Annotated in this window: 48 protein-coding genes, 2 pseudogenes and 1 riboswitch; of the genes and pseudogenes, 19 read left to right on the top strand and 31 right to left on the bottom strand. The window is 62.1% G+C overall.

Annotated elements, in window-relative coordinates; translation table 11 throughout:
- The 5 genes and pseudogenes from MRY75_RS04250 to MRY75_RS04230 all read left to right on the top strand — a co-directional run.
- Window positions 1–93: pseudogene (locus tag MRY75_RS04250) on the top strand (ETC complex I subunit); the annotation flags it as partial.
- A gap of 142 nt (window positions 94–235) precedes the next feature.
- Entirely contained in the window at window positions 236–1666 is a 1431-nt protein-coding gene (locus MRY75_RS04245; protein ID WP_292305906.1) for a DUF6880 family protein, read from the top strand.
- A gap of 180 nt (window positions 1667–1846) precedes the next feature.
- Window positions 1847–1963, top strand: a pseudogene (locus tag MRY75_RS04240) (IS481 family transposase); the annotation flags it as partial.
- A gap of 191 nt (window positions 1964–2154) precedes the next feature.
- Window positions 2155–2363, top strand: a riboswitch (cobalamin riboswitch).
- Between the two features lie 130 nt (window positions 2364–2493).
- Entirely contained in the window at window positions 2494–4326 is a 1833-nt protein-coding gene (locus MRY75_RS04235) for a TonB-dependent siderophore receptor (RefSeq protein ID WP_292305905.1), read from the top strand.
- A gap of 3 nt (window positions 4327–4329) precedes the next feature.
- Complete coding sequence (locus MRY75_RS04230; protein ID WP_292305904.1) at window positions 4330–5154, top strand: ABC transporter substrate-binding protein; 825 nt, start codon at window positions 4330–4332, stop codon at window positions 5152–5154.
- 58 nt (window positions 5155–5212) lie between these two features.
- Here the strand turns inward: MRY75_RS04230 and MRY75_RS04225 are convergent, their stop codons facing one another.
- Window positions 5213–6061, bottom strand: a complete 849-nt coding sequence (locus tag MRY75_RS04225) for a fumarylacetoacetate hydrolase family protein (RefSeq protein WP_292305903.1) — start codon at window positions 6059–6061, stop codon at window positions 5213–5215.
- Window positions 6062–6374: 313 nt separating this feature from the next.
- On the opposite strand from MRY75_RS04225, the gene ihfB reads away from it, so the two are divergent.
- The 3 genes from ihfB to MRY75_RS04210 are packed head-to-tail and all read left to right on the top strand — an operon-like array spanning window position 6375 to window position 7677.
- A complete protein-coding gene (gene ihfB, locus MRY75_RS04220) occupies window positions 6375–6662 on the top strand; it encodes an integration host factor subunit beta (protein ID WP_292305902.1) in 288 nt (95 codons plus the stop codon).
- Window positions 6662–7012, top strand: a complete 351-nt coding sequence (locus MRY75_RS04215; protein ID WP_292305901.1) for a LapA family protein — start codon at window positions 6662–6664, stop codon at window positions 7010–7012. Before ihfB ends, MRY75_RS04215 begins: the two co-directional genes overlap by 1 nt.
- An 8-nt stretch (window positions 7013–7020) precedes the next feature.
- On the top strand, window positions 7021–7677 hold the full coding sequence (locus MRY75_RS04210) for a phosphoribosylanthranilate isomerase (protein ID WP_292305900.1): 657 nt from the start codon (window positions 7021–7023) through the stop codon (window positions 7675–7677).
- 90 nt (window positions 7678–7767) lie between these two features.
- Here MRY75_RS04210 and MRY75_RS04205 read toward each other — a convergent pair whose 3' ends face one another.
- Both MRY75_RS04205 and MRY75_RS04200 read right to left on the bottom strand, forming a co-directional pair.
- Window positions 7768–8814, bottom strand: a complete 1047-nt coding sequence (locus MRY75_RS04205; protein WP_292305899.1) for a quinone-dependent dihydroorotate dehydrogenase — start codon at window positions 8812–8814, stop codon at window positions 7768–7770.
- On the bottom strand, window positions 8811–9146 hold the full coding sequence (locus MRY75_RS04200) for a DUF952 domain-containing protein (protein WP_292305898.1): 336 nt from the start codon (window positions 9144–9146) through the stop codon (window positions 8811–8813). The genes MRY75_RS04205 and MRY75_RS04200 overlap by 4 nt, the downstream gene beginning before the upstream one ends.
- Before the next feature lie 163 nt (window positions 9147–9309).
- Between MRY75_RS04200 and MRY75_RS04195 the strand changes: the two genes are divergently transcribed.
- The 3 genes from MRY75_RS04195 to MRY75_RS04185 are packed head-to-tail and all read left to right on the top strand — an operon-like array spanning window position 9310 to window position 13044.
- On the top strand, window positions 9310–10893 hold the full coding sequence (locus MRY75_RS04195; RefSeq protein ID WP_292305897.1) for a bifunctional metallophosphatase/5'-nucleotidase: 1584 nt from the start codon (window positions 9310–9312) through the stop codon (window positions 10891–10893).
- Window positions 10894–10935: 42 nt separating this feature from the next.
- Complete coding sequence (locus MRY75_RS04190) at window positions 10936–11601, top strand: SOS response-associated peptidase (RefSeq protein ID WP_292305896.1); 666 nt, start codon at window positions 10936–10938, stop codon at window positions 11599–11601.
- 57 nt (window positions 11602–11658) lie between these two features.
- Window positions 11659–13044 carry an FAD-linked oxidase C-terminal domain-containing protein gene (locus MRY75_RS04185; protein ID WP_292305895.1) on the top strand — a complete coding sequence of 462 codons (1386 nt, stop codon included), beginning with the start codon at window positions 11659–11661 and terminating at the stop codon, window positions 13042–13044.
- A 118-nt stretch (window positions 13045–13162) separates the two neighbouring features.
- Here MRY75_RS04185 and MRY75_RS04180 read toward each other — a convergent pair whose 3' ends face one another.
- From MRY75_RS04180 to ugpC, 4 genes are all read right to left on the bottom strand, one after another.
- On the bottom strand, window positions 13163–14044 hold the full coding sequence (locus MRY75_RS04180; RefSeq protein ID WP_292305894.1) for a carbohydrate ABC transporter permease: 882 nt from the start codon (window positions 14042–14044) through the stop codon (window positions 13163–13165).
- 13 nt (window positions 14045–14057) lie between these two features.
- Window positions 14058–15083 (bottom strand): carbohydrate ABC transporter permease, encoded by a 1026-nt coding sequence (locus MRY75_RS04175; protein ID WP_292305893.1) that lies wholly within the window; start codon window positions 15081–15083, stop codon window positions 14058–14060.
- Between the two features lie 76 nt (window positions 15084–15159).
- On the bottom strand, window positions 15160–16401 hold the full coding sequence (locus MRY75_RS04170) for an extracellular solute-binding protein (RefSeq protein ID WP_292305892.1): 1242 nt from the start codon (window positions 16399–16401) through the stop codon (window positions 15160–15162).
- Window positions 16402–16476: 75 nt separating this feature from the next.
- A complete protein-coding gene (ugpC, locus tag MRY75_RS04165) occupies window positions 16477–17529 on the bottom strand; it encodes a sn-glycerol-3-phosphate ABC transporter ATP-binding protein UgpC (protein ID WP_292305891.1) in 1053 nt (350 codons plus the stop codon).
- A gap of 298 nt (window positions 17530–17827) precedes the next feature.
- Here ugpC and MRY75_RS04160 point away from each other — a divergent pair, with 298 nt between their 5' ends.
- Window positions 17828–19708, top strand: coding sequence for an acyl-CoA synthetase (locus tag MRY75_RS04160; protein WP_292305890.1), 1881 nt, complete (start codon window positions 17828–17830; stop codon window positions 19706–19708).
- Between the two features lie 144 nt (window positions 19709–19852).
- Complete coding sequence (locus MRY75_RS04155) at window positions 19853–20251, top strand: DUF1801 domain-containing protein (protein ID WP_292305889.1); 399 nt, start codon at window positions 19853–19855, stop codon at window positions 20249–20251.
- Here the strand turns inward: MRY75_RS04155 and MRY75_RS04150 are convergent.
- The 10 genes from MRY75_RS04150 to rpsU all read right to left on the bottom strand — a co-directional run bounded on the left by MRY75_RS04150 (window position 20248) and on the right by rpsU (window position 29796).
- Entirely contained in the window at window positions 20248–21606 is a 1359-nt protein-coding gene (locus MRY75_RS04150; protein ID WP_292305888.1) for an amidase, read from the bottom strand. The genes MRY75_RS04155 and MRY75_RS04150 overlap by 4 nt on opposite strands.
- Before the next feature lie 56 nt (window positions 21607–21662).
- On the bottom strand, window positions 21663–21983 hold the full coding sequence (locus tag MRY75_RS04145; RefSeq protein WP_292305887.1) for a metalloregulator ArsR/SmtB family transcription factor: 321 nt from the start codon (window positions 21981–21983) through the stop codon (window positions 21663–21665).
- Window positions 21984–22045: 62 nt separating this feature from the next.
- Window positions 22046–23290, bottom strand: coding sequence for a mandelate racemase/muconate lactonizing enzyme family protein (locus tag MRY75_RS04140; RefSeq protein ID WP_292305886.1), 1245 nt, complete (start codon window positions 23288–23290; stop codon window positions 22046–22048).
- Window positions 23291–23375: 85 nt separating this feature from the next.
- Window positions 23376–24455, bottom strand: a complete 1080-nt coding sequence (locus MRY75_RS04135; protein ID WP_292305885.1) for an alcohol dehydrogenase catalytic domain-containing protein — start codon at window positions 24453–24455, stop codon at window positions 23376–23378.
- 73 nt (window positions 24456–24528) lie between these two features.
- Window positions 24529–25734 (bottom strand): TCR/Tet family MFS transporter, encoded by a 1206-nt coding sequence (locus MRY75_RS04130; protein ID WP_292305884.1) that lies wholly within the window; start codon window positions 25732–25734, stop codon window positions 24529–24531.
- A gap of 65 nt (window positions 25735–25799) precedes the next feature.
- Window positions 25800–26588, bottom strand: coding sequence for a 3-oxoadipate enol-lactonase (pcaD, locus tag MRY75_RS04125; RefSeq protein WP_292305883.1), 789 nt, complete (start codon window positions 26586–26588; stop codon window positions 25800–25802).
- A gap of 10 nt (window positions 26589–26598) precedes the next feature.
- Window positions 26599–27576 carry a threonine/serine dehydratase gene (locus tag MRY75_RS04120; protein ID WP_292305882.1) on the bottom strand — a complete coding sequence of 326 codons (978 nt, stop codon included), beginning with the start codon at window positions 27574–27576 and terminating at the stop codon, window positions 26599–26601.
- Between the two features lie 3 nt (window positions 27577–27579).
- The gene (locus tag MRY75_RS04115; RefSeq protein WP_292305881.1) at window positions 27580–28401 is read right to left on the bottom strand and encodes an alpha/beta hydrolase; all 822 of its coding nucleotides are present in this window, start codon (window positions 28399–28401) and stop codon (window positions 27580–27582) included.
- The gene (locus MRY75_RS04110; RefSeq protein ID WP_292305880.1) at window positions 28401–29078 is read right to left on the bottom strand and encodes a haloacid dehalogenase type II; all 678 of its coding nucleotides are present in this window, start codon (window positions 29076–29078) and stop codon (window positions 28401–28403) included. The genes MRY75_RS04115 and MRY75_RS04110 overlap by 1 nt, the downstream gene beginning before the upstream one ends.
- A gap of 511 nt (window positions 29079–29589) precedes the next feature.
- The gene (gene rpsU / locus MRY75_RS04105) at window positions 29590–29796 is read right to left on the bottom strand and encodes a 30S ribosomal protein S21 (protein WP_008207378.1); all 207 of its coding nucleotides are present in this window, start codon (window positions 29794–29796) and stop codon (window positions 29590–29592) included.
- 237 nt (window positions 29797–30033) lie between these two features.
- Here rpsU and MRY75_RS04100 point away from each other — a divergent pair, with 237 nt between their 5' ends.
- On the top strand, window positions 30034–30726 hold the full coding sequence (locus MRY75_RS04100; protein WP_292305879.1) for a COQ9 family protein: 693 nt from the start codon (window positions 30034–30036) through the stop codon (window positions 30724–30726).
- A gap of 1 nt (window position 30727) precedes the next feature.
- On the opposite strand, the gene MRY75_RS04095 is transcribed toward MRY75_RS04100, so the two are convergent.
- Window positions 30728–31366, bottom strand: a complete 639-nt coding sequence (locus MRY75_RS04095; protein ID WP_292305878.1) for a ribonuclease T2 — start codon at window positions 31364–31366, stop codon at window positions 30728–30730.
- Between the two features lie 134 nt (window positions 31367–31500).
- On the opposite strand from MRY75_RS04095, the gene MRY75_RS04090 reads away from it, so the two are divergent.
- Complete coding sequence (locus tag MRY75_RS04090; protein WP_292305877.1) at window positions 31501–32271, top strand: cell cycle transcriptional regulator TrcR; 771 nt, start codon at window positions 31501–31503, stop codon at window positions 32269–32271.
- A gap of 65 nt (window positions 32272–32336) precedes the next feature.
- Here MRY75_RS04090 and MRY75_RS04085 read toward each other — a convergent pair whose 3' ends face one another.
- The 7 genes from MRY75_RS04085 to MRY75_RS04055 all read right to left on the bottom strand — a co-directional run bounded on the left by MRY75_RS04085 (window position 32337) and on the right by MRY75_RS04055 (window position 37779).
- Window positions 32337–32720, bottom strand: coding sequence for a rhodanese-like domain-containing protein (locus MRY75_RS04085; RefSeq protein ID WP_292305876.1), 384 nt, complete (start codon window positions 32718–32720; stop codon window positions 32337–32339).
- 8 nt (window positions 32721–32728) lie between these two features.
- Window positions 32729–33628: an MBL fold metallo-hydrolase gene (locus MRY75_RS04080; protein ID WP_292305875.1), complete on the bottom strand. Its 900-nt coding sequence runs from the start codon at window positions 33626–33628 to the stop codon at window positions 32729–32731.
- A gap of 71 nt (window positions 33629–33699) precedes the next feature.
- Complete coding sequence (gene recR / locus MRY75_RS04075; RefSeq protein WP_292305874.1) at window positions 33700–34293, bottom strand: recombination mediator RecR; 594 nt, start codon at window positions 34291–34293, stop codon at window positions 33700–33702.
- 48 nt (window positions 34294–34341) lie between these two features.
- Window positions 34342–34686 carry a YbaB/EbfC family nucleoid-associated protein gene (locus MRY75_RS04070; protein WP_292305873.1) on the bottom strand — a complete coding sequence of 115 codons (345 nt, stop codon included), beginning with the start codon at window positions 34684–34686 and terminating at the stop codon, window positions 34342–34344.
- A 15-nt stretch (window positions 34687–34701) separates the two neighbouring features.
- A complete protein-coding gene (locus tag MRY75_RS04065; protein WP_292305872.1) occupies window positions 34702–35085 on the bottom strand; it encodes a hypothetical protein in 384 nt (127 codons plus the stop codon).
- Complete coding sequence (locus MRY75_RS04060; protein WP_292305871.1) at window positions 35061–36809, bottom strand: DNA polymerase III subunit gamma/tau; 1749 nt, start codon at window positions 36807–36809, stop codon at window positions 35061–35063. The genes MRY75_RS04065 and MRY75_RS04060 overlap by 25 nt, the downstream gene beginning before the upstream one ends.
- A 76-nt stretch (window positions 36810–36885) precedes the next feature.
- Window positions 36886–37779, bottom strand: coding sequence for a helix-turn-helix transcriptional regulator (locus MRY75_RS04055; RefSeq protein ID WP_292305870.1), 894 nt, complete (start codon window positions 37777–37779; stop codon window positions 36886–36888).
- Window positions 37780–37915: 136 nt separating this feature from the next.
- Here MRY75_RS04055 and MRY75_RS04050 point away from each other — a divergent pair, with 136 nt between their 5' ends.
- Both MRY75_RS04050 and MRY75_RS04045 read left to right on the top strand, forming a co-directional pair.
- Entirely contained in the window at window positions 37916–38212 is a 297-nt protein-coding gene (locus MRY75_RS04050; RefSeq protein ID WP_292305869.1) for a hypothetical protein, read from the top strand.
- Between the two features lie 102 nt (window positions 38213–38314).
- Complete coding sequence (locus MRY75_RS04045) at window positions 38315–39343, top strand: fatty acid desaturase (protein WP_292305868.1); 1029 nt, start codon at window positions 38315–38317, stop codon at window positions 39341–39343.
- 124 nt (window positions 39344–39467) lie between these two features.
- Here MRY75_RS04045 and dctP read toward each other — a convergent pair whose 3' ends face one another.
- From dctP to MRY75_RS04015, 6 genes are all read right to left on the bottom strand, one after another.
- Window positions 39468–40526: a TRAP transporter substrate-binding protein DctP gene (gene dctP, locus MRY75_RS04040; protein WP_292305867.1), complete on the bottom strand. Its 1059-nt coding sequence runs from the start codon at window positions 40524–40526 to the stop codon at window positions 39468–39470.
- A 58-nt stretch (window positions 40527–40584) separates the two neighbouring features.
- Window positions 40585–41874, bottom strand: a complete 1290-nt coding sequence (locus tag MRY75_RS04035; RefSeq protein WP_292305866.1) for a TRAP transporter large permease — start codon at window positions 41872–41874, stop codon at window positions 40585–40587.
- 4 nt (window positions 41875–41878) lie between these two features.
- Window positions 41879–42457, bottom strand: coding sequence for a TRAP transporter small permease subunit (locus MRY75_RS04030; protein ID WP_292305865.1), 579 nt, complete (start codon window positions 42455–42457; stop codon window positions 41879–41881).
- A gap of 69 nt (window positions 42458–42526) precedes the next feature.
- Window positions 42527–43033: a flavin reductase family protein gene (locus MRY75_RS04025; protein ID WP_292305864.1), complete on the bottom strand. Its 507-nt coding sequence runs from the start codon at window positions 43031–43033 to the stop codon at window positions 42527–42529.
- An 8-nt stretch (window positions 43034–43041) separates the two neighbouring features.
- Entirely contained in the window at window positions 43042–43929 is an 888-nt protein-coding gene (locus MRY75_RS04020) for an aldo/keto reductase (protein ID WP_292305863.1), read from the bottom strand.
- Window positions 43930–44095: 166 nt separating this feature from the next.
- The gene (locus MRY75_RS04015; RefSeq protein WP_292305862.1) at window positions 44096–45250 is read right to left on the bottom strand and encodes an LLM class flavin-dependent oxidoreductase; all 1155 of its coding nucleotides are present in this window, start codon (window positions 45248–45250) and stop codon (window positions 44096–44098) included.
- A gap of 85 nt (window positions 45251–45335) precedes the next feature.
- Between MRY75_RS04015 and MRY75_RS04010 the strand changes: the two genes are divergently transcribed.
- Window positions 45336–46037 carry a GntR family transcriptional regulator gene (locus MRY75_RS04010; protein WP_292305861.1) on the top strand — a complete coding sequence of 234 codons (702 nt, stop codon included), beginning with the start codon at window positions 45336–45338 and terminating at the stop codon, window positions 46035–46037.
- A gap of 9 nt (window positions 46038–46046) precedes the next feature.
- Complete coding sequence (locus tag MRY75_RS04005; protein WP_292305860.1) at window positions 46047–47138, top strand: Gfo/Idh/MocA family oxidoreductase; 1092 nt, start codon at window positions 46047–46049, stop codon at window positions 47136–47138.
- Window positions 47139–47240: the final 102 nt, after the last annotated feature.

The raw sequence follows: 47240 nt of genomic DNA, 5'->3' as shown, positions 1-47240 counted from the left end.
CAGCTCACCCCAAACAAGCGCAAACCCAATATCCGGCGACGCGGATATGCGGAAAACTTCGCAGTTGATCGCAAGGGCGCTTGGACGCACTGATTTTTGTAAATCGGGGCAAAGTTAGCACGGAATCGGGCAAAGATTTCGCGAAGACGACGGTTCGAGCTAGATATGGGGCGCCCAAGGGGCGCCTTTTCTATATTTAGATTCCGGTCTGGAGTTGCGGCACAGGAGGACGGCAATGGCGGGAAAAGCTCTGAACAAGGCGAACTTGCTGACCCTGGGCGCAGATGTTTTGGCCGACCTGCTCTTGGAAAGCGTCAAAGGCGACGCGGCCCGCCAGCGGCGCGTGCGCATGGCGCTTGCGGCGGAACAGGGCACCGAGACCATCGCCACCGATGTGCGCAAGCGGTTTGCGCAGGTTCGGCGGGGCCGCAGCTTCATCTCCCGCAAGGCGCAGAAGACGCTGGCCAAGGAACTGTCCGACCTCACGCAGCTGATCGAAACAGGCATCGCGCCTGACGCGCCGGACCTGGCGTTCGACTTGCTTTGGGCGCAGCTACATCTGGCGGCCGGTATTCATGAGCGCACGGACGACAGCTGGGGCACGATCGGCGACGTGATGCGCGACGCGATGGACGCGATCTCGCGTGTTGCGCCATCCCTGACCAAAGACCCCAAGGCTCTCGCGGAAGACGTTTTCGAGGCGGTTTCAGTCGATGGCTACGGCGCGTTCGATCATGCCGTCCATGCCTTGGCAGAGGCTTTGGGTGACACCGGTCTGGCGCATCTCAAGGTACTGTCAGAGGCTGCGCGATCTGCGCCGCTGACCGAGGCCGATCTGGTTCTCTACGAATTCATCACAGACCCCGCACAGCGCGAAGACCGCGCGCGTGTCGCCCGCGACCGGACTGTCGAGATGATCCTGCAGGATGTCGCCGATCTGCAAGGGGACGTCGACGCTTGGCTGGCCCGGTACACAGCCGAACAACTGACCTTCCACACCATCGCCCCCGAGGCCGCGACACGCCTGCTGGCCGCTGGCCGCGCCGAAGAGGCGCTGCAGCTTGTCGACCGTGCCCTGCCGACCGACCACTGGTTTGACACCGCCGACCTTGATGAGGCGCATTTCGCCTGCCTCGAGGCGCTGGGCCGTAAGGATGACCTCCGCAATGCCCTGTGGGCGCGGTTCGAAAAGCGCCTGTGTCCAGATGCGCTGCGCCGGCACCTCAAGCTCTTGCCGGATTTCGAGGACATCGAAGCCGAAGACGCCGCCCGCCAGCATGTGCTCGCCTTTCCGGTCATCGACGCGGCCTTGGCCTACTGCCTGCAAGTTCAGGACATGTCCCTCGCGTCCCAGTTGGTCCTGTCCCGCCACACCGAGATCGATGGCGATGCCTATGACATCCTGACCCCGCTTGCCGATGCGCTGACGCCCACGCACCCCCTGGCCGCCGTCCTGCTGTGGCGCTCAATGATCGACTTCGCCCTGACCAAGTCCCGCTCAGGCCGCTACGGCCACGCCGCCCGCCACCTCGCGTCCTGCGCGTCAGCGGACATGGCGATACCGGACTATGCGGGGCACCCGTCGCACGAGGAATATCTCGACGGACTGAAGGCAAATCACGCCCGCAAAGCGTCGTTCTGGGAGCGCGTCGCGGATTCTGGGTGAGCAAGCTGCAGGCCTTGGTCATGGAGTTCTGGCTGGATTGTTTGGGCGTGTTTCGTTGAAAAACTCGTGCTTGATCGAAGGGCTATCGACTGATTCAACTCCTGCAAGGTATGGGAGGATTGGCGATGATGGGACGGCGGCAGGAGTCGCAACCGGCTCTGTTCCATGAGTTCGCGCTGGAGGATCATGTCCCTCAACGGACTCACTCCTTGCGAATACATCTGCAAGATTTGGACATCAGAGTCGGACAGATTCAATTCAGACCCGATCCACCAAATGCCGGGACTGAACACCTAACCCTAGAGTGTGCAATTGATGCGTCCGGGGGCGTTCACATCATCAAAGCCGATCAGAACTGTAAAATCGTTGGCACCTCCGGGACCCCGTCGAAAGCGTACTCCAGATCCGTCGGACGGCGGATTGCCGCATCTGCGCGAGAATTCAACGGCCCGCAGATTGCGCCTCTTGACCGGAAAGAAGACCTGAGCGCATATGGGTTTGCTTTCGGTCCCGGTGCGGTTGTGCTGGGTGAAAAGGGAACGCGGTGCTTCGGCCTTTGGTCGGAAATTCCGTGACTGCCCCCGCAACTGTAAGCGGTGAGCGATGCTGCAGATGCCACTGACGCCGCAGGCGTTGGGAAGGCCAGCAAAGCGACGACCCGCAAGTCAGGAGACCTGCCGCGAGCCAACACCCAGTCCGGACGCGGGGTGCGTCAGGGCGGCGGCACGTCCGCAGTGGTGTCCATCACCGTCTGCGGGCATGTGACATGTCCCAGATTTTTGAAACACGCGATGCCTTTGCATCGGATAATGGCTGGGACCAGAGCTATGAAGCGCCTCACCACCAAACTACTTCTTTGCACGACGCTTGTCGCGCCGTCCGTCGTTGCGGCTCAAGACGCAGGCAGCGACATCATCGACCTTGGCGAAATCGTCGTCTTCGGCGGGCTGCTGCCAACGAACCTCGACACGACAGGGGCCACGATCGACATCGCCGACTCGGAGGACCTGACGGTCAAAGGGCTGAACACGGCCGCCGCACTGTCAGCTTTGCCGGGCGTGTCCGTCACCTCGAATGGTGGCTTGGGCACGCAAGCGGCGCTGCGGATTCGCGGTCTTGGGGATGCCTATGTCGGTGTTCGCATCGACGGGATCGACGTAACCGATCCGTCCATCACCCAAACCCGCTTCAATTTCGGCACGCTGACCACCGGGACGATCAATCGCGTGGCCGTTGTCAAAGGTACGCAATCCGCGATTTACGGCTCTGATGCCATCGCCGGTGTCGTCGAGATCGAAAGCTGGCGGCCGGACGTCGATGGCGTTTCGGGCCGTGCAACCGTCGAGGCAGGCAGTTTCGAAACCTATGCCGGGTCTTTGAGTCTTGGCTACCGTGATGACCGTGCCGAACTTGCGTTCAGTTTTGGTCGCGTCACGTCGGAAGGGTTCTCGGCCCGCCCGACCGACACGGAAAACGACGGATTCGCACAGAGTACGGCGAACGTCTTTGCAGCGTATGAGGTCAGCGATGCGATCCGCGTGGGCGTCAACGCGCTTTGGGCCGAAAGCACGTCGGAATTTGACCGCTCCACCACGGACGCGTCCGGAGAGCTCGACGTGGTGCGGCGGGGCGCGCGCGTTTTTGGCGAATATCTGGTGGGCGGCTGGTCGCACGAACTGTCGTTCAGCCGGTTCGAAACGGACCGCTTTGATGCCGGTGGTTTCACACGAGAGTTCATCGGAGAGCGGGACGCAGTCTCGTATCTTGCAACCGGCGAAATCTCTCCGACGCTTGACGTGGCATTCGGAGCCGACTGGACCGAAGAGCGCTCTTCGCTGGATGGCGTGGACTACGAAGCGGCGAACTCGGCGGTCTTTGGCGAGGTCAAGCTGCGGCCCAGCAGTGACATCGAACTGTCGCTGACCCTGCGCTATGACGATTACTCTGATTTCGATGGCCAGTTGTCTGGCCGCGCGGCGCTCTCCTATGCGCTCAGCGATGCCACGACGCTGCGCACGTCCATCGCAACCGGTTATCGCGCACCGTCCCTCTACGAGCGCTTTGGCCCCTATGCTGGCGGCACGACGCTGAATCCGGAAACCAGCCGCAGCATAGACCTCGGGCTGGAACACGCTTACGGCGACCGTGGATCGGTTCGCGCCACTCTGTTCTATACCGAGATCGAAGACCTCATCGGCTTCGGGACCTCGTCGAACTGCCTGCCGTCGCAGTCTTTCGGATGTTATACACAGCTGGACGGAAAAACGACGACCAAAGGTCTGGAGTTGAGCGGTTCCTACGCGGTCTTGGACTGGCTGCGCCTGTCTGGCAGCTATACGCTGACCGAAGCAGAGACAGATGGCGAGCGTCTGGTGCGTGTGCCGCGTCATGACCTGTCGCTTGCGCTTGAAGCGGATGTCACGGATCGGCTTCAGCTTGGCATGAATGTCTCGCGCGTTGCGGATATTCTTGATGGCTTTGGCACGCCGACACGGCTTGACGATTACACTGTCGTTGACCTGTCGGCGCGCTACGACATCACGAATTCGACCGCGGCCTATGCTGCCATCGATAACGTGGCCGATGTCGACTATGAAACAGTCACAGGCTTCAATGCTCCGGAGCGTACAATTCGTTTCGGCATCGAAACCTCGTTTTGAACGATGAAGCGTCTTCTGACGCTTTTGCTCGTGGCGCTGGCCCCGATGCGGGCCGGCGCTGATGATCTGCCGCGCGTGGTCTCTGTCAATCTGTGCACCGACCAGCTTGTGATGCTCGTGGCGGACCCGGCGCAGATTGTGTCTTTAAGCGAGCTGTCCGATGACCCGCGCTCATCCGCGATGGCGGCGGATGCTGCAAACTTTGCCAAGAACAGTGCCCAAGCCGAGGAAATCGCGGTCGCCACGCCTGACATTGTCGTCGCTGGAACCTTCACGGATCCGTCGCTGATCGGCATGCTGCGCACCATTGGGATTGACGTCGTCCAGTTTCCGCTGACGACGTCGCTCGATGAAATCCCCGATCACATTCGGCAGATGGGCCGTGTTCTCAATCGCGGAGATGTCGCGGAAAACCTTGCCATGGAGGTCGAGGACCGGCTTGCGCAGTTCACGACACTCGATGAGGACGCTCCTTCGGCGGCGTTCTTTTACCCCAACGGATTTGCCTTGGGGGAAGGCACTCTGAGCCACAGCATCCTGACGGCAGGCGGAGCCCGCAACCTGTCTGACGATTTGGGCTTTGTCGGAAACGGGCGGATTTCGCTGGAAGAGATCGTTTTGCGCAAGCCCGATTTCCTGATCAGTTCACCCAGCTACGCGGGGTCGTCCCAGGCCGAAGCCATAACGACGCATCCCGTGCTTGCCGGGTTTCCTGTTCTGCACAGCACCTCTGACTGGGTTTGCGGCACGCCATCCGCATTACGCGCGGTCGAACAGGTCAAGGCGATGGTGCAACGCCTTTCGACTCCTCGGGTGGATAAGCCGTGACATCGCCTTCGATTTGAAAACAATCAGTCCGCCAGCCAGTGCCCGGTCCTGATCTGCCTCAGTCCCGGGCCGCGATACAGGTCTGGTGCTGTTCGCCAAGACCTTCGACCGTGACGACCATCGTATCGCCCGCCGACAGATAGACCTGGGGTGACTGCCCCATGCCGACGCCCGGCGGGGTGCCGGTTGCGATCACGTCGCCGGGTTCCAGCGTCATGAACTGCGACAGGTGGGAAATCACGGTCGCTACTGAGAAATGCATCGTGCGCGTGCTGCCGTTCTGCATCGTCCTGCCGTTGACAGACAGCGACATGGCAAGGTTCTGCGGATCGGGAACGTCATCTGCCGTGACAAGCCAAGGGCCGATGGGCGCGAACGTGTCATGGGACTTCCCCTTGACCCACTGACCCGAGCGGTGAAGCTGGAAGTCGCGCTCGCTGACATCGTTGACGATGCAGTAGCCTGCCACATGCGAGAGCGCCTCGGCTTCGGAGACGTATTTCGCGCGGCTGCCGATCACCACACCCAGTTCGACCTCCCAATCGGTCTTGGTGGACCCGCGGGGGATTTCAACAGGGTCATTCGGCCCCGAGATCGAGGAGGTCGCCTTGAAGAAGACGATGGGTTCCTGAGGCAGCGCCATGTTCGCCTCGGCGGCATGATCGGCGTAGTTGAGCCCGATGGCGATCAGCTTGCCGACATTGCCGACGCAGGCGCCGATGCGCGGAGTGCCATCCACCACCGGGAGGCTGGTCGGATCAACGGCACGCAATTGGTCCAACGCGTGCTTCGACAGCGCGGCTCCGTCGATGTCGTTCACATGGGCGGACAGGTCGCGGATCCGCCCTTCGCCATCGAGCAGTCCCGGTTTCTCGGCCCCCATCTCTCCGAAGCGCAGCAATTTCATCGGTTTTCCTCCCCGTGTCCGTTTGGCAGCAATGAGCCAGTAGAGGCACGGGATGTCCAGAGCCAAGCGTCGGGAACGTGGTCAGGGCACGGGGTTTGACATGCGAATCGTAATGTAACTTCAACACGGCCAAGACGCGCGGACGATGTCGCAATTTGCGGAAATTGGCAGTCCGGGTGGCTTTGAACCGCTTAATTTGGCTGAACTTTCTGCCAAACCCGCACACGCCGCGGTTTCCGTTCTGGAATGTCCTGCGTATACTCACCTGAAATAACAGCACGAAACGGGCGTGCGGCGAGAGGGATGTTAGACGATGATACGGTCTGAGTTGATCCAGAAGATTGCCGATGACAATCCGCATCTGTACCAGCGCGATGTCGAGCGGATCGTGAACACGATCTTCGAAGAGATCATCGATGCCATGGCGCGCGGCGACCGGGTGGAGTTGCGCGGCTTCGGAGCGTTTTCGGTCAAGAAGCGCGATGCCCGCACCGGACGCAATCCGCGCACCGGCGAAGCGGTCGAGGTTGAGGAAAAGCATGTGCCGTTTTTCAAGACCGGCAAACTGCTTCGGGACAGGTTGAACGGGAAAACGAACTGATGCGATATATCCGCTATGCATTTCTTGCGGCGCTGGCCATTGTGCTGGTCTCCGTGGCTCTGGCAAATCGCGGCACGGTGATGCTGCAGCTTTTGCCCTCTGGCCTGTCCGACCTTGCCGGGATGAACCGGTCGATCGAACTGCCGCTCTTCATTGTGATCTTCGGCGGTATCGTCGCCGGTTTGCTGATCGGTTTTGTCTGGGAATGGCTGCGCGAGCACAAACATCGGGCGGCGGCTGCCCAGCGTCAGGCCGAGGTCAAGCGTCTGGAGCGTGAGCTGCGCCGCACCAAGGCAGAGCGTGACAAGGACAAGGACGAGGTTCTGGCACTTCTTGACGAGGCGAGCTGAGCCGCTCCATGACTCCTGGCATTCGGACAAAGATTTGCGGGCTGACCCGGCCCGAGGACGTGCATGCCTGCGCCGAAGCGGGTGCGGCCTATATCGGCCTGAACTTCTTTCCCAAAAGCCCGCGTTTCGTGTCCTTTGACGTGGCACGCGACCTGGCGGTCGAAGCCCCGATCGGTCTGGCCAAGGTCGGGTTGGTGGTGAACGCCGATGACGCCTTTCTGGACGACCTGATGGCGCAGGTGCCCCTCGATTTCATCCAGTTGCATGGCAGCGAAACCCCGGAACGGGTAAGCGACGTGCGCGCGCGCTGCGGACTGCCGGTGATCAAGGCGGTCGGTGTGGCCGATCAGGAGGATGTTGCGGCGCTCGATCTCTATTCCGAGGTGGCCGATCAGATTCTCGTCGATGCAAAGCCGCCGAAAAACGCGGTGCTGCCGGGGGGCAACGGCGTGTCCTTCGACTGGCGGCTGATTTCGGCGCGGCGGTGGCCAAAACCATGGCTGCTGGCTGGAGGGCTGACGCCCGACAACGTGGCAGAGGCGATTGCCCTGACCGGAGCGAAACAGGTGGATGTGTCCTCGGGTGTCGAATCCGCGCCCGGCGTCAAGGATGCGGGGTTGATCCGGGAGTTCATTACGGCAACCCGCGTCCCTGTGAGGCTTTAGCAGGCCGGAAGCAGGGATTTTCCGAACAACGGAAAATCTGGGGCTCTGCCCCAGACCCCGAAGTATTTTTGAACCAGAGAAGACAAGAGGTCAGGCTGCGGTCCCGACCGCTTCGGAGACGGACTTGAAGCCATTGCTTTTGAGCAGATCGTCAAGGCCCTGGGCGATCCTTGGCACGAGGTTCAGCCCTTCGTAGGTGAGGGCAGAGTACAGCTGTACGGCCGACGCGCCGGCCTTGATCTTGGCATAGGCGTCTTCGGCAGAGGCGATGCCGCCCACCCCAATGATCGGCAGCTTTCCTTCGGTGGCGCGGTAGAGCTGCGCGAGTACGCGGGTTGATTTCTCGAAAAGCGGGCGGCCCGACAGCCCGCCTTTTTCATCACGATGGGCTGAGCTCAGCCCGTCGCGGTCAAGCGTGGTGTTGGTGGCGATCAGCCCGTCGATGCCGGAACTCAGCGCGACCTCGGCCACGTCTGCGATTTCGGTGTCGGTCAGGTCGGGCGCGATCTTGAGGAAGATCGGAATGGGACGGTCGAGGGCGTTTCGCGTCTCCATGACACCCGCCAGCAGGGCAGAAAGGGCCTCTTTTCCTTGAAGATCGCGCAGTTTCTCGGTGTTCGGGGAACTGACATTCACCGTGGCGAAATCAAGATGCGCGGCGCATGTGGCCAGAACGGTCGCGAAATCGCCCGCGCGGTTGTCGCTGTCCTTGTTTGCGCCGAGGTTCAAGCCGATCACCGCATCCCGGGGACGCTCGGCAAGCCGGGCCGCGATCGCCGTCATGCCGTCATTGTTGAAGCCAAAGCGGTTGATGACTGCGCGGTCCTCGGTCAGGCGGAAGAGGCGCGGTTTCGGGTTGCCGGGTTGCGGGCGCGGGGTGGCGGCGCCCACCTCGATGAAGCCGAACCCGGCACGGGAGAGCGGGCGCAGGGCGGTGGCGTTCTTGTCGAAGCCGGCAGCGAGGCCGACCGGGTTGGCCAGCGTCATCCCGGCCAGCGTCGTGCGCAGCCGGGTGCTGGTGACCGTTCCAATGGTTGGTGCAAGGCCGAACCGCAGCGCGGTGAGCGCCATGCCATGGGCGATTTCGGGGTCGAACCGATGCAGAAGGCGCAGCCCGGCCTGTTCCAGCAGGCTCATGCAAGATCGTCCGGGAATTCGTGCCACTCGCCATTGCAGGGCAGGGGCTTGGCCCAGACCACATCGGCCAGCCGCAACGGGCTGTAGAGATGCGGAAAGAGTGCGCCGCCACGGGACGGTTCCCAGCGCAGGTCGCCCGCCATTGCGGTTTCGTCATAGGCCAGAAGCATCAGACCGTCCGCGCCGGCAAAATGCTTGGCCGCTGTTTCGCGCACCTGCTCGGCGGTCGAGAAATGCACATAGCCATCGGCGACATCAATCGGCGCACCAGCGGTTTCGCCATCGGTCTGGAGCGCGGCCCATTCGTCGGAGCGGAGGATTTTGTAGATCATGCGAAGGGATGTGCCGCGTGCCGGGCGTCGCGTCAAGCGCTGTCATCTGCCTGTTGGTTTTGCGTCCTATGGCCAAATAGGCAAACGTCCCTTGCGTAAGTTTTGACTCCCCCCGCGCAGCAAGGCACGATTGCCGCATAATAATCCGACAGAGAGGACTCACATGTCTTACCGACTTCTTTCAAGTGCCGCAGCCTTGGCGCTGACCGCCGGCATGGCGCAGGCCGAGTACACATTGCACGTGATTCACATCAACGATTTGCACAGCCGTATTGAACCGATCAACCGCTTCGATTCGACCTGTTCCGCCGAAGACAATGCCGAGGGCAAGTGTTTTGGCGGCGTTGCGCGGGTCAAGACCATGATCGACCAGCTGCGCGCCGAACTGGACGGTCAGAACGTGATCGTCGTCGATGCGGGTGACCAGTATCAGGGGTCGCTCATGTACACGACCTACAAGGGCGATGTCGAAGCCGAGATGATGGAGAAGATCGGATTCGACGTCATGGCCGTGGGCAACCACGAGTTCGACGATGGAGATGAAGGTCTGCTGAAGCTGATCGACAATGTGTCCTTCCCGGTGATTTCTGGCAACCTCGATGTCAGCCAGTCGAACATTCTTGCCGAGAAGGTACAGAACCATGTCGTGCTTGAGGTGGGTGGTGAACGGATCGGCATCGTGTCGGCACTGGCCACCGACACCGTGGAAACCTCGTCGCCCTCGGAGGCAGTGATCTTTCAGGATGAGATCGACAGCATCGCGGCCGATGTCGCCGCATTGACGGAAGAGGGGGTCACCAAGATCATCGCGCTGACCCATGTGGGGCTTCCACGGGATCTCGAGATCGCGGCGGCTGTGTCCGGACTTGATGCCGTGGTCGGCGGTCACAGCCACACCTACCTTTCGGCAACCGATCCGGATCGTCAGGGCGCTTACCCGACATTTGCCAGCCAGGAAGACGGCACGCTCGTGCCGGTGGTGCAGGCCTATGCCTATTCGAAATATGTGGGCCATCTGGTTCTCAACTTCGATGACGCGGGCAACCTGACCTATGCCGAAGGTGACACGATCCTTCTGGATGCATCGGTCGAAGAGGACCCGGACATCGTTGCCCGCGTGGCCGAACTGGCTGGCCCCATCGAAGAAATGAAGACCCGCGTCGTCGCCGAAACTGCCGAGGCCATTGAAGGCAGCCGCGATGTCTGCCGCGCGATGGAATGCCCGATGGGCAACCTTGTGGCCGATGCGATGCTCGACCGCGTTAAAGATCAGGGCGTTCAGATCGCCATCCAGAACGGCGGTGGTCTGCGTGCGTCGATCGACGCGGGCGAAGTCACGATGGGGGAGGTTCTCACGGTGCTGCCGTTCCAGAACACGCTGTCGACCTTTGAGGTCACGGGCGCGCAGATCCTTGCCGCGCTCGAAAACGGCGTGAGCCAGGTCGAAGAGGGCGCTGGCCGGTTCCCGCAGGTGGCGGGCATGAGCTTTACCGTCGATCTGACGCAGGCGCCGGGCAGCCGGGTGTCCAACGTGATGGTCGGCGACGCGCCGCTTGATCCGGACGCGACCTATGGCGCGGTGTCCAACAACTATGTCCGCAATGGCGGCGACGGGTACCGGATGTTCCGGGACGCGATGAATGCCTATGACTACGGTCCCGATCTGGCCGATGTCACGGCAGAATACCTTGCCAAGGTGGGGCCGTATCAGCCCTACACGGATGGTCGGATCACCGTGAACAAGTAAGACTGGGAGGGGCCGGGCCTTTGTGTCCGGCCCACACCGACCATGTGTGGACGTTTCGCCCTGACCCTGCCGCATGATGCGATGGCACAGCTCTTCGATGCGGTGCCGGCAAATGCCTTGCCTGATCTTCCGAATTACAACATCTGTCCGACCAACCTCGTGCATGCAGTGCATACGGTGGAGGGGCAACGACGGCTGGTGGCAATGCGTTGGGGATTTCTGCCGCATTGGTACAAGGCTGAAAACGGCGGACCGCTGCTGATCAACGCGCGGGCCGAGACGATTGCCGAAAAACCCGCCTTCAAGGCAGCCTGCCGGGAGCGGCGCTGCCTGATCCCGGCGACGGGGTTTTTTGAATGGACCAAGGACGAAGAGGGCAACCGCCTGCCATGGTACATCCATCCGGCAGATGCAGAGCTGCTGGTTTTTGCCGGGGTCTGGCAGGATTGGGAGCGGGACGGGGTTGCGCATCGGACCTGCGCCATTGTCACAACGGCGGCCAATGATCGGATGTCGGCCATTCACCACCGCCAGCCAGTGACGCTGCACGCCAAGGATTGGGCGCTCTGGCTCGGGGAGGCCGGGCACGGGGCGGCGACCCTGATGCAGGCCGCGCCCGAGGACGCCATGGATTTTCACCGGGTCGACCGGCGTGTCAATTCGAACCGCGCCTCGGGGCCGGAATTGATCGAACCGATTGACGCCTGATCGGGGTTTTCCCTGCCCGCGCTTGGCAGTAGCGTGGCGCCGAAAAGGGAGGCCCGCATGTCCAATACCCATATCGAAGCGACGATCGTCGCGCTGCGCGAGATCCTTGGCGACCGGCTGTCCACCGGGCCGTCGATCCTGGATCAGCACAGCCATGACGAAGCCTACACGACGCCGGTTCTGCCCGATGCGGTGGCTTTTCCCGAAACGACGCAAGAGGTGTCGCAGATCCTGAAGGTCTGTTCGCAGCATGGCTGCCCGGTGGTGCCCTATGGTGTCGGGTCGTCCCTGGAGGGGCATATCGTGCCGGTGCAGGGGGGCATCACCGTCGATACGAGCCGCATGAACAAGGTGTTGCAGATCAACGAAAGTGACCTCGACGCGGTGGTCGAACCGGGTGTGACGCGGGTGCAACTGAATGAAGAGTTGCGGGCAACCGGGTTGATGTTCACCGTCGATCCGGGGGCAGACGCCACGCTTGGTGGAATGGCTGCGACGCGGGCCTCGGGCACGAATACCGTGCGCTACGGGACGATGGCGGACAATGTGCTGGCGCTGGAAGTGGTGCTGCCGGATGGGCAGATCATCGAAACCGGAAGCCGGGCGCGGAAATCCTCGACCGGGTATGACCTGACGCATCTCTTTGTCGGATCGGAGGGGACGCTGGGGATCATCACCAAGCTGACTGTCAAACTGCGTGGCCAGCCCGAGCATGTGGCAGCGGCGACCTGCGCCTTTCCCGACATCGCCAGCGCCGTCGACACGGTGATCCTTGCAATCCAGATGGGGTTGCCGATGGCCCGGATCGAGCTGCTGGACGAGGTGCAGATGAAAGGTATGAACATCTACAATCCCGATATGGGACTGCCGGAAGTGCCGCATCTGTTCCTCGAATTCCACGGATCGGAAGCCGGTGTGGCCGAGCAGGTCGAGAGCTTTGCCGCGCTGGTCGAAGATCATGGCGGGTCGGATTTCAAATGGGCGACCCGGACGGAAGATCGGAACCGCCTCTGGCAGGCACGGCACAACGCCTATTACGCGGGCAAGGCGCTGCGACCGGGATGCGACGGCTTGGTGACCGATTGCTGCGTGCCGATTTCGGCACTGGCGGATTGTATCGCACGGACCAAGGACGTCATTGCTCAGTCAGGTCTGGTGGCGCCTCTGGTGGGCCATGTCGGGGACGGTAATTTCCATCTGCTGATCCTTGTCGATCCCAAGGTGCCTGACGAAATGGAGCGTGCGAAAGTCTTGGCCAATCAGGTCAACAAACTGGCGCTGGAGTTCGGCGGTACGGTCAGCGGGGAGCACGGTGTGGGGCTGGGCAAGCGCAAATACCTCGCCGAGGAACACGGCGCGGCCTATGCGCTGATGGCGACGCTGAAAAAGGCGATTGATCCGGGCAATATCATGAACCCCGGCAAGCTGGTGACGCTGAACTGAGGGCGGGGAGGATGCGTTGACGCATCCTCGCTTTCCGTTGACGGAAAGCGGGGGCTCTGTCCCCGTCGCCTTTTGGGCGACTCCCCCGAAGTATTTCCGAACCAGAGAAGACGGGAGGTCAGCCCTTTACCGCTCCGGCCGTGAGGCCGGAGACGATCTGGCGCTGAAAGAACATGATCAGCAGGAACAGCGGCGCAGTGGTCGACACCACGGCGGCGACGGCAAACATCACGTTGCCCTTGGTCTGAGTGGTGCCGAGGAAAGACGCGATCTTGGGGACCATGGTCTGGTTCTGCTTGTCGAGGATCATCGCGGTCACGGCGAAGTCGTTGTAAGCGAGCAGGAAGCTGAACAGGCCGGTGGTGATCACGCCGGGCCACATGACCGGGATGATCACGTGGCGGAAGGCCTGAAAGCGGGTGCAGCCGTCCACCATGGCGGATTCGTCGAGATCCTGCGGGATGTTCTTGAAGAAGGAATGCAGCATCCAGAGCGTGAAGGGCTGGTTGATCGCCACCAGCACGATGATGGCGGTGGGCAGATAGCCCCAGATGTTCCACTGAAAGAAGACTGGCAGATACCCCGAGACCAGCGTGATCGGCGGCATCGCGCGGAAGATGAGCGCGATCAGCAGGAACCAGAACGCATAGCGATAGGTCGAGCGGGCCAGTGCGTATCCGCCCAGTGTTCCGAGGGTCAGAGAGATCGTCACGACGAAGAGACAGACCAGCGTGGAATTCCATGCAGCGCGCCAGAACTCTTCCTGTATCCACGCGCCGGAATAGCCTTGGGTGGTGAAGGCATCTCCGGTTTCGCGGGTGGTCATCTCTCCGGTCAGGACATTGGTCCAGTCGGCCAGCGAGAAGAAATCGCCTTCGACCTTGAACGAGCCCCAGAGTGTCCAGAAGAACGGGAAGGCGGCGGCGATCATCCAGGTGATGAGGATGCCAACAAGAACAACCTGCAGCACAATGGGGCGTTTTTGAACCGGGTTTGCCATGCGCGTCGTCCTCTCAGGCCGTCTTGCCGTAGTCGCGCCACGTGCGCACCAGCACCGGTGACAGCAGGATCGCCACACCGATGATGGTCAGCACCGAGGTCGCGGCGGCGGAACTGAGCTGCTGCGTTTCACCGCCCAGATCATTGTAGATCGCCCAGCTGAGCGATGTGGCATGGGCGCTGGCGTTGAAGCTCACGATGGGCTCGAACACCCGGAAATTGTCCATCAACTGCATGAGTGCGATGAAGGTGGTCAGCGGCAGAAGATGCGGGATCACCACATGGCGGATCTGTTGCCAGCGGCTCGCCCCGTCGATGCGGGCGGCTTCCAGCGTGTCGGTGTTCACGGTCTGCAGGCCCGCATAATAGACGATGAAGGCGAACGGTGCAGAATGCCAGACGCCATAGACCATCAGCATGGCCCACATCAGCCCGGTGTCTGCCTTGACCGACAGGCCCGGATCGTCGGCCAGCCAGCGGAGTGCGGTGCCGAGGATGCCGCGTGCGTCCACCATCCAGAACAGGATGAGTGAGCCGATCAGCGGCGTCACCATCATCGGCAGCAAGGAGAAAAAGATCAGAGGGCCCCGGATCGCGCGGGCCGCGCTGTTGACGGCGACGGCAATGATAAAGCCGAAGATGATCGTGAGTGGCGTGACGACGAAGGTGAAGGTCAGGGTAAATCCGATGGCCTTGTAGAAGGGCAGGTTCATCAGCTTGCCGATGAAATCGCCGATCCCGGTGCTTTGCGCCCAGAGATGTCCGACTTCGGTCACGGCAAGATGGTTGCGGTCCTTGTAGATCTCCAGCCCGGCGAACCGTCCCAGCGGTTGCTCCGCGCGCAGGGCGGCCGTGGCCTCCTGATCGATGGCAGTGGCAGTGGTGCAGCCGAAGGGGCCACAGTTTTCGACTTCGATGATCACCTGTTCATGCGCGGTGTGCAGCGACTGGACCACCACGGAGATGATGGGAAAGAAGATGAACAGCAGCATGGCGACCGCCGAAGGCAGAACGAACCAGAAAAAGGCGCTGTGTTTCATCAGAGCGTTCCCGCACACTTGGACCGATCAGAAGGACAGGGGAGCGGCGAACCCGCTCCCCTGAAGGGGGCTTGCGTCAGTTGACGAAACCTTTTTCGCGCGCGGCGGTCATGTAGGCCGCTTCGATATCCGCAAGCGCCTGCTCTGCGCTTTCCTTGCCCTGAAGGAAATCGGCGATGTTGTCGCCCAATGCGGTGTGCAGCAGCCCGTGATGCGGCAGCATCGGGTAAGGGGTTGTCTGCATCGCGATGGCCGAGAACACGCCTTCATTGACCGGTGCTGGCTGGTAGCCTTCGATCATCCAGACCGCCTGACCCATGGTCTCGTCATTCAGGATCGCCGGGCTGATTCCGTGCTTCAGCGCCTTGAAGGTGGCTTCGGCGTCTGCATCGCTGATGTTCTTGGCGACAGTCCAGCCGTCCCACCAGAGCGTCGATGCGGGGCGGTCGCCACCCGCCACGGTCATCGGGGCGCCGACCATGGTGTTCTCATAGACCTCGGGGGTGGAGCCTTCGGCATCCATCAGCACACCTGTGCGGGAGCCCCACATGTTCATCATGGCGACATTGCCCGCTTCCCATTCCGCGCTTGTGGCGTTGGAATCATGGGTGAGGTAGTCGGGGTTCATGTAGGCGCTCAGCGATTTGAGCATCTCGAGCGTGGCGACACCGGCTTCGTTGTTGATCGACACCTGCGCCGAGCCCGGTTCATAGAACTCGCCGCCATGGCCGATATACATGTTCACGAATTCCTGCGCGAGGTTCCAGCCCGCCATGTACGCGCCGCCCAGCGGGTATTCGAGAATGCCCTCGGCGCGGATTTTCTCGGCGGCGGCCAGCATGTCTTCGTAGGTCTTGGGCGGCTCGACCCCGATCTGGTCTAGGATGTCCTTGCGATAGACAAGGTGCTGCGCGTTGGCCATGAAAGCCACCGCCATCACCTGTCCATTCACCGTGATGAGCTGGTTTTTGGGAATGTCCTGTCCAAAAGCTGCAACAAGATCATCCAGCGGGCGGATCACGTCTTCGTTGATGAGCGCCACGATCGACGAGTTCGCCACGATGGCAGAGGTGTATTCCGCCGGGTTCCCCTGCATGCCGGCGAGGTTGATCTTCTGGTGATCGGCGGTCAGGTTTGCCTTGGCTTCGGTCAGGCCATCACATGCCTGGGCGTTGCGCGCGACCGTCTGGATCGCCGGGAATTCATTGCCGATGATGCTCAGCCGACCCTCGGTGATGCCGCAATCGGCGGCAAGGCCTGCGGTTGTGCTGGCCATGACAAGGAACGAGCCTGTCATCAGTATATGTCTAAGGTTCATTCTGGTCTCCCTGTGTGTCCGGATGCGCGATTGTCGCATCGCGATTTCCCGGTTGAGCCGGGACTCTCTGGTTGGTCAGCCGTCGATCCTTTGGCCGGTCTCCGTTGAAAAGAGGTGGCAGATCTCGGGCGGAACGTGGATCGAAACCGGATCGCCGATTTCGGCCCGGAAGGATTTGTCGGCTTTGACCGCGACAAGCGAGGGGCCGATACGCACCGAAATCATCGTTGCGTCGCCCAGAAGTTCGAGCGTGTAGATCGAGGCAGTAATCTGACCGTCGCCTTCCGGCGCGAGTGCCGCATCTTCTGCCCGAAAGCCGAGCGTCACCTTCCCGGACCCGGCGGTCAGCCCGGTGATGTGCGTGTCGCGCGCGGTAAAGGTGCCGTCCGCGACATCGCCATCAATCAGGTTCATGGCCGGATTGCCGATGAAGCTCGCGACAAAGACATTGGCGGGGCGGTCATAGATTTCCGTCGGACTGCCGACCTGCTGGACCACTCCCTTCTCCATGACCACCACGCGGTCGGCGAGGGTCATCGCCTCGATCTGGTCGTGGGTGACGTAGATTGTGGTGACGGCGAGTTCATGGCTCAGGTTCTTGATCTGCGCGCGGGTCGAGACGCGCAGTTTGGCGTCGAGGTTCGACAGCGGTTCATCCATCAGGAACACGTTGGGTTCGCGAACGATGGCCCGCGCGAGAGCGACGCGCTGACGCTGACCGCCGGACAGTTCCGCCGGTTTGCGGTGCAGGAAATCGTCCAATTCCACCATCGCGCTGGCGCGGCGCACCCGCGCATCATGGGTCGACGCATCAACTCCCCTTACGCGGAGCGGAAAGCGGATGTTCTCGTAGACGTTCATGTTCGGATAGAGCGCGTAGGACTGAAACACCATCGCCACGTCGCGATCCTTGGGGTCAAGCTTGTTCACCACGCGCCCGTCGATGGCGATCTCACCTTCGGTGATGTCCTCAAGACCTGCAATCATCCGCATCGTCGTCGTCTTGCCGCAGCCCGAGGGGCCGAGCAGGACGAGGAATTCCTTGTCGGCGATCGTCAGGTTGAAATTGTCGACGCCGACGAAGCTGCCCCAGCGTTTGTTGACGTTCCTGAGCTGGATTTCCGCCATGCTTCCCCCTGCGCAACACTGAAATCTGCGGTCGACCACCCCACCAAGCCATAGGGTCGGCGGTTTGGCAAGACTTCTTTGCAAACGTGTGCAAAAAATCAAAACCGATCAGAAACCCGGCCAAATGCCATCGCGTTTTCTGTTCGACGGCACGGTGGATCATGTATGGATCAGCTTTGAACGCAGCGTCATGTGCAATCTGTCGTAGCGTCGGGCTGTCTTGTCCGGGCAAAATATCCGCTAAACGGGCTTGCCAGCGAGCGTGCTTGCTGGCGCGTGACACAAGGGAGGGGACGCCATGACGTTTGCGAGTTTCGAGGACCGCAACGCGATCGAGAATGAAATGCCGTGGGCCGAACGGGATCTGCCAGCGACGCTGTTCGCACAGTTGAGCAAGACCGCGGCCGCCTTTCCCGACCGACCGGCGACCAGTTTCCAACTGCTTTCGGGCCCTCAGGACAAGGCCGAAACGCTGAGCTGGTCGCAGCTGCTCGAACGCACCGTTCAGGCCGCAAACCTTTTCCGCAAACTGGGGATCGGCGAAAACGACGTGGTCGCCTATGTGCTGCCAAACAGCAGCGAAACCATCCTGACGCTTTTGGGTGGTGCGATTGCAGGCATTGCGAACCCGATCAATCCGCTGCTCGAACCGGAACAGATCGCGGCGATCCTGCGCGAGACCGGCGCAAAGGTGGTGGTCACGCTCAGAGCCTTCCCGAAAACCGATGTGCCACAGAAGGTCGCCGAGGCCTGCCGCCACGCGCCCAATGTGCACACGGTCCTGGAAGTGGACCTGAACCGCTATCTCACACCGCCGAAATCGTGGATCGTACCGCTCATCCGGCCCAAGAACCCCGGCGGGCACCATGCCGATGTGCTGAACTTCACGACCGAGTTGAAGAAGCAGAACACAACACTCGACTTTGCCGACAGTGCAGGCGACCGGGTCGCAGCCTACTTCCACACCGGCGGCACGACCGGCATGCCCAAGGTTGCCCAGCACCGGTATTCCGGGATGATCTACAACGGTTGGCTTGGGCACAAACTTCTCTTCACCGAACAGGACAGCATCATGTGTCCGCTGCCCCTGTTCCATGTCTTTGCCTGCCACGTGATCCTCATGGCCTCGGTCGTGTCTGGCGCGCACACGGTTTTCCCGACGCCACAGGGCTACCGAGGGGAGGGTGTCTTCGACAATTTCTGGAAGCTCTGCGAGCGTTGGAAAACCACCTTTGTCATCACCGTTCCAACCGCCATGTCTGCGCTGATGCAGCGCCCGGTGGATGCGGATCTTTCGACGATCAAAACGGCGTTTTCCGGCTCTTCGCCCCTGCCGCTCGAACTGTTCAACCGGTTTGAGAAGGCCTGTGGTGTCCGCGTGGTCGAAGGCTATGGTCTGACCGAGGCGACATGCCTTGTGTCCTGCAACCCGCCCGACGGGCTGAAGAAGGTCGGATCGGTCGGCATTCCTTTCCCGCATACGGATGTGAAGATCCTCAGCCAGAAAAACGGCGAGGTCGTGACCTGCGGCGTGGACGAAATCGGCGAGATCTGCATTTCGAACCCGGGCGTCTATGCCGGGCACACCTATACCGAGGCGGCCAAGAACGCGGACCTGTTCCATTTCGGCACCCATCTGCGCACAGGAGACCTGGGTCGCATCGATGCGGATGGCTATCTCTGGATCACGGGACGGGCGAAGGACCTGATCATTCGAGGCGGGCACAATATCGACCCAGCCGAGATCGAAGAGGCGCTTCTGGCGCATCCCGCGGTGGCCTTTGCCGGGGCGATTGGTCAACCCGATGCCCATGCCGGCGAGCTGCCCTGTGCCTTCGTGGAACTGGTCGAGGGAGCCATTGTGACCGAGCAGGATCTTCTGGATCATTGCGCCGTGCATGTGCACGAACGCGCGGCTGTGCCCAAACACATGACCATTCTCGACGAATTGCCCAAGACGGCGGTGGGCAAGGTGTTCAAGCCAGATCTGCGCAAACACGCGATCACCCGCGTGTTCAATGCCGCGCTCGACAAGGCCGGATCACCGGCGCGGGTGGTTTCGGTTGTCGATGACAAAACCCTTGGTCTGGTGGCGCAGGTGACGCTGAATGGCGCCTCGCACGCGGATGTGGGCCACGTTCTGGGTAATTTTGCCAATCGCTGGGAAGAAGCAGCCTGACGATGATGTCCGGTCAGGGGAAGGTTGTACCGACCCCAACCCGTGTGCGATTGTGCGCCTTCCGGAGAAAAAGCGGGGTATGTGTCTGCCCGGTTCACGTGGCGCGCCCTTGACGGGTCAGGACCGGCCCTGTCTTCTGGGAACATGGTCAATCCCCCGCCCATTCCCGCGCAGGTGCAGGAGGCGCTCGACAGGTTCGATGCGCCTCGGAAATCGCTTTTGGAGCAACTGCGCGCCCTGATCTTCGATGTGGCTGCAGGCGCACCAGAAGCGGGTCCGGTGACGGAAACGCTGAAATGGGGCCAGCCATCCTATGCATCTGCCAGGGGCACGCCGCTGCGCCTCGGGCTTACCGCTGATGGCAATCCGGCGGTGTTTGCCCATTGCCAGAGCCGTGTCATCCCCGAAGCGCGAAGCCTTTTTGCCGAGGACCTGCAATTCGAGGGCAACCGCGCGATTGTCCTTCGCGTCGATGCGCCGATCCCGGAGGATGCCTTGCGGCAGGTGATCCATGCCGCTTTGACCTATCGACTGAATCGTTAGCGCACGATCGGGTCGATCAGCGTCACCGGTAGGTTCAACGCCTGTTCCAGCGTATGGGCGACCTGCAGCAGACGGGCTTCCCCCCGTGGGGGGCCGATGAGCTGCAGACCGACGGGCATCCCCGAGCGCGTAAAGCCGACGGGCAGCGACAGGGCAGGAAGCCCCGCGACCGTGGCCAGAAAGGCAAATTGCAGCCAGTCGATATAGTCGCGCATCGGTCGGCCCGCGACCTCGGTCGGAAATTCGATCTCGACCGGCAATGGGGCAAGGCCATTGACCGGGCAGGCCAGCACGTCATGCGTTTTGAAGAACATGGCCATGGAGTTGTAGATCGTCGCACGGTCGCGCTCGGCCTGAACATAATCGTCAAAGCTCATCGCGTGGGCATCCGCGAGGTTGCCCTTGATCGTGTCCTTGTAGTGCATGCTGATGCTGTCCGGCGTGACCTGATAGCTGCCCAAGAAGGACAGGCAGCGCAAGGCGCGGAAGGTTTCGTCCAGCCGTGGCAGGTGCGGGCAGTGTTCCTCGACCGTGACCGAGGGCAGACGCAAGCGTTCGAGCGCGCCGCGCAGGACATCGTCGATCTCGGTGGTGACAGCGGCAAACCCGTTGAAATCAGGGGTATAGGCAATGCGGATCGAACCGGCATCGCGCTTGGCGGTCTCGAGATACGGGGTGTCTGGCGCGGGAAACGAAATCGGCCAGATCGGATCGAAGCCCGCCATCGCATCGAGAAAGAGCGCGCAGTCAAGAACATCGCGCGCCATCGGGCCTTCGACACCACCGGTGGTGAAGCCAAGATGGGCTGAGCTGCCTCCGGCAATACCCGGAGAAGGGCGCAGGCCCACAATGCCGCAGTAATTTGCCGGGCTGCGCAGGCTGCCGCCGAAATCAGACCCGTGGCTGAGCCAAAGCTCTCCAGTGGCCAGCGACACCGCAGCGCCGCCGGAAGAACCCGCAGCGTTCATCCGTATGTCCCAGGGATTGCGCGTGGCACCGAAGACTGCGTTGAACGTGTTGGCCCCAGCCCCCAGTTCGGGTGTATTGGTTTTGCCCAGCACCACGCCGCCGCGCTCTTCCAGGCGTGCGACCAGCGGGTCCGAAACCGACGGAACATGATCGGCCATGCCCCGGGTGCCCAGCGTTGTGCGCACACCTTCCACGGCGGTCAGGTCCTTGATCCCGATGGGCAGACCGGCAAGCAGGTTGTCATGCGCCGCAGGCATCGCGCGGGCCCGGTCCGGGCAGCGGGTGACCACGGCATTCACGTGCGGTTCGACCTGATCCATGCGCTGAAGGCTGGCGTCGATCAGATCAGCAGTCGTCACCTCTCCATCGCGGAGAAGGGAGATCACCTCTCGCGCGGTTTTCGCGCAAAGTTCGGGGCCGGAAAAGGCAGTGTCAGGGCGCGTCACGATCCGCAGAACATCCCATGAAGATGCGCGATCAGCCGCGCGGTATTGTCGTCGTTAAGGCTGTAATAGATGGTCTTGCCATCCCGCCGCGTCTTGACCAGCTGCTCGTCCCGCAGACGGGCCAGCATCTGGCTGACCGCAGCCTGACGGATGTTCAGAAGGGCCTCCAGCTCGCCCACGGATTTTTCACCCACGCCGAGGTGACACAGGATCATCAGTCGACCCTCATGCGCCAGCGTCTTGAGATAGGCGGCAGCCTTCTCGGCACTTTGGGCCATGTCCTGCGCAGCATCCGGCGCAAAACTCGTATCGGTCATTGGAGAACCCCCGGTAACTCCCGTGGTATTAACACCGATACATCGGCGGTTTCAAAGTTTTATCACGCGTCGGCGGACGGAGGGGCCGACGGTGCGCCGCCGGTGAAGGCATTGCCGTTCTTGTAGTCACAGGGCGCTTCCTGCATCTGCAGGTGCAGACCGGTTCCGGTAAACGGATGGGCACGGGCCAGATCCTCGTCCACATCGATACCAAGGCCGGGCGTGTCAGGAGCCGTGATGAACCCGTCCTCGACAGTGATGCTGTTCCGGATAAGGGCTGCGTGGAACGGTGTCTCGATGGTTTCGGCCAAGAGCACGTTCGGGATCGAGGTGCACAGATGCACATTCGCCGCCCATTCGATGGGGCCCGCATAAAGATGCGGTGCCATTTCGGCGTTGAACGCTTCGGCCATGCCCGACAGCTTCTTCATTTCCCAGATGCCCCCAGCGCGCCCCAAGGCCGGTTGAAGGATCTTGGCCCCGCCGGTGCGCAGCAGTGTGGCGAACTCGGCCTTCGTGGTCAGCCGTTCACCCGTGGCGATGGGGATGCGCACGGCGCGGGCGACCTCGGCGAATTCGAGCAGGTTGTCGGGCGGGATCGGCTCTTCGTACCAGAGCGGTAGATAGGGTTCGATCGCCTGACCCAGCCGGATCGCGCCGGAGGTGGTGAACTGGCCATGGGTGCCGAACAGAAGGTCCGCCTTGTCGCCCACCGCAGAACGGATCGCCTTGCACATCTCGACAGACAGCGAAATGTCCGTCAGCGCGGGCTGGTGACCGCCCCGGATCGTGTAGGGGCCGGCGGGATCGAATTTCAGCGCGGTAAAGCCCCGTTTCAGGTAATGCGCCGCAGCCTCGGCCTGTGCGTCCGGGTTGGTCCAGAAGCCGTCGATGTCATGATGGGGCAGGGGATAAAGATAGGTGTAGGCGCGGACCTTGGGCGTCATCTGCCCGCCCAGCAGTGCCCAGACAGGGCGGCCCCGCGCCTTTCCAAGGATGTCCCAGCTGGCGATCTCAAGACCCGAGAACGCGCCCATGACGGTCAGGTCAGGGCGCTGGGTGAAGCCCGAGGAATAGGCGCGACGGAACATCAGTTCGATGTTCTCGGGGGACTCGCCGCGCATGTGGCGGTCGAACACGTCTTCGATCACCGCTTTCATCGCGTCAGGTCCAACGCTGGAGGCATAGCATTCGCCCCAACCGGTGATGCCGCTGTCGGTGGTCACCTTGACCAGCGTCCAGTAGCGCCCACCCCACCCCGGAGTGGGCGGCGCAGTGGTGATGACATCGAGCGCGTGCAGTTTCATCGGCTGTCCCTTTCCTGTGGGCAGAGGATGCGTCGACGCATCCTCGCGTTTCCGTCGACGGAAACGCGCTGGTTGCGGAGGGTCGTCAAAAAAGGATCACGTTGCGCTTGGCCCCGCCGGCCTTGGTGTCGGCGATGGCCTCGTTGATCTGGTCCAAAGACCAGCGGCCGGACACCAGCTCGTCCAGCTTCAGACGGCCCTGACGGTAAAGGTCGGCCAGCCACGGGATGTCGCGGCGGATCACCACGTCGCCCATCTTGGATCCGATCATGCCCTGACCCATGAAGGCCATCACGACGGGTTCGTACTCGGCCATCGCGCCCGAATGCGGCATTCCGATCATCACCATGCGTCCACCCCACCCCATGTAACGCGGCGCGTCGTCATAGGCCGGGATCGCGCCCACTGTGACGGCGACGAGATTCGCGCCGCGGCCAAGAATTTTGTGAACCGCTTTCCATGGTGCTTTCTGTGTCGCCAGAACGCCGTCCGTGGCACCAAAGGCTTTGGCGGTCTCCAGTTTCTCTTCGGTCATGTCCACGGCCACGATGCGCCGAGCCCCGGCGATCCGTGCGCCCTGAATGGCGTTGAGCCCTACGCCGCCCGCGCCGATCACCACCACGTCTTCACCAGTGCGCAGCTTACCGGCGTTCACGATGGCCCCGACCCCGGTGATCACCCCGCAGGCCATGAGCGCCACCGCTTCTGGGGGCATATCATCGGGCAAGGGGACGACCTGACTGTGATGTACAACGACCCGTTCGGCAAAGGCCCCGCAGTCCATCGCTTTCTTGACGGGGGTTCCATCTGGGCGGGTGATCGGGGACGCGCCGGTATCGGGAGCCTCGCAGATTGTTGGCTTCCCGCTGGCGCAATTCGCGCAGGCGCCACAGGAGCGGATCAGCGTGACCACGACGCGCTGCCCGACTGTCAGGTCACTGACCGATGCGCCCACGGCTGAAATCCGACCGGCGGCCTCGTGCCCGTAGACCGCAGGCAGATCGCCGCCCCACGCGCCCTCGGCATAGTGAATGTCGGAATGGCAGATAGCTACGGCTTCGAGCGTGACCTCGATCTCTCCGGCCTCCGGAGCGCGCAACTCCACCTCTTCCAACTGGAGTGGTTTGCCGAATTCGGTACAGACGGCGGCAGTGATGCGGGTCATGCGGTCTCCCTTGTTTGGGCACAACCTGAGGGCCGCGCGATCCAAGCGCAAGCGGGAAGTCGACCTGCGCCGGTCAGGCTGCGACAGGGCTGCGGCGTGGGGCCAGAAAGACCACGAGGGCCACGACGATCAGCGCCAGCGACAGAAGGAAGGGTGCGCCGGGGAAATAGACGCCCGTGTCCACCCGTGTGTAGTGCGCGAAGACTCCGGTCATCACCAAAGGGGCGATGATCATCGCAATCGCCCCGACCGAGGTCAGCGCGCCCTGCAATTCGCCCTGCCGTTTGTCGCCGACCGTTTCCGACATGATGCCTTGCAGGGCTGGTGTGATGACAGCCCCCAAGGCGGCAAGGGGTGTGAGGATCAGAGCGATGGTGCCCGAAGTGACAAAGGCCAATGCGGCGAAGGCAAACACATCGAAGACAAGGCCATAGATCACCGTGCCGCGCTTGCCCAGCCGCACAAGGATGAGGCGGATCAACCCGCCCTGAACGACCGCCATCATGATGCCGAACAGGCCCAGAGACAGCCCGATCATGCCCGCGTTCCAGCCGAACCGGGCCTGACCGAAATACGCCCAGACCGCCGGGTAGACGAAGAACGCCACCTGATAGAGGAAGAACACCGCAAAGAGCCGTCCCAGCCCCGGCAACTCTCCTAGCGCTTTGAAAGCCCCAAACGGATTGGCGCGGCGCCATTCGAAGGGGCGACGGATCGCGTCGGTCACGGTTTCCCGCAGCACGACATAGCCCAGCACGGCGTTTGCACCCGCCAGAGCTGCGGCGGCAAGGAACGGGGCGCGCGTGCCCCATTCGCCCAGCAGGCCGCCCATCAACGGTCCGATCACAAAGCCCAACCCGAAGGCCGCCCCGACCAATCCGAAATTCTGCGCTTTTTTCCCGGGGTCCGAGATGTCGGCCATATAGGCGGACGCGGTTGCCTGCGTGGCCGAGGTGATGCCACCGATGATGCGGCCCAGCAGAAGCAGCCAGATGCTGCCCGCAACGGCCATCACCACGTAGTCGGCCGCCATGACCACCAGCGAGATCAGCAGAACAGGCCGCCTGCCGAACCGGTCCGAGAGGTTGCCGATGACTGGACCGAAGAGGAATTGCATGATCGCGAAGACCGTGGTCAGAACCCCGCCCCAGAGCGCGGCATTCGCCAGATCGCCGCCTGTGACCTCGCGGATCAGATCGGGCATCACCGGGATGATCAGCCCGACGCCCATGGCGTCGATCATCACGGTGATCAGGATAAAGACAACGGGCAGGCGCATGAGCAGTGCTTTCGGAGACAGGCAGATGCGCCTCTACCTGTAAACTACACTTGACAGTTCGGCAGTCAATGCGCCTGTGCGGCAATAAACTCCGATAGCACCCGGGCGTATTCGTCCGGCGCTTCGACACAGGGCAGGTGGCCTGCCTTGCGGATCAGGTGAAATTGCGATCCCGGCACAAGGTCGGTGGTTTCCCGAACCAGGTCGGGTGGGGTCGATCCGTCCTCGCTGCCGGCGATGCCCAGCGTCGGCAAGCGCAGCGCAGCGGTAGTGGTGTAAAAGTCCGTCCCGGCGATAGCGTGTGAGCATCCGACATAGCCGTCGACCGATGTCCGGACCATCATGTTGCGCCAGATGCGGAACTCGTCCGTGGCGCGGAAGGCAGGGGTGAACCAGCGGATCATGGTGGCATCCGCCAAGGCCTCGACCCCACCCGTTTCGACATCAGCGATGCGCTGGGCCCAGATCTCGCGCGTGGCGATCCGGGCGGCGGTGTTCGACAGGACCAGTGCGCGCACCAGATCAAGCCGCTTGGCGGCCAGTCCCTGCGCCGTCATGCCCCCGATGGAGAGGCCGACGAACACCGCATCCCTGACACCGAGATGATCCATCAGCCGTTCGGCATCGCGCACAAGCGTGCCCATGCCATAAGGCGGCGGTGTCCCGTCCGAAAGCCCATGCCCGCGTGTGTCGTAGCGGATGTATTTCAACCCGGTCTTCGGCATCCGCGCGATCACCTTGTCCCAAAGGCGCAGATCGGTGCCGAGCGAGTTGCAGAATACCACGGGCGCACCGTCGGGATCCCCGTCGATGCGGTAATGCAGTCGGATGTCGTCCAGATCAGCGGTCAGCATGGTTGCGGCCTTACCCTTCGCCGAACCGTTCAAGCGCGCGCAGGAACACGGCGCGGTCCACATTGCCGCCGGAGATCGTGCAGACCACGGTGTCGCCTTCGATCTGGTCTCCGTGATAGAGCGCTGCCGCCAGAGCAACCGCACCGCCGGGTTCGGCAACCAGTTTGAGCCGTGCAAAGGCTTGCGCCATGGCCATTTGTGCCTCGTCATCCGAGACAACGATGCCGGGGCCACAAAGCCGGTGCATGATCGGGAAGGTGAGGTTCCCCGGTTGGGGTGTCACGATCGCATCGCACAGCCCGCTGGCGCTGCCGCTGTTCCGTTCGATCTGACCCGAGGCGAGAGACCGTGTCACATCGTCAAACTCCTTGGGTTCCGCAGGGCGGACCCGCATGCCCGGAGCATGGGCTTCAAGCGCCAGCGCGATCCCGGAAGTCAGACCGCCGCCACCACAACACACGATCACGTCCGCTTCGGTCACACCCAGGTCCGCCGCTTGCGCCGCGATTTCAAGACCGCAGGTTCCCTGACCGGCGATCACCTCGGGTTCGTCAAAGGGGCGCACCAAAGTCAGGCCGCGCTCTTCGGACAGTTTGGTGCCAATGGCGTCCCGGTCCTCGGTCGCACGGTCATAGAGCACGACCTCGGCACCAAGGGCGCGGGTGTTGTCGATCTTCATCTTTGGCGCGTCCAACGGCATGATGATCACGGCGCTTGCCCCGAATTGCTTGGCCGCCAAGGCCACGCCCTGCGCATGGTTGCCCGAGGAATAGGCGATCACGCCGTTCTTGCGCTGCGCGTCCGAGAGGGCGGACACCGCCGACCGCGCGCCGCGATATTTGAAGCTGCCGGTATGTTGCAGGCATTCCGCCTTGACCAAGACGCGCCGTCCCGCAATCTCGTCCAGGAACGGCGAAGACAAAAGCGGCGTCACCCGCGCGTGACCTTTCAGGCGGCCGGCCGCCGCCTCGATGCGGTGAATGTCCATGAATTACCTCAGCATATCCAGCCAGCGCTTCAATGCGCTCAGGCTTTCGGGTTCGTCAAGAAAGGGAATGTGTCCGCGATCCGCCACCTCGACCGCGATCATGTCAGGGCGACGGCGCTTCATCTCGGCAAAGGTCTCGGGCGACAGCAGGTCGGAATTGGCACCCCGCAGGCAGGCAAGGGGCAGGCCGGACAAGGCGTCGAAGAGCGGCCAGAGATCAGGCATCGGCTGGGCGCCCCCGTCCAGCACAGCGTCACGCAGGCGGGGATCATAGGTCAGGTCCAGCCCGTCTTCGGTTTCGTTGAAGAGGATCTGCGCTTCGCGCAGCCACCGCTCGGGGGGCACATTGGCAAAGCCCGTCAGCATTTTGGCGCGCGCCGCCGCGACCTCTTCATGGGTCTTCAAGGTGGGTTTGCGGCCAAGATAGCCTTTGATCACCTCAAGCCCCTCGGGTGCGATTTCAGGTCCGATGTCATTGAGCGCCACACCCCTGAGCCGATCCTTGACCGTCGCGGCCAGAACCATCGCGATCAGCCCGCCGCGCGACGTGCCCAGAACGGCAGACTTGGCGATGCCCAGATGGTCGAGCAGTTCGATGGCATCGCGACCCTCGACCGGGATCTGATAGGTGGCCGGATCGCCCCAATCGGACTGACCGCGCCCGCGATAATCCAGCCGGATCAGGCGCACGCCGTCCAAGTGCGGCGCGACAAAGTCGAAATCCCGCCCGTCGCGGGTGAGCCCGGCAAGGCAGAGAAGCGGCAGCCCGTCGCCCTCGTCCGAATAGTGCAGGGCCAGACCGTCGGATGTGGTAAAACGGGGCATCAGGCCAACTCCGGGATTGTGGTCAGATCGGTCAGGGTATGGGCAGGGCCGTGGGGCAGCCTGTCGATCGGATCCCCGGCGCGATTGACCCAGACTGTTTCAAATCCGTACCCGGATGCGCCGGCAATGTCCCAGCCGTTCGACGACACGAAAAGCACGTCTGATGTGTCGTACCCGAACCGCGCGCCCACCATGTCATACACGGTCGAGGACGGTTTGAAGATCGCCACGTCCTCGACCGACAGAACCGCATCAAGAAACGGCCCGATCCCCGCGCTGTCCACTGCGCCGTCCAGCATGTCCTTGCTGCCATTGGACAGGATCGCACAGGTCTTGCCCGCCGCCTTGAGTTGCGCGAGCATCAGCGGCACTTCTCGATAGGCCGCGAGCTCCCAGTACAGCGCCAGAAGACGTTCTCGAAGCTCCGGATCGTCGGTCAGCCCAACCTTTTCCATGGCCCAGTCGAGCCCGTCTTTGGTCACGTTCCAGAACGGCGTGTAATTCCCTGTGATCGTGCGCAACCACGTATATTGCAACTGTTTCAGGCGCCAATGCTCGGCCAGTTGCGGCCAGACCGCCTTGAGCGCGTCGCGTCCCGGCTCCTCTGCGGCCACGCGCGCTGCAGAGGCGACATCGAACAGCGTGCCATAGGCATCAAACACGCAGACCTGTGCCATGATCGCGACCTCCCCTTGCTTGACGCGTGCAAGGTGTCAGATCGGAGCTGGGGAGGAAAGCGCTGTTTCGGGTGTAGATTTGTCTCGGACCTCCCGGAGGCGCTCGCCGCCGTGTGTGTCGCCCTTGGCTGCCTCGTCGAGATGCGCAGCCCCGGGCGTATTGGTGGTGGACCAGTCCTTGGGCAAAAAAGGTGCGTGATATGTGGCGGGCGGGCCAAAATCGGACGCATCGATCGAGGTCTTGCGATCAATAAAGCAAGGTTAGAGAATCGCAAAACTGTGGATGGGGGCGCAGGCACTGGTTCAGTGCGGTGCCGAAAGCGCCTGCTGCAGCGCCAAGACGATCCGGAAATTTATGGGCAGGGCAAAGAATCTTCGTACGAAGATTCTCTCGTGCGAAGGTTGAGAAAGTCTTTATGGGGCAGGAAAAATCGATCACCCGACAAAAACAAACCCCCGAAAGCGGATCGCCTCGGGGGTTCGGAAAGTTAAGCGTGCCCGAAAGAGCTGCTTAGAGCATACCTTCGCGCTGCGCCTTCTTGCGCGCCAGTTTGCGCGCACGGCGGATCGCTTCGGCTTTCTCGCGTGCCTTTTTCTCGGACGGCTTTTCGAAATGTTGCTTGAGCTTCATTTCACGAAAAACGCCTTCACGCTGCAGCTTTTTCTTCAGAGCGCGGAGCGCCTGATCGACGTTGTTGTCACGAACACTAACCTGCATGTGGTTTTCACCACCTTTCTAAGTTGGATTTGCAAGGAATTGCAGGAGCGCGCCGTATAGCAAGGCTCTCGTCCTTTGTCCAGTCTTCAGAGCGCGGTTCGAGGCGGCACCGGATATCGAAGCGGGGCATGCTAAAAAAAGGTCCCGCCCTCCCGGGGTCTCGTGTCGCACTGGCCGATCCGCGCCATTCGGCCTAGGTTTCTTCGTGCACTCAGCACCCGCACCGGAGGCCAGACCATGACCGACACAGATCGCGACATTGCAACGGAACTGCTCGACGCTGCATTGATGCACGTGCCCTTTGACGGATGGTCCGACACCGCCTTCCGCGCCGCGATCTCGGATGTGGATGTCGCCCCGGCCGTGGCGCGCGGCCTGTTCCCGCGCGGCGCGCTCGATCTTGCTGCTGCGTATCACCGGCGCGGAGACGATGCGATGGTGGCAGCCCTTGAGGCCAGAGACCTGTCGGACATGCGCTTTCGCGACCGTGTGGCGCTGGCCGTGCGCCTTCGGCTCGAACTGGTCGAGGACAAGGAGGCGGTGCGCCGCGGGGCCACGCTTTTTGCCCTGCCCATGCACGCCGCGGAAGGCGCGAGGCTGATCTGGGGCACGGCGGACCGGATCTGGACGGCGCTGGGCGACACGTCGGCCGACATCAACTGGTACACAAAGCGCGCGACACTGTCGGGGGTCTATTCGTCGGCCGTGCTGTACTGGCTCGGCGATGATTCGCTGGACAATCAGGCCACCTGGGCCTTTCTCGACCGTCGCATCGACGACGTCATGCAGATCGAGAAGGTCAAGGCGCAGATGCGCAAGGCGCCGGGCTTTGGCCGATTGGTCAAAGGTGCGGAATCGGTTTTGTCCCGGGTCAAACCGGCCCGCCCGCGCCGCACCGATCTGCCCGGTGGCTGGACTGTGCCGCGCTGAACTAACGGATTGGATCGAACAACGCATCTGTTGCGGTGCAATCCCGGACCACATCCTGTCCGCAAGGCACCGGCTCCAGCGATTTCGACAGGCAGATTCGGGCTTCCTGAATGCGACCCTGTCTGCAGGTGATGGTGATCATGTCCGGTTCAAGCTGCGGGTTGTCCTTCAGGAACGCCTCTTCCACGACCGAAGCGGGCAGGCGCACCACCGTGTCCAGGCGTCGAAAGACATCCGGGCCAACGATTGTGCCGTAAGCGTCGCGCGCAAGGGCATAGTATTCCGAGGCCGACAAGCCCGAGCAGACGCCATGTTTGTTCCACTGATACCAGGCCAGACCCGACGTGCCCATGATGTCTGCCATTTCGGCCGTCATGGATCGGGACGGGTTACGTTCCGACGTCGGGCAGAACGATGGCCAGCCGCGATGGTACTGCGGCCAGAGACCATGCAGCACCCAGCCGAAATCCGCATCCGCAGCGCATTGCGGTGATTGCCGCGCATCCCCTTCCAGCGCGCACCATGTCGGCGACCAGCTGAGCGCCATCACGTAATAATCGAACTCACCCGCGCGTTCGCCCTCGGCCCATGCAACGGGTGCGGCCATCACGCAGGCCAACGCCCAACCCAAAACCCGCATTTGCTCTTTCCTCTTTGCCCTTGCGCGACTATAAGGCCGCCAAGTTCCCTGACAATGGAAACCCGTCCCGGCCGATCCGGGACCTCCCGGAACCCTCCGGGAGAGGGAAGAAGCTTTGCGTAAGGAGACGCGAGATGGGCAAACCGATCATGGCAAAGGCCACCGCCGTCTGGCTGGTGGACAACACGACACTGACCTTCAAGCAGATCGCCGATTTCACCGGCATGCACGAACTCGAGGTTCAGGGCATCGCCGATGGCGACGTGGCGGCCGGGGTCAAAGGGTTTGATCCCATCGCCAACAACCAGCTCGAGCCCGAAGAGATCAAGAAGGGCGAAGCGAACCCGATGCACAAGCTCAAGCTCAAGGTCTATGCCGCGGCTCAGGGCGAGGAAAAGCGCCGTGGCCCGCGTTACACGCCGCTCTCCAAGCGTCAGGACCGTCCAGCGTCGATCCTCTGGCTGGTCAAATTCCATCCCGAGCTGAGCGATGGCCAGATTTCCAAGCTGGTGGGCACCACCAAGCCGACGATTCAGGCGATCCGCGAGCGCACGCACTGGAACATCAACAACATCCAGCCGATCGACCCGGTGGCACTGGGCCTCTGCAAGCAGTCCGAACTGGACGCGGCCGTCGCCAAAGCCGCGAAGAAGCAGGAAGCGGTGATGACCGATGACGAGCGTCGCAAGCTTGTCTCGACCGAGCAGAGCCTTGAGATGGACACGGAACCGCGCTTGCCGACGGCTATCGAAGGGCTCGAAACCTTCAGCCTGTCCGGATCGTCGCAGGACAGCGAAACCGAGCGCCGTGACGACGATTACGCGGATGCGGACAGTTTCTTCAACCTGCCGGACGGCACCCACGATGACGATGACGACGAGGACGACGACGATTACCGTCGCTGATCACGCGCGTCATCCTGACCGAAAAGAACCCGGCCCCACCAGCGGTGCCGGGTTTTTTCATGCGCTTACGCCGTTTTCTGCATTTCCTTGGGCGCACCTGTCGCCATGTCTGTGCCCATATAGGCCAGTCCGGCCTCTTTCCACGCCGCAAAACCACCGGCCATATGGGTAATGCGCTTTTCTCCCGCCGCAAGGCAGAGCTTTGCCACTCGCGCCGACCGGACACCCGATCCGCAGTGAAAGACGATCTGTTTCTTTGATTGGTCCGGCATGTGGTTGGGCTGGAATGCCTGCATCGGGGCAAGAAGCGCGCCGTTGATCCTTTCGAGCGCGAATTCCTGCGGCGTGCGGACGTCGATCAGGACGATCCTGTCCTCGGCAAACGCGGCCGCGACCTCGTCTGGCGTCCAGTGTTCAAGCGTGCCGGTCTCGGTGGTTTCGATATCCATGACGTCTCCTAAAACTTGTTCATCGGAAGTTTCAAATAGCTGTGCCCGTCGCGTTCGGGCTCCGGAGCGCGCCCGGCCCGGAGATTCATCTGCAGAACGTGCAGCATGCGGTCGGGCAGGGACAGCGTTTTGTCACGCGCGTCGCGTCGCGCGATGTAATCGTCCCGCGAGACACCGCCGCCAATATGGACGTTGTGCCGACGCTGCTGGGCGACGGTAGAAACCCAGGCAGGGTCGGTCCGGTATCTTGTCCCGTAATCATGTCCGACAAACAACCGTGTATGGTCGGGCAGGGCGAGAATGGCCTGCAACGACTCCCACAGATCGGCCGCCGTGCCGCCCGGGAAATCCGCGCGGGACGTGCCGGCATCTGGCTGCATGAACGTGTCGTGCACAAACGCCGCATCATCACCGACCAAATATGTGATCGACCCCAGCGTGTGGCCGGGCGACAGCATCACACGGACCGGCAGGTCCCCGATCTGAAACGTATCGCCATCGGCAAACAGATGGTCGAAATCCCGGGCCGGATCGAACGCGTCTGGCAGATGATAGATGTCGCGCCACAGATCGGCGATCTCCTTCACCTTCTCGCCAATCGCGTTTGGCTGGCCCAACCTGTCTTTCAGATAGGATGATGCCATGAGGTGATCAGCATGTGGATGCGTGTCGAGGATCCACACGATCTCGACGCCCTCTGCCTCGGCAAATCGCAGGATCGCGTCGACACTGCCCGTATGCGTCGAGGCGCTTTGTGGATCGAAGGTCAGCACCGTGTCGATCAGCGCGGCCTTCCGCGTCTCCGGGTCGACGGCAAGATATTGGATACTGCCGGTGTCGGCATCATAGAAGCCCGTTACCTCCGGGGAGGCGTGGCCGTTCGATTTGCTTGTTCCTGAAACTGTCATGACGCTCCTTCTCTCCTTTGGGAGATCAACAGACAGGTGTCAAAACATGTTCCAATTTTTATATATGTTGTTCAGAGAGGTTTGCGCGCGTTCATGGCTGCGGTGATCGTCCCCTCGTCAAGGTAATCCAGCTCACCGCCGATGGGCACGCCCTGCGCAAGCGACGTGAGCGCCACGCGTCCCTCTAGTTGATCCGCGATGTAGTGGGCCGTGGTCTGCCCGTCGATCGTGGCATTGAGCGCGAGGATCACCTCGGTGATCTCTTCGCTGTCCACGCGGGCCGAAAGCTTGGGAATGCGCAGCTCGTCCGGACCTACCTGATCCAGCGCCGACAGTGTGCCGCCCAAGACATGATAGCGCCCTTTGAAGACGCCCGACCGCTCCATCGCCCAAAGATCGGACACGTCTTCAACCACACAGAGCAACCCGTTGTTGCGCTGATTGTCCTGACAGATGTCGCAGATGTCCTGCGTGCCGATATTGCCGCAGTTCAGACATTCGCGCGCATCCCGGGCCACGCGGGTCATCAACTCGGCCAGTGGCCCCAGCAACAACCCGCGCTTGCGGATCATGTGCAACACGGCACGGCGGGCCGACCGGGGGCCCAGCCCCGGCAGCCGCGCCATCATCGCGATGAGCGCCTCGATGTCGCCGCCGTCCCGCATGTGTCAGACCCAACCGATCGATTTGAGTACGCTGCGCGTCCGGGACCCTCAGAACGGAAGCTTCATCCCCGGCGGCAGGCCCAGACCTTCGGTCAGCTTGCCCATCTCTTCCTGCGCCTTGTCCTGCGCCTTCTGCTGCGCATCCTTGATCGCGGCCAGGATCAGGTCTTCGACAACTTCCTTGTCATCCCCGTTGAAGATCGACGGGTCGATGTCGAGCCCGGTCAGCTCACCCTTGGCGGTGGCCGTGGCCTTGACCAGACCCGCGCCGCTTTCGCCGGTCACGGTCATGGTGGCCAGATCTTCCTGCATCTGGGCCATCTTGCCCTGCATTTCCTGCGCGGCCTTCATCATCTTGGCCATGTCGCCCATCTGGCCCAAACCCTTGAACATGTTTCTCTCCGTAGGTCAGCGCCCCTTCAGCGGAGGCGCGGTGTAAAAGATCATCCCGACACATATTGCAGCGATCACGCCAATGAACAAGGCAGGCGACCCCACGCAGCCTTCCGCCATCGCGGCTTTACGCGACGCGGGGGCCAACATGGTCAGGAAGGTGACAAAGGCTGTCCAGCCCAGAACCACCGCAAGGGACCCCCACTGGCTCTTGAACCGGATTGCGATTGCGGTGCCCAAGAGCAGAACCAAAGCCGCAGGCGACGACGCCAGAAACACCGCTTCCTGCACGGCACTCACCGGTGCGCCATCCCAGCCGGGGCGTTGCACCGCGCAGTCCTGCGCCATGGCAGCCCCGGGCAGGAGCGACAGGATCACTCCTCCTCGAATGGGTCCCATTCGTCTTCCACTTCGGGCAAGGCTTCCGCTTCGGCCACGGCGGCCAGTTGATCCGGTGTGCGCACCTCTTCGATCACAGCGCCGGGAAAGGCGTCGAGCACGGCCTTGACCAGAGGGTGAGCCGCGGCTTCCTCCTTGATTGCGATTTCGGCGGCGTCGCGCGTCTCGACAATGGTGGGTGCCTCTGATCCGTTGACCAAAGTCACCGCCCAGCGATTACCTGTCCAGCGCTGCAAGGCACCACCAAGGCGCTGCGCCAGATCGGCGGGGGCATTGTCGGTCGGCGTGAATTCGATCCGCCCGGGCTGATAGGCGGCGAGGCGCACGCAGCCTTCGACTTCGACCAGCAGTTTGACATCGCGATTGGCGCGGATCAGTTCGATCACATGCTCGAAGGTCGGATACCGCGCCAGCGCCTGATCCGCCGCAAGCGCAACCGCCGCACCACCGTATGAGGCATGTGGGCCGTTAGACGACGTATGGGTTGGGGCATGGCCGCCCATCGCCTGCGTCCGCGTGGCCCCCCCAACCGACATTCCATTTCCAGATGGCGGTGGTGGGGGCGGCGTATCCTGCAACCTTTTCACAAGGTCCTCAGGGCTGGGCAATTCCGACACATGAGTCATGCGGATGATCGCCATTTCGGCGGCCATCATCGCGTTCGGCGCCTGCGCCACCTCGTCCAGCGCCTTGAGCAGCATCTGCCACAGCCGCGTCAGCGGGCGCATGCCAAGCGCGTTCGCGAAGTCCTGCCCGCGCTGGCGTTCGTCCGGGCTGATCGTGGGGTCTTCGGCGGCTTCGGGGGTAATCTTGACCACGGAAATCCAATGCGTGATTTCCGCGAGATCGCGCAGCACTGCCATCGGGTCGGCCCCATCGGCGTATTGCGCGCTCAACTCCGTCAGCGCGCCCGCCGCGTCGCCTTTCATCACCAGATCGAAGAGGTCGAGCACGCGGCCCCGGTCAGCCAGACCCAACATCGCGCGCACCTGCTCGGCGGTGGTTTCCCCCGCACCATGGCTGATCGCCTGATCCAGAAGTGAGGTCGCATCCCGGGCAGAGCCCTCGGCGGCGCGTGTGATCAAAGCCAGCGCATCATCCGTGATCTCGGCATTTTCGCGCGTCGCGATCTTGCGCAGAAGCGTGATCATCATCTCCGGCTCGATCCGCCGCAGATCGAACCGCTGGCAGCGCGACAGCACCGTGACGGGAACCTTGCGGATCTCGGTGGTGGCAAAGATGAACTTCACATGCGCGGGTGGTTCTTCCAGCGTCTTCAAGAGCGCGTTGAACGCACTGGTCGACAGCATGTGGACTTCGTCGATGATGTAGATCTTGTAACGGGCTGATGCCGCCCGGTAATGCACGGAATCGATGATCTCGCGGATGTCGCCCACACCCGTCCGCGAGGCGGCGTCCATCTCCATCACGTCGACATGGCGGCCTTCCATGATCGCCACGCAATGTTCGCACTGGCCGCAGGGTTCGGTTGTCGGTCCGCCGGTGCCATCCGGTCCGATACAGTTCAGCCCTTTCGCGATGATCCGCGCGGTGGTGGTTTTGCCGATCCCGCGAATCCCGGTCATGACGAAAGCCTGCGCGATCCGGTCCGCGGCAAAGGCATTCTTCAGCGTGCGCACCATGGCCTCTTGCCCGACGAGGTGGGCAAAGGTTTCGGGGCGATACTTGCGGGCAAGCACCTGATAGGGGGTTGCGTCAGTCATTCCGGTATCCTTGGTTCATCGCCGAACCTAAGCCGGGCGCACCGCAGCGTCCACCATATGTCGCGTGAATTTCGCGCTAACCGTTCCAGCGGACGGTTCCAGCATCCGAGATATCGTATCCTTTGAGCCCCGCCGCGTGATCCGCAAAAGCCGGGCTGCGCAGGAAGGCCAGAAAGCGCTGCATCGGAGGATCGAAATAGGCGCGGCGGTCGACCACGATATCAAAGCTTTCCTCGATCTGAGCAACAAAACCGAGATGGTGCTGTTCGGCGAGCGCCTCGAGGCCGAAAGTCGCATCAGACGCGCCGGTCGCAACGTCCAGAACCGCATCCGCTTCGCTGCGGGCCACCGGACGCATGCGAATGGTCTCAGGCGGAATGGCCGCTTCGCGCAAAAGATGGTCGAACAGGCTCCGCGATCCTGCGCCCACCTGCCGGGGGGTGATCGTGCGTCCAACCAGATCGCCAAGTCCGGTGATCTCATTGACCAGTTCGGGTCGGACCACCAGCCCACGCCGACGTTTGGCAAACCCAAGAAGCACGCTCGGCGTGCCGCGAAGCAGCGCATCCACCGCCTCGATGTTCCATGTTCCGGAGGCTGCGTCGAACATGTGCAGCCCGGCCCCAAGACCATCGCGGGCGACAAACCGGTCCAATCCGTCCTGGGACCCGTCAAAGAACGTCGCAATGCCGCATTCGGATTGGCGCAACGCCCAGTCGAGCAGGGGATCATGGCTGCCCAGGAACACCACCGGACGTGCGGAGTCGACCTGCGCCGTTCCGGTCTGGCCGCGCTCCAGCCAGCGCCGCACGGCCTGTTCGGGAAACAGCAGCTTTCCGGTGACCTTCGAACAGGGAACGGCACCGGTGGCGGCAAGATCGTAGACCTTGCGCTCCTTGATGCGCAGCAGCGCCGCAAGCTCCGGCACGGTGAGGTAGCGTTCTGCAGTGGATGTGTCAGCGTTCGTCATAGCGGGCCGACTATGTCCCAGAGACCGACGCGCGGCAAGATGCACATCACTGCAGAGCATCGTCGCGCCACGTGTCCATTGGCCCGTCGCGCCGATCTTGGCTAGGTGGTGTCCGGGGCCTGTGTGGGAGAAGAGCATGACATCGACATTACCAACCGACCTCCGCGAGGGCGAAATCGCAACCGACGCGCCGCCCCCTGACAATGCGCGGCTGCAGTTCATCGGGACGATCCGCACACCCTTCGTCACGCGCGACCTCTGCCCGCGTCAGGGGCGGTTGGAAGGGCCGGAGTGCCGGCTGGAACTGCTGCCCCACTGGGAACCCGCGCTTGAAGGGCCCGACTGCATCGACGAAACGCCGCTGCTCGACATCAAGCCGGAACGCTGTTCCTGCACGCCACAGGCCCCGGACAATTCGGCCGATCACGACTGACAGTGGCAAAATGCCTCGGATGGCCCGTGGACTGCGAAGAAGCGTAGGCGGATTGCCTCTCATCGGATAGAACGCTGCAACCGATACAACAAAAGCAGGCTTATGTCCGAGCAGTTCACGATTACCGGGCAGACGCCCGTGCCGACCTCCGCCAAAGACTGGGTTCAAATTCTCGCCAAATATCGCGAACCTGACGCGATGCGCAGCTCGTTCGAGCTGGCCGTCACGCTGGGGCCGTTCGTGGCGCTATGGGCCGCCGCATGGTGGGCCATGGGCGTCAGCTACCGGTTGACCTTTGCGCTCTCCTGCGTGAATGCGGCTTTCCTCTTGCGGCTCTTCATCATCCAGCATGATTGCGGGCATGGCGCGTTCTACAACAACCGCACGCTCAGCGACTGGCTGGGCCGTGTGCTGGGTGTGCTGACGCTCACGCCCTATGATGTCTGGCGACGGACCCATTCGATCCACCATAGCACCCATGGCAATCTCGACCGTCGCGGCATCGGCGACGTGCACACCATGACCGTGGCCGAATACAAGGCGCTGTCGGGCTGGAGCAAGCTGATGTACCGGCTTTACCGGCATCCGATCATCCTGTTCGGCTTGGGGCCGGGATATCTCTTCCTGCTGCAGAATCGCATCCCGCTGGGGCTGATGTCCAGCGTCCGCTACTGGGCCAGCGCGATGGGAACGAATGCCGCGATCCTGTCAGGCCTGCTCGTGATGCTTTATTTCGGGGGCCTGATGCCGATCCTGCTGATCTTCCTGCCATCGACGTTGCTTGCAGCAACGGCGGGGGTCTGGCTCTTCTACGTCCAGCACCAGTTCGAAACCACGTTCTGGGATCAGGGCGAGGGCTGGCAATTGCACGATGCGGCCCTGCATGGCAGTTCGTATTACGTGCTGCCCAAGCTGCTGCAATGGCTCAGCGGGAATATCGGCATCCACCACGTCCACCATCTTTACAGCCGCATCCCCTTCTACCGGCTGCCCGAAGTGGTCCGTGATCACGCCAGCCTTGCCGATCACAACCGCATGACCATCCGCGAAAGCTTTGCCAATGCGCGGCTGCATCTCTGGGACGAAGGCTCGCGCCGCCTGCTCTCGTTCCGCGACGCCCGGTCTCTCTGATCCCGCCACTTGCGCCGGCCGGGCATCCGCGCGGCCCATCCGGAAACATCCCAAACAAAAAGGCCGCCCCGAAAGGCGGCCTTTTCGATTGTCTGAAAGCGTCCATCGCGCTATCCGAACCTGATCAGTTCAGGTCGGCTTCGTACTCCGCCGCCAGATCGGCCTCGGCTTCGGCCACGGCCTTGGTCAGTGCTTCGAAGATTTCCGGACCGCCATCGACGTTCTCCTGGAACCAGTCAAAGACCGGGGCTGCCGCTTCGCGGAAGGCTTCCTTTTCTTCCGGCGTCGGCACGTAGAGATCACCGCCACCCGCGACGAATTCCTCGTAGGCCTGGATCGATTTGCGCTTGGGCGAGGCGAAGGTCGCCTGCTGGAGTGCTGCAAAGCCGTCGACGACGACGCGGCGCAGGTCTTCGGGCATGGACATGAATTTTTCGTTGTTCATGACCCAGATCGCCCCCATGTAGGCGTGGCCGTCGAGCGTCAGGTATTGCAGACCCGCATCCGGGAATTTCATGCCCATGATGTCGGTGATGCCGTTCTTGGAGCCGTCCACCACACCGGTCTGGATCGAGGTGAAGAGTTCCGGCCAGCTGATCGGGGTCGGGGCAGCACCAAGCACCTTGACCAGTTCCTGCGGCAGGTCGGCGACGACGGTGCGGATCTTGAGACCGGCGAGATCTTCCGGCTTGGTCACGCGGCGCTGCGTGTTGGCGAAATTGCGCCAGCCGCCGGTGTTGCCGATGGTCATGATGCGGATCGTGTCGCCGGAATCCTCAAGCGCCATGGTGCGCATGGTGCGGGTGAAATCGCCCGACAGCACGTGTTCGGCTACGCGGTCGTCGGACATCAGATAGGGCAGGTCGAGCACCTGCACATAGGGGAAGATGCCAGCCGCGCCGCCCGAGGTTGTCACGAACACGTCGATGGAGCCGTCGGACACACCCTGCAGACATTCCGCACCGCCCGAGCACAGCTGCGTGCCGATGAAGAGCTCCACCGCGATGCGGCCGTTCGAGGCGTTCTCGACATGGTTCTTGAACACCACGAGACCGTCATAGTCTTCGTCGTTCTCGTTCGAGTTGGCCGTGGCGCGGATGGTGAAATCCTGTGCCGCCGCTGTCATCGCGCTTCCGGCGAGCAAGGCCGCCGTCAGTGCCACTTTTGTAAGACCTTTGAGCATGGTGTACTCCCTGTTGCTTTCTCGTGGTCGGTTACACGGGCCGTGTGACCCGCAGATGTCAGTCCGCAAACCCGGTGAGGCGCGGAATGGTCATGGAGATTTCCGGGATGAAGGTGATCAGGAAGATCACCACGATTTCGATGAAAAGGAACGGCAGGATCGCCTTGGAAATGGTCTCGACCCGTTCGCCGGACACGCTTGAGGCGACGAAGAGAACGAGTCCCATCGGCGGTGTGGCCAGCCCCACGGTCAGGTTGACGGACATGATGATCGCGAAATGGATCGGATCGACACCCAGATCGACGAAAATCGGCCCGAGGATCGGCCCGAGGATGATGATCGCCGGACCTGCATCGAGGAACATGCCGACGACGAACAGAAGCAGGTTGATCAGGAAGAGCAGGATTAACGGGTTCTGGCTCAGGCCCAGCACGAATTCGGCCAAGATCTCGGGGGTGTGTGACAGCGACACCACCGTTTTGAACGCCATCGCGGCCCCCACGAGCAGCAGCACGGTGGCCGATGTCATGGCAGCGCGCATGAACACATCCGGCAGATCGCGGACCGACAGGGTGCGCAGGATGAACATGCCGACGATGATCGCATAGCCCACAGCCACGGCGGCGGCCTCGGTCGGGGTGAAGACACCGCCCAGGATGCCGCCGAGGATGATCACCGGGGTCATCAGCGGGAAGAACGCCTTGAGCGAGGCATTGCCCCTCTCGCCCCAGCTTGCCTTCTGGCGCGAAGCCGGGAAGTCGTATTTGTCGGCCATGAACTTGACCATGATCATCAGGCCGACACCGACGAGGATGCCGGGGATGATGCCCGCAAGGAACAGGGCCGCGACGGATTCGCCCATCACGTAGGCGTAGATGATCATGATGCCCGATGGCGGGATGATCGGGCCGATGACGGAACTCGCGGCGGTGATCGCAGCGGCGAATTTGCGGGTATAGCCCTCTTTCTCCATCGCCGGGATCAGCATCGATCCAAGCGCCGAGGTGTCCGCTACGGCAGAACCGGACAGGCCCGCGAACAGCATGGAACTGAGCACGTTCACATGCGCCAGACCGCCGCGGAAATGGCCCATCATGGCCTGGCTGAACTCGACCAGCCGCATGGTGATGCCGCCGCGGTTCATCAACTCGCCCGCAAGCATGAAGAAGGGGATCGCCATCAGCGGAAAGGACGCCATGCCGTTATAGACGTTGCGATAGAGCAGGATCAGATCGCGGTCCTGACCATTGAGCCAGAGCAGAATGCCGGGGGCCGCGAGCATGCCGAAGAACACCGGCAAGCCGATCATCAGGAACAGCAGAAAGAGGGGCAGGAACCAGACCAGCATCGCGTTACTCCGCCGTCAGTTCGGCATCAAAGGCGGGCCGCAAGCGGTCCTCTCCTCCGGCCAGGGTGATGAGGTTGCGCAGGATCAACTCGATATTGACCACGAAAAGCAGCCAGAGACCCGTCACAAGAGACGCGATCTGCCAGGAATTGGGCATCTTTTCCCACCCGTCCGGGGTGGGGTACTTGAGCGACGCGCTTTTGAACTTGCCCGCAAGGCTGGTCATTTCCCCCAAGCCCATCTGGGCGCCGATATAGAGCACGAGGCCCGAAATCAGCAGAAGCACCAGCGCGAGAACCGCCGCGCCTCGCTTGGGCAGGGCTGAGGACAGAATTTCCAGCGCCACAAAGCCCCCGCGCCGATAGGCCGAGGGCGCGATGACGGCGGTCATCCAGAGCATGAGGAAAATGGCGGCTTCTTCCGGCCAGGGCAGGGCATTGCCAAGGACGTAGCGGCAAAAGACCTGAAGCAGGATTGCACAGACCATCAGGCCAATGGCCACGATCGCGATCCAGCGTCCGAGCCGCAGCACTATGTCGAGCACAGCTTCCAATGGCTTCAAGAGCCAGAGCAATATGGCCATGCGGCCTCCTCCCAATCCCTCACCGGTCTCCCGCCGGCGGCCCCGCTTTTTCTTGTCTGTCGGGGCGGTTTATGTCGCCTCGGTAAATCCTCCGTAGCGTCCGCTGAAAAACAGAAGCGGGTCCCCAGCGCGAGTGGTGACCCGACGCACGCGCGCGACCACGATCGAATGATCCCCGCCGTCATGCTCGGCCACCTTGGTACATTCGAACCGGCTCAGACATCCGTTGAGCAATGGCACGCCTTCATCGCCGGTTTCCCAATCGAATTGGTCGAACGGGTTGCCATTGCGGGCAAAGGCCGTGCAGAGCGCAGCCTGGTCCGCGCCGACAACATGAATGGCGAAATGATCGGCCGCCATGAAAAAGGGATAGCGGCTTGACGACTTGGCCGGCGACCAGAGCACCAGCGGCGGGTCGAGCGATACGCTGGCAAAGCTGTTGGCGGTGATGCCCAGTGGGCCGTCACCTGCATCGCAGGTGATGATGGTGACCCCGGTTCCGAAACGGCCAAGGGCATCGCGAAACTCGCGGGCATTGTCCTGTGCGGGATCGAAACTATGCGTCAAGGCGTTCATCGCGTGTCTCAGGCCACTTCGTGTCCAAGGGCGTGGGTGTAAAGGTCAAACCATGTCTCCCGGTCGATCTGTATCTTTGCAGCATCGCCGATGCGGGCAATGCGGTCCAGATTGTTGGTGCCGAGGACAGGTAGAATGCGCGCCGGATGCGCCAAGAGCCAGGCGACTGCGACTGCCGCTTCATCGACGCCGTGATCATCGCCGATTGTCTTGAGCGCGGTGCGCAGCGCTGCGTTGTGCTGTTCGAAGAGCGCACCGCCCCCCAGCGGCGACCAGGCCATGAGAGGCTGGCCGTTCTTCTGGTGGAACGCGATATCGCCATTGGTGAAGGGGGCGTGGTGCAGCAGGCTGATCTCGATCTGATTGGTGACCAGCGGCGTGTTCATCGACGCCTGCAGCAGCTCCCAATCCCAGGGACGGAAGTTCGAAACACCAACCGCGCGGACCTTGCCGCTTGCCACAACCTCGTCCAGCGCCGCTCCGGTTTCGCAGGCATCCATCAGCGGGTCGGGGCGGTGGATTAGCAGAAGGTCAATATGGTCGATCTTCATCAGCCGCAGGGAATGGTCGACCGAAGACAGGATATGCGCGCGCGACGTGTCGTAGTATTTGACACGCGCGTTGGCATAGCGCCCCACAGGGGCCACGATATCGCATTTGGTGACGATCTCGATCCGGTTGCGCAGCTCGGGTGTGAGTGCGGTGCCAAGGATTTCCTCGGCCTCGTAGCCGCCATAGATGTCGGCCTGATCCATCGTCGTGATGCCCTGATCGAGGCAGGCGCTGATCTTGTTGCGGATGTGGTCCACGCTGGTGTCGGCATCGTCACCCAGCCGCCACATGCCATAGACAAGGCGGCTCATTTCGAGGGCGTCGTTCAGTCTTACGCGGTCCATGGTCATCCTTGTGCGTTCGTAGATTTCGGTTTGTGGAGCCGAGACATGCCGCGCGCCATTGCTTGGGAAGCATGTGCTCTGCGGTTTGGTTTGCGGCGTGTGACTAGATTCTTCGTAGAAGAATCTAAGCGCGCTCCATAAAATTCTGGTAAACCGTTCAGGGGCATCAGCGACGCTCCCCGGCGCCCAATGGCGTCATCGGCGTGCCCGCGGGCACTCGGCCATAGGCATGGTTCAGTTGCACGGTCTTGAGCTGCGGCAAGACCCGGCTGCCGAAATGGCGGCATTCGTCCAGATGCGGATAGCCCGACAGGATGAACGCGCGGATGCCCATCTTTTGGTACTGCTCCAGCTCGCTCAGCACCTGATCGGTGGATCCCACCAGCGCCGCGCCACAGCCCGAGCGCGCCCGGCCCACACCGGTCCAGAGATGCGGCTCCACAAAGCCTTCCATATCCGCCAGTTCGCGGTTCTTGGCCTGATGCGATACACCAAGCGAGGTCGCGTCCAGTGCCCGTTCGCGGATCGTCCTGCCCTGTTCGTCGTCCAGCTTGCTGACGATGTGCTGCGCGTATTCGCGGGCCTCGGCCTCGGTGTCGCGGACGATGACATGAACACGCAGGCCGTAATCAAGTGTACGGCCATAGCGTTCTGCCACCGCGTTCACGTCTTTCATCCGCTGCGCCAGCGCCTCTTTCGGCTCGGGCCACATGAGGTAGACATCGCAATGCTGCCCACAGAGTTCCAGCGCGTCGGGGGAATAGCCGCCGAAATAGAGTAGCGGGCCACCTGTCTGATACGGCACCGCCGGATCGGTGGTCAGCCCTTCGAAAGTGTAGACCTCGCCCTTGTAGGTGATCTCGCCCTGTGTCCACGCTTGCTTGAGGATCTCCACCACCTCGCGGGAGCGCTGGTAGCGCAGTTTGCTGTCTTCCTTTTCGCCCGGGAAATCCGAGGAGATGATGTTCACCGTCAGCCGCCCTTCGAGCATGTGGTCGAGTGTTGCAATCGTGCGGGCCAGCATGATTGGCTGCATTTCCCCGCAACGCACAGCGGCCAGCATATTGATCTTGTCGGTGATCGGCGCGCAGCCGGCGACGAAGCTGAGCGTGTCCTGTCCAACCTGATAAGACGACGGGCACAGGATGTTGCGGAACCCCTGCGCCTCGGCCTCTTTCACGATGGACGAGCAATGCGCAAAGCTGGAACGCAGGTTTCCGTCAGGCACGCCGAGGAATTCATAGTCGTCGGAACACAGCGCCGCGAACCACGAAACCTCCACCGCGTCGAGGTCAGGTGAGGTGATCGGCACGATGGTCATAAGGTGTCTCCGGGGCGCATGATTTCCCCTTGCGTAGCATCGCCAAAAATGTAGATCAATAGTGTATCAATTTTTGGTGCGAGAAATGTCCGACACGCATGCCCTGCCGAAATATGTGCAGATCAGCGAATTGCTGATCCGCGACATTCAGGCTGGTCGCCTCGTCGATGGCGAACGCCTGCCTCCGGAACGCGAGATGGCATCGAAACTCGGCATTTCGGTGGGCACCCTGCGCAAGTCACTGAATGAACTGACGGCGCTGGGCCTGCTGGAGCGTGTGCAGGGGTCGGGCAACTATATCTGCGCCCAGGAAGACACGCAGTCTGTCTACGCGTTCTTCCGGGTCGAGCTGATCGAGGGGGGCGGGTTGCCCACCGCCGAACTTTTGTCGGTGACGCGGCTTGTCAAGCCTGACGGCTTGCCGCGCTTTGGCGCATCGGACCAAGGGCACCGGATTCGCCGGTTGCGGCGGTTGAACGGCGTGCCCGCCGTGCTTGAGGAAATCTGGCTTGACGGCAGCTATGTCGACCGGATCGACGCGGTGGCGCTGCGGGAGTCTTTGTATCTCTACTACCGTGAATCTCTGGGTCTCTGGATCACCAAGGCGGTGGACCGGCTGGATCTGGACGCCGTGCCGGACTGGGCCCCGGCCAGCTTTGGCCTGTCTGCCGGGAAGCCCTGCATGCGGGCGACACGGGTCAGCTATGGCCCCGAAGGCGAGGCGGCCGAGGCCTCGTGGAACTGGATCAACACAGACGTCGCGCGCTATGTCGCGCGCATCACCTGAAGGACAGACATGAAAGTCATCAATTACGGCATCATCGGATGCGGCATGATGGGGCAGGAGCACCTGCGCAATATCGCCTTGCTCGACAGCGCGCGGGTGGCGGCGATCTATGAGCCGGACGAGATCATGGCGGCCGCAGCCAAGGCGATTGCGGGGAACGCGACGCTCGAGGCGTCGATCGAAGATCTGTTGGCGCGCGATGATCTTGACTGTCTGCTTGTGGCGAGCCCCAACCATTGCCACATCGACGCGCTGGAGCAGATCGCGGAACTCAACCCGCTGCCGCTCTTGATGGAAAAGCCGCTTTATACCGACCCCGCCGACATCGCGCGCATCGAAGCGATTGCGGCGAGCTACCCCGCACCGATCTGGGTGGCGATGGAATACCGCTACATGCCCCCCATCCAGACCTTTGCCGAGGAGGTGCAGCGCGCCACGGGGGGGGTGAAGATGCTTACCATCCGCGAACACCGCTTTCCCTTTCTGCACAAGGTGGGCGACTGGAACCGCTTCAACCGCAACACCGGAGGCACGCTGGTCGAAAAGTGCTGTCACTTCTTCGACCTCATGCGCCTGATCCTTGGCTCCGACCCGGTGCGCGTGACCGCGAGCGCTGGGCAGGAGGTGAACCATCTGGATGAGGCCTATAATGGAGAGGTGCCCGACATCTGGGACACCGCCTATGTGATCGTCGATTTCGCCAATGGCGCACGGGCGATGCTGGAGCTGTGCATGTATGCGGAAGGCTCGAAATACCAGGAAGAGATCAGCGCGGTCGGTCCCAATGGCAAGATCGAGGCCTTCGTGCCCGGTCCGGGCCGGTTCTGGCCAACCCATCTGGGCGCACCGCCCGTGGCGCAGGTGATCATCAGCCCGCGCCATCCAAAAGGGCCGCAAGCGGTCGATATTCCGGTCGATCCGACGATCCTCGAAGCGGGCGATCACAATGGATCGACCTTCTATCAGCATGCACGCTTCCTGGATCTGGTGCGAAATGGAGGGGTTCCCGAGGTGTCAATACAGGATGGTGCCTGGGCCGTGCGGATAGGGCTTGCTGCGCAGAATTCTGCGCAAACTCATAGCGTTATCGATGCATTCTGACCGCCTTTGCGGCGGGCTTTTCCCGCAACACTCGGACGAAAAGGGGAAAAAAACGTAATTTCGCCATATTCAACGCTTTGCCCAAAGCCTTTTTTCATCTAT

This window comes from Marivita sp. (assembly GCF_022763305.1).
Taxonomy (GTDB): Bacteria; Pseudomonadota; Alphaproteobacteria; order Rhodobacterales; family Rhodobacteraceae; genus Marivita.
Note: the sequence above shows the minus strand (reverse complement) of the source record. Positions and strands in the feature narration are given on the sequence as shown.

What these genes read in the sequence shown, in the direction of transcription:
- MRY75_RS04245 (WP_292305906.1), top strand. Translation starts at nt 236, where the DNA reads ATGGCGGGAAAAGCTCTGAACAAGGCGAACTTGCTGACCCTGGGCGCA.
- MRY75_RS04235 (WP_292305905.1), top strand. Translation starts at nt 2,494, where the DNA reads ATGAAGCGCCTCACCACCAAACTACTTCTTTGCACGACGCTTGTCGCG.
- MRY75_RS04230 (WP_292305904.1), top strand. Translation starts at nt 4,330, where the DNA reads ATGAAGCGTCTTCTGACGCTTTTGCTCGTGGCGCTGGCCCCGATGCGG.
- MRY75_RS04225 (WP_292305903.1), bottom strand. Translation starts at nt 6,061, where the DNA reads ATGAAATTGCTGCGCTTCGGAGAGATGGGGGCCGAGAAACCGGGACTG.
- ihfB (WP_292305902.1), top strand. Translation starts at nt 6,375, where the DNA reads ATGATACGGTCTGAGTTGATCCAGAAGATTGCCGATGACAATCCGCAT.
- MRY75_RS04215 (WP_292305901.1), top strand. Translation starts at nt 6,662, where the DNA reads ATGCGATATATCCGCTATGCATTTCTTGCGGCGCTGGCCATTGTGCTG.
- MRY75_RS04210 (WP_292305900.1), top strand. Translation starts at nt 7,021, where the DNA reads ATGACTCCTGGCATTCGGACAAAGATTTGCGGGCTGACCCGGCCCGAG.
- MRY75_RS04205 (WP_292305899.1), bottom strand. Translation starts at nt 8,814, where the DNA reads ATGAGCCTGCTGGAACAGGCCGGGCTGCGCCTTCTGCATCGGTTCGAC.
- MRY75_RS04200 (WP_292305898.1), bottom strand. Translation starts at nt 9,146, where the DNA reads ATGATCTACAAAATCCTCCGCTCCGACGAATGGGCCGCGCTCCAGACC.
- MRY75_RS04195 (WP_292305897.1), top strand. Translation starts at nt 9,310, where the DNA reads ATGTCTTACCGACTTCTTTCAAGTGCCGCAGCCTTGGCGCTGACCGCC.
- MRY75_RS04190 (WP_292305896.1), top strand. Translation starts at nt 10,936, where the DNA reads ATGTGTGGACGTTTCGCCCTGACCCTGCCGCATGATGCGATGGCACAG.
- MRY75_RS04185 (WP_292305895.1), top strand. Translation starts at nt 11,659, where the DNA reads ATGTCCAATACCCATATCGAAGCGACGATCGTCGCGCTGCGCGAGATC.
- MRY75_RS04180 (WP_292305894.1), bottom strand. Translation starts at nt 14,044, where the DNA reads ATGGCAAACCCGGTTCAAAAACGCCCCATTGTGCTGCAGGTTGTTCTT.
- MRY75_RS04175 (WP_292305893.1), bottom strand. Translation starts at nt 15,083, where the DNA reads ATGAAACACAGCGCCTTTTTCTGGTTCGTTCTGCCTTCGGCGGTCGCC.
- MRY75_RS04170 (WP_292305892.1), bottom strand. Translation starts at nt 16,401, where the DNA reads ATGAACCTTAGACATATACTGATGACAGGCTCGTTCCTTGTCATGGCC.
- ugpC (WP_292305891.1), bottom strand. Translation starts at nt 17,529, where the DNA reads ATGGCGGAAATCCAGCTCAGGAACGTCAACAAACGCTGGGGCAGCTTC.
- MRY75_RS04160 (WP_292305890.1), top strand. Translation starts at nt 17,828, where the DNA reads ATGACGTTTGCGAGTTTCGAGGACCGCAACGCGATCGAGAATGAAATG.
- MRY75_RS04155 (WP_292305889.1), top strand. Translation starts at nt 19,853, where the DNA reads ATGGTCAATCCCCCGCCCATTCCCGCGCAGGTGCAGGAGGCGCTCGAC.
- MRY75_RS04145 (WP_292305887.1), bottom strand. Translation starts at nt 21,983, where the DNA reads ATGACCGATACGAGTTTTGCGCCGGATGCTGCGCAGGACATGGCCCAA.
- MRY75_RS04140 (WP_292305886.1), bottom strand. Translation starts at nt 23,290, where the DNA reads ATGAAACTGCACGCGCTCGATGTCATCACCACTGCGCCGCCCACTCCG.
- MRY75_RS04135 (WP_292305885.1), bottom strand. Translation starts at nt 24,455, where the DNA reads ATGACCCGCATCACTGCCGCCGTCTGTACCGAATTCGGCAAACCACTC.
- MRY75_RS04130 (WP_292305884.1), bottom strand. Translation starts at nt 25,734, where the DNA reads ATGCGCCTGCCCGTTGTCTTTATCCTGATCACCGTGATGATCGACGCC.
- pcaD (WP_292305883.1), bottom strand. Translation starts at nt 26,588, where the DNA reads ATGCTGACCGCTGATCTGGACGACATCCGACTGCATTACCGCATCGAC.
- MRY75_RS04120 (WP_292305882.1), bottom strand. Translation starts at nt 27,576, where the DNA reads ATGGACATTCACCGCATCGAGGCGGCGGCCGGCCGCCTGAAAGGTCAC.
- MRY75_RS04115 (WP_292305881.1), bottom strand. Translation starts at nt 28,401, where the DNA reads ATGCCCCGTTTTACCACATCCGACGGTCTGGCCCTGCACTATTCGGAC.
- MRY75_RS04110 (WP_292305880.1), bottom strand. Translation starts at nt 29,078, where the DNA reads ATGGCACAGGTCTGCGTGTTTGATGCCTATGGCACGCTGTTCGATGTC.
- rpsU (WP_008207378.1), bottom strand. Translation starts at nt 29,796, where the DNA reads ATGCAGGTTAGTGTTCGTGACAACAACGTCGATCAGGCGCTCCGCGCT.
- MRY75_RS04100 (WP_292305879.1), top strand. Translation starts at nt 30,034, where the DNA reads ATGACCGACACAGATCGCGACATTGCAACGGAACTGCTCGACGCTGCA.
- MRY75_RS04095 (WP_292305878.1), bottom strand. Translation starts at nt 31,366, where the DNA reads ATGCGGGTTTTGGGTTGGGCGTTGGCCTGCGTGATGGCCGCACCCGTT.
- MRY75_RS04090 (WP_292305877.1), top strand. Translation starts at nt 31,501, where the DNA reads ATGGGCAAACCGATCATGGCAAAGGCCACCGCCGTCTGGCTGGTGGAC.
- MRY75_RS04085 (WP_292305876.1), bottom strand. Translation starts at nt 32,720, where the DNA reads ATGGATATCGAAACCACCGAGACCGGCACGCTTGAACACTGGACGCCA.
- MRY75_RS04080 (WP_292305875.1), bottom strand. Translation starts at nt 33,628, where the DNA reads ATGACAGTTTCAGGAACAAGCAAATCGAACGGCCACGCCTCCCCGGAG.
- recR (WP_292305874.1), bottom strand. Translation starts at nt 34,293, where the DNA reads ATGCGGGACGGCGGCGACATCGAGGCGCTCATCGCGATGATGGCGCGG.
- MRY75_RS04070 (WP_292305873.1), bottom strand. Translation starts at nt 34,686, where the DNA reads ATGTTCAAGGGTTTGGGCCAGATGGGCGACATGGCCAAGATGATGAAG.
- MRY75_RS04065 (WP_292305872.1), bottom strand. Translation starts at nt 35,085, where the DNA reads ATGGGACCCATTCGAGGAGGAGTGATCCTGTCGCTCCTGCCCGGGGCT.
- MRY75_RS04060 (WP_292305871.1), bottom strand. Translation starts at nt 36,809, where the DNA reads ATGACTGACGCAACCCCCTATCAGGTGCTTGCCCGCAAGTATCGCCCC.
- MRY75_RS04055 (WP_292305870.1), bottom strand. Translation starts at nt 37,779, where the DNA reads ATGACGAACGCTGACACATCCACTGCAGAACGCTACCTCACCGTGCCG.
- MRY75_RS04050 (WP_292305869.1), top strand. Translation starts at nt 37,916, where the DNA reads ATGACATCGACATTACCAACCGACCTCCGCGAGGGCGAAATCGCAACC.
- MRY75_RS04045 (WP_292305868.1), top strand. Translation starts at nt 38,315, where the DNA reads ATGTCCGAGCAGTTCACGATTACCGGGCAGACGCCCGTGCCGACCTCC.
- dctP (WP_292305867.1), bottom strand. Translation starts at nt 40,526, where the DNA reads ATGCTCAAAGGTCTTACAAAAGTGGCACTGACGGCGGCCTTGCTCGCC.
- MRY75_RS04035 (WP_292305866.1), bottom strand. Translation starts at nt 41,874, where the DNA reads ATGCTGGTCTGGTTCCTGCCCCTCTTTCTGCTGTTCCTGATGATCGGC.
- MRY75_RS04030 (WP_292305865.1), bottom strand. Translation starts at nt 42,457, where the DNA reads ATGGCCATATTGCTCTGGCTCTTGAAGCCATTGGAAGCTGTGCTCGAC.
- MRY75_RS04025 (WP_292305864.1), bottom strand. Translation starts at nt 43,033, where the DNA reads ATGAACGCCTTGACGCATAGTTTCGATCCCGCACAGGACAATGCCCGC.
- MRY75_RS04020 (WP_292305863.1), bottom strand. Translation starts at nt 43,929, where the DNA reads ATGGACCGCGTAAGACTGAACGACGCCCTCGAAATGAGCCGCCTTGTC.
- MRY75_RS04015 (WP_292305862.1), bottom strand. Translation starts at nt 45,250, where the DNA reads ATGACCATCGTGCCGATCACCTCACCTGACCTCGACGCGGTGGAGGTT.
- MRY75_RS04010 (WP_292305861.1), top strand. Translation starts at nt 45,336, where the DNA reads ATGTCCGACACGCATGCCCTGCCGAAATATGTGCAGATCAGCGAATTG.
- MRY75_RS04005 (WP_292305860.1), top strand. Translation starts at nt 46,047, where the DNA reads ATGAAAGTCATCAATTACGGCATCATCGGATGCGGCATGATGGGGCAG.